The organism is uncultured Lactobacillus sp., from assembly GCF_947367085.1.
GTDB lineage: Bacteria > Bacillota > Bacilli > Lactobacillales > Lactobacillaceae > Lactobacillus.
This window is the reverse complement of record NZ_CANBCP010000005.1, coordinates 1-57,671: the sequence shown is the minus strand read 5'-3', so window position 1 is coordinate 57,671 and position 57,671 is coordinate 1. Positions and strand designations below refer to the sequence as shown.

At 35.3% G+C, this 57,671-nt stretch carries 52 protein-coding genes (1 of these 52 running past the window's edge); 7 read left to right on the top strand and 45 right to left on the bottom strand.

The window, feature by feature from the left end:
* From Q0Y70_RS01775 to Q0Y70_RS01685, 19 genes are all read right to left on the bottom strand, one after another.
* Positions 1–89, bottom strand: the 5' portion of a protein-coding gene (locus tag Q0Y70_RS01775) for a GntR family transcriptional regulator (protein ID WP_297815784.1). 640 nt of this gene lie to the left of the window's left edge; the window shows 89 of its 729 coding nt (coding positions 1–89); its start codon is at positions 87–89; its stop codon lies off the left edge, out of view.
* Positions 89–1,012, bottom strand: coding sequence for a nucleoside hydrolase (locus Q0Y70_RS01770; RefSeq protein WP_297815781.1), 924 nt, complete (start codon positions 1,010–1,012; stop codon positions 89–91). Before Q0Y70_RS01770 ends, Q0Y70_RS01775 begins: the two co-directional genes overlap by 1 nt.
* A 137-nt stretch (positions 1,013–1,149) precedes the next feature.
* Positions 1,150–1,515, bottom strand: a complete 366-nt coding sequence (locus Q0Y70_RS01765; RefSeq protein WP_297815778.1) for a pyridoxamine 5'-phosphate oxidase family protein — start codon at positions 1,513–1,515, stop codon at positions 1,150–1,152.
* 97 nt (positions 1,516–1,612) lie between these two features.
* Positions 1,613–2,311 (bottom strand): ribose-5-phosphate isomerase RpiA, encoded by a 699-nt coding sequence (rpiA, locus tag Q0Y70_RS01760; protein WP_297815776.1) that lies wholly within the window; start codon positions 2,309–2,311, stop codon positions 1,613–1,615.
* 2 nt (positions 2,312–2,313) lie between these two features.
* Entirely contained in the window at positions 2,314–3,237 is a 924-nt protein-coding gene (gene rbsK, locus Q0Y70_RS01755) for a ribokinase (protein WP_297815772.1), read from the bottom strand.
* A gap of 85 nt (positions 3,238–3,322) precedes the next feature.
* On the bottom strand, positions 3,323–3,790 hold the full coding sequence (locus Q0Y70_RS01750) for a Dps family protein (protein WP_297815770.1): 468 nt from the start codon (positions 3,788–3,790) through the stop codon (positions 3,323–3,325).
* 78 nt (positions 3,791–3,868) lie between these two features.
* Complete coding sequence (locus Q0Y70_RS01745) at positions 3,869–5,404, bottom strand: YfcC family protein (RefSeq protein WP_297815768.1); 1,536 nt, start codon at positions 5,402–5,404, stop codon at positions 3,869–3,871.
* A 128-nt stretch (positions 5,405–5,532) separates the two neighbouring features.
* Positions 5,533–6,219, bottom strand: coding sequence for a phosphate signaling complex protein PhoU (gene phoU / locus Q0Y70_RS01740; protein WP_297815765.1), 687 nt, complete (start codon positions 6,217–6,219; stop codon positions 5,533–5,535).
* A 14-nt stretch (positions 6,220–6,233) separates the two neighbouring features.
* The gene (gene pstB / locus Q0Y70_RS01735) at positions 6,234–6,989 is read right to left on the bottom strand and encodes a phosphate ABC transporter ATP-binding protein PstB (RefSeq protein WP_297815761.1); all 756 of its coding nucleotides are present in this window, start codon (positions 6,987–6,989) and stop codon (positions 6,234–6,236) included.
* Between the two features lie 8 nt (positions 6,990–6,997).
* The gene (gene pstB / locus Q0Y70_RS01730) at positions 6,998–7,798 is read right to left on the bottom strand and encodes a phosphate ABC transporter ATP-binding protein PstB (RefSeq protein ID WP_297815757.1); all 801 of its coding nucleotides are present in this window, start codon (positions 7,796–7,798) and stop codon (positions 6,998–7,000) included.
* Positions 7,799–7,810: 12 nt separating this feature from the next.
* Entirely contained in the window at positions 7,811–8,704 is an 894-nt protein-coding gene (pstA, locus tag Q0Y70_RS01725) for a phosphate ABC transporter permease PstA (RefSeq protein ID WP_297815755.1), read from the bottom strand.
* Entirely contained in the window at positions 8,704–9,699 is a 996-nt protein-coding gene (gene pstC / locus Q0Y70_RS01720) for a phosphate ABC transporter permease subunit PstC (protein ID WP_297815753.1), read from the bottom strand. Before pstC ends, pstA begins: the two co-directional genes overlap by 1 nt.
* 2 nt (positions 9,700–9,701) lie before the next feature.
* Entirely contained in the window at positions 9,702–10,577 is an 876-nt protein-coding gene (locus Q0Y70_RS01715) for a phosphate ABC transporter substrate-binding protein (RefSeq protein ID WP_297815749.1), read from the bottom strand.
* A 130-nt stretch (positions 10,578–10,707) separates the two neighbouring features.
* Positions 10,708–11,232: a GNAT family N-acetyltransferase gene (locus Q0Y70_RS01710; protein WP_297815746.1), complete on the bottom strand. Its 525-nt coding sequence runs from the start codon at positions 11,230–11,232 to the stop codon at positions 10,708–10,710.
* An 88-nt stretch (positions 11,233–11,320) separates the two neighbouring features.
* Positions 11,321–11,935: a hypothetical protein gene (locus tag Q0Y70_RS01705; RefSeq protein WP_297815743.1), complete on the bottom strand. Its 615-nt coding sequence runs from the start codon at positions 11,933–11,935 to the stop codon at positions 11,321–11,323.
* Positions 11,936–12,020: 85 nt separating this feature from the next.
* The gene (locus Q0Y70_RS01700; RefSeq protein WP_297815740.1) at positions 12,021–12,941 is read right to left on the bottom strand and encodes a DMT family transporter; all 921 of its coding nucleotides are present in this window, start codon (positions 12,939–12,941) and stop codon (positions 12,021–12,023) included.
* Between the two features lie 114 nt (positions 12,942–13,055).
* Complete coding sequence (locus Q0Y70_RS01695) at positions 13,056–14,528, bottom strand: glycoside hydrolase family 1 protein (RefSeq protein WP_297815737.1); 1,473 nt, start codon at positions 14,526–14,528, stop codon at positions 13,056–13,058.
* 133 nt (positions 14,529–14,661) lie between these two features.
* The gene (locus tag Q0Y70_RS01690; RefSeq protein WP_297815733.1) at positions 14,662–16,194 is read right to left on the bottom strand and encodes a DUF5060 domain-containing protein; all 1,533 of its coding nucleotides are present in this window, start codon (positions 16,192–16,194) and stop codon (positions 14,662–14,664) included.
* A gap of 27 nt (positions 16,195–16,221) precedes the next feature.
* On the bottom strand, positions 16,222–17,436 hold the full coding sequence (locus Q0Y70_RS01685) for an MFS transporter (protein ID WP_297815729.1): 1,215 nt from the start codon (positions 17,434–17,436) through the stop codon (positions 16,222–16,224).
* A gap of 172 nt (positions 17,437–17,608) precedes the next feature.
* Between Q0Y70_RS01685 and Q0Y70_RS01680 the strand changes: the two genes are divergently transcribed.
* The gene (locus Q0Y70_RS01680) at positions 17,609–18,568 is read left to right on the top strand and encodes a LacI family DNA-binding transcriptional regulator (protein WP_297815725.1); all 960 of its coding nucleotides are present in this window, start codon (positions 17,609–17,611) and stop codon (positions 18,566–18,568) included.
* 50 nt (positions 18,569–18,618) lie between these two features.
* On the opposite strand, the gene Q0Y70_RS01675 is transcribed toward Q0Y70_RS01680, so the two are convergent.
* The 8 genes from Q0Y70_RS01675 to Q0Y70_RS01640 form a co-directional block, all read right to left on the bottom strand.
* Complete coding sequence (locus Q0Y70_RS01675) at positions 18,619–21,381, bottom strand: alpha-L-rhamnosidase (protein WP_297815722.1); 2,763 nt, start codon at positions 21,379–21,381, stop codon at positions 18,619–18,621.
* Between the two features lie 8 nt (positions 21,382–21,389).
* Complete coding sequence (locus Q0Y70_RS01670; protein ID WP_297815719.1) at positions 21,390–22,169, bottom strand: ChbG/HpnK family deacetylase; 780 nt, start codon at positions 22,167–22,169, stop codon at positions 21,390–21,392.
* A 54-nt stretch (positions 22,170–22,223) separates the two neighbouring features.
* The gene (locus Q0Y70_RS01665; RefSeq protein ID WP_297815716.1) at positions 22,224–24,425 is read right to left on the bottom strand and encodes a beta-glucoside-specific PTS transporter subunit IIABC; all 2,202 of its coding nucleotides are present in this window, start codon (positions 24,423–24,425) and stop codon (positions 22,224–22,226) included.
* Positions 24,426–24,435: 10 nt separating this feature from the next.
* Positions 24,436–25,272 carry a PRD domain-containing protein gene (locus Q0Y70_RS01660; protein ID WP_297815713.1) on the bottom strand — a complete coding sequence of 279 codons (837 nt, stop codon included), beginning with the start codon at positions 25,270–25,272 and terminating at the stop codon, positions 24,436–24,438.
* A gap of 203 nt (positions 25,273–25,475) precedes the next feature.
* Positions 25,476–26,384 carry an alpha/beta hydrolase gene (locus Q0Y70_RS01655; protein WP_297815710.1) on the bottom strand — a complete coding sequence of 303 codons (909 nt, stop codon included), beginning with the start codon at positions 26,382–26,384 and terminating at the stop codon, positions 25,476–25,478.
* Between the two features lie 31 nt (positions 26,385–26,415).
* On the bottom strand, positions 26,416–27,702 hold the full coding sequence (locus Q0Y70_RS01650) for a DUF4038 domain-containing protein (protein ID WP_297815707.1): 1,287 nt from the start codon (positions 27,700–27,702) through the stop codon (positions 26,416–26,418).
* An 8-nt stretch (positions 27,703–27,710) separates the two neighbouring features.
* The gene (locus Q0Y70_RS01645; protein WP_297815704.1) at positions 27,711–29,165 is read right to left on the bottom strand and encodes an L-fucose/L-arabinose isomerase family protein; all 1,455 of its coding nucleotides are present in this window, start codon (positions 29,163–29,165) and stop codon (positions 27,711–27,713) included.
* 112 nt (positions 29,166–29,277) lie between these two features.
* Positions 29,278–30,300, bottom strand: a complete 1,023-nt coding sequence (locus tag Q0Y70_RS01640) for a LacI family DNA-binding transcriptional regulator (protein ID WP_297815702.1) — start codon at positions 30,298–30,300, stop codon at positions 29,278–29,280.
* Positions 30,301–30,431: 131 nt separating this feature from the next.
* Between Q0Y70_RS01640 and Q0Y70_RS01635 the strand changes: the two genes are divergently transcribed.
* From Q0Y70_RS01635 to Q0Y70_RS01625, 3 genes are read left to right on the top strand one after another with little or no spacing between them, the layout of a single operon-like run.
* Positions 30,432–31,265, top strand: a complete 834-nt coding sequence (locus Q0Y70_RS01635) for a transketolase (RefSeq protein ID WP_297815699.1) — start codon at positions 30,432–30,434, stop codon at positions 31,263–31,265.
* Entirely contained in the window at positions 31,258–32,199 is a 942-nt protein-coding gene (locus tag Q0Y70_RS01630) for a transketolase family protein (RefSeq protein WP_297815697.1), read from the top strand. Before Q0Y70_RS01635 ends, Q0Y70_RS01630 begins: the two co-directional genes overlap by 8 nt.
* Positions 32,200–32,213: 14 nt before the next feature.
* Positions 32,214–33,668, top strand: coding sequence for a glycerol kinase (locus Q0Y70_RS01625; RefSeq protein ID WP_297815695.1), 1,455 nt, complete (start codon positions 32,214–32,216; stop codon positions 33,666–33,668).
* A 39-nt stretch (positions 33,669–33,707) separates the two neighbouring features.
* Here the strand turns inward: Q0Y70_RS01625 and Q0Y70_RS01620 are convergent, their stop codons facing one another.
* From Q0Y70_RS01620 to Q0Y70_RS01580, 9 genes are all read right to left on the bottom strand, one after another.
* A complete protein-coding gene (locus Q0Y70_RS01620) occupies positions 33,708–34,442 on the bottom strand; it encodes an amino acid ABC transporter ATP-binding protein (protein WP_297815693.1) in 735 nt (244 codons plus the stop codon).
* Positions 34,435–35,919, bottom strand: a complete 1,485-nt coding sequence (locus Q0Y70_RS01615; RefSeq protein WP_297815691.1) for an ABC transporter substrate-binding protein/permease — start codon at positions 35,917–35,919, stop codon at positions 34,435–34,437. Before Q0Y70_RS01615 ends, Q0Y70_RS01620 begins: the two co-directional genes overlap by 8 nt.
* A 133-nt stretch (positions 35,920–36,052) precedes the next feature.
* Positions 36,053–36,898: a PRD domain-containing protein gene (locus tag Q0Y70_RS01610; protein ID WP_297815689.1), complete on the bottom strand. Its 846-nt coding sequence runs from the start codon at positions 36,896–36,898 to the stop codon at positions 36,053–36,055.
* A 17-nt stretch (positions 36,899–36,915) separates the two neighbouring features.
* Complete coding sequence (locus tag Q0Y70_RS01605; protein WP_297815687.1) at positions 36,916–38,361, bottom strand: glycoside hydrolase family 1 protein; 1,446 nt, start codon at positions 38,359–38,361, stop codon at positions 36,916–36,918.
* 19 nt (positions 38,362–38,380) lie between these two features.
* Complete coding sequence (locus tag Q0Y70_RS01600) at positions 38,381–40,207, bottom strand: beta-glucoside-specific PTS transporter subunit IIABC (RefSeq protein ID WP_297815685.1); 1,827 nt, start codon at positions 40,205–40,207, stop codon at positions 38,381–38,383.
* Positions 40,208–40,396: 189 nt separating this feature from the next.
* Positions 40,397–41,710: a replication-associated recombination protein A gene (locus tag Q0Y70_RS01595; protein WP_297815683.1), complete on the bottom strand. Its 1,314-nt coding sequence runs from the start codon at positions 41,708–41,710 to the stop codon at positions 40,397–40,399.
* Positions 41,707–42,558, bottom strand: a complete 852-nt coding sequence (locus Q0Y70_RS01590) for a patatin family protein (RefSeq protein WP_297815681.1) — start codon at positions 42,556–42,558, stop codon at positions 41,707–41,709. The genes Q0Y70_RS01595 and Q0Y70_RS01590 overlap by 4 nt, the downstream gene beginning before the upstream one ends.
* 162 nt (positions 42,559–42,720) lie before the next feature.
* Positions 42,721–43,761: an Abi family protein gene (locus Q0Y70_RS01585; RefSeq protein ID WP_297815679.1), complete on the bottom strand. Its 1,041-nt coding sequence runs from the start codon at positions 43,759–43,761 to the stop codon at positions 42,721–42,723.
* Positions 43,762–44,117: 356 nt separating this feature from the next.
* The gene (locus Q0Y70_RS01580) at positions 44,118–45,482 is read right to left on the bottom strand and encodes an MFS transporter (RefSeq protein ID WP_297815677.1); all 1,365 of its coding nucleotides are present in this window, start codon (positions 45,480–45,482) and stop codon (positions 44,118–44,120) included.
* A 185-nt stretch (positions 45,483–45,667) separates the two neighbouring features.
* On the opposite strand from Q0Y70_RS01580, the gene udk reads away from it, so the two are divergent.
* On the top strand, positions 45,668–46,306 hold the full coding sequence (udk, locus tag Q0Y70_RS01575; protein ID WP_297815675.1) for a uridine kinase: 639 nt from the start codon (positions 45,668–45,670) through the stop codon (positions 46,304–46,306).
* Between the two features lie 35 nt (positions 46,307–46,341).
* Here the strand turns inward: udk and Q0Y70_RS01570 are convergent, their stop codons facing one another.
* From Q0Y70_RS01570 to Q0Y70_RS01555, 4 genes are all read right to left on the bottom strand, one after another.
* Entirely contained in the window at positions 46,342–47,136 is a 795-nt protein-coding gene (locus tag Q0Y70_RS01570; RefSeq protein ID WP_297815674.1) for a DUF4097 family beta strand repeat-containing protein, read from the bottom strand.
* Between the two features lie 104 nt (positions 47,137–47,240).
* A complete protein-coding gene (locus Q0Y70_RS01565; protein ID WP_297815672.1) occupies positions 47,241–47,774 on the bottom strand; it encodes a PadR family transcriptional regulator in 534 nt (177 codons plus the stop codon).
* A 56-nt stretch (positions 47,775–47,830) separates the two neighbouring features.
* Positions 47,831–48,367: a phenolic acid decarboxylase gene (locus tag Q0Y70_RS01560; protein WP_297815801.1), complete on the bottom strand. Its 537-nt coding sequence runs from the start codon at positions 48,365–48,367 to the stop codon at positions 47,831–47,833.
* A 128-nt stretch (positions 48,368–48,495) separates the two neighbouring features.
* Positions 48,496–50,427, bottom strand: a complete 1,932-nt coding sequence (locus tag Q0Y70_RS01555; RefSeq protein WP_297815670.1) for a PTS glucose transporter subunit IIABC — start codon at positions 50,425–50,427, stop codon at positions 48,496–48,498.
* A gap of 175 nt (positions 50,428–50,602) precedes the next feature.
* On the opposite strand from Q0Y70_RS01555, the gene treR reads away from it, so the two are divergent.
* Complete coding sequence (treR, locus tag Q0Y70_RS01550) at positions 50,603–51,325, top strand: trehalose operon repressor (RefSeq protein WP_297815668.1); 723 nt, start codon at positions 50,603–50,605, stop codon at positions 51,323–51,325.
* Between the two features lie 12 nt (positions 51,326–51,337).
* On the top strand, positions 51,338–52,996 hold the full coding sequence (treC, locus tag Q0Y70_RS01545) for an alpha,alpha-phosphotrehalase (RefSeq protein ID WP_297815666.1): 1,659 nt from the start codon (positions 51,338–51,340) through the stop codon (positions 52,994–52,996).
* Between the two features lie 41 nt (positions 52,997–53,037).
* Here the strand turns inward: treC and Q0Y70_RS01540 are convergent, their stop codons facing one another.
* The 5 genes from Q0Y70_RS01540 to Q0Y70_RS01520 all read right to left on the bottom strand — a co-directional run bounded on the left by Q0Y70_RS01540 (position 53,038) and on the right by Q0Y70_RS01520 (position 57,632).
* Positions 53,038–54,630 carry an ABC transporter ATP-binding protein gene (locus Q0Y70_RS01540; protein WP_297815664.1) on the bottom strand — a complete coding sequence of 531 codons (1,593 nt, stop codon included), beginning with the start codon at positions 54,628–54,630 and terminating at the stop codon, positions 53,038–53,040.
* A gap of 134 nt (positions 54,631–54,764) precedes the next feature.
* Positions 54,765–55,418 carry an amino acid ABC transporter permease gene (locus Q0Y70_RS01535; RefSeq protein ID WP_297815662.1) on the bottom strand — a complete coding sequence of 218 codons (654 nt, stop codon included), beginning with the start codon at positions 55,416–55,418 and terminating at the stop codon, positions 54,765–54,767.
* Positions 55,419–55,428: 10 nt separating this feature from the next.
* A complete protein-coding gene (locus tag Q0Y70_RS01530; RefSeq protein ID WP_297815661.1) occupies positions 55,429–56,067 on the bottom strand; it encodes an amino acid ABC transporter permease in 639 nt (212 codons plus the stop codon).
* Positions 56,064–56,885 (bottom strand): transporter substrate-binding domain-containing protein, encoded by an 822-nt coding sequence (locus Q0Y70_RS01525; RefSeq protein WP_297815659.1) that lies wholly within the window; start codon positions 56,883–56,885, stop codon positions 56,064–56,066. The genes Q0Y70_RS01530 and Q0Y70_RS01525 overlap by 4 nt, the downstream gene beginning before the upstream one ends.
* 9 nt (positions 56,886–56,894) lie before the next feature.
* Positions 56,895–57,632, bottom strand: a complete 738-nt coding sequence (locus Q0Y70_RS01520) for an amino acid ABC transporter ATP-binding protein (protein ID WP_297815657.1) — start codon at positions 57,630–57,632, stop codon at positions 56,895–56,897.
* Positions 57,633–57,671 lie beyond the last annotated feature (39 nt).

Below are 57,671 nucleotides of genomic sequence, written 5' to 3'. Positions count from 1 at the left end.
TCATCTGGCAGGCGCATACCCTCATATTCATGGTTAAGAATTTTTTGTTTAATATCGCGCATCACAGCCCGATAAACTAAATCAGTCATTACTTTCTCCCTTGATTAGCTTTTTTGACACTTTCGACAAACCAATCAGCAAATTTATGTGTATCAACATCAACTGCAATTTCTGCATTAGGATTTTCACTCAAAAAGTCCATGCTGCTTGCTCCCGCAGTGAATTTACCAGCTAATTCAATATCAACTCTCGCTTTTTTAAAAGTATACATCTCAGGTGCCAGTAAAATTCCGACCGCAGTTGGATCATAGATCTTAATTCGCGGATCACCGTCCGGTTCTTTGATATGTGAAAACAATGCATAAAGCATCTGTCCCACTTGGCCTTGTGTTTTAATTTTTGCCATTTGTTCGGCCGTAACATGTGCTTTATTGCCAATTTCAAGTGGAGCAACTTTGATAGGTAAACCACTGTTAAAGACTACACTGGCAGCTTCAGGATCACCTGCAATATTATATTCAGCAAAAGGACTGTGATTACCATGACCAATATTTGCGCCCATGATCACTACTTGTTCAATTTTTTCTAAGTCTTCAGGATACTGCTTAAATAAAAGAGCAAAATCAGTTAACGGACCAATCCCCATCAAAGTAACTTTATCAGGATTTTCTTGAATTACTTCGTGCATTTTCGTAGCAGCAAGGCCTGGTACAATTAAGCTATCATCTGCTTTTTCAAACTCATACCCGGCAATACCAGTTTTTCCATGAACGCTTGCAGCACTAATTGCTGGTCGCACAAGAGGCTGATTAGCACCAACAACCACTGGGACTTTAGTATTCAAAAATTTTTCTAAGTTAAGAGTGTTTTGCAACGTATATTTCAAACCAACATTGCCCCAAGTAGGAACAATCATTTTGACATCTAAATCATCTGCAAAAAGACTAATTGTCATTGCTGCAATATCATCAATTCCGGGATCGGTACTAATAATTAATGGTATTTTTGTCATTGATGTTTTCTTCTTTCCAATTTTATTGCTTAATTTCATCATACCAGAAGCCGACCTAATTAGCATTTATCTTTCAGAAAAATGCTAACAAAAAGGTCTAAAGCCAGAAGCTTTAGACCCTAATTCAATAAAATAAATTATTCAAAGATTTCTTCGATGTCGATTACAACAACATAAGCATTTGGAGAATCTGTACCTGCTAAAACTTCCTTAGCATAGTCATCATCTTCATGAATATGTGCAGTTCCCTTAATTCTCACATTAGTGTGACTAGGAACATCAGCTACAACTACAGCAGCTTTTGATCCATTTTTCAAATTTTCATAAGCATGTGCTTGAGTCTTTTCAAGGTATTGCAAGTGTCCTTCATCTAAGACCTTCATTGATTGCTTAGGACCAACTTGGGGTTCGCCATTAGCATCTACTGTTGATAAGTATGCTAAGTGAGTCTTAAAGAACTCTTGTTGTTTATCTGTAAGTTTGTTTGAATCTAATTTCTTCATAAGAATAAATCCTTCCTTTTTCGAACTTTTCATTTTTTATTATAAATTAATTTATAATAAAAATAATTGATCTAAGTCAAGAAAAAAGCAATTATTTTTATTTTCTATCTTTTTGCTCAATAGTGCCATCACTATGAGCAACAATCACCTTGTCACACATGTTCAAAAACAAACCATGCTCAACAACACCTACAGTGTGATCAAGATAGTCTGCTAAGCCGTTTGGAACAGGAATCGGGTCAATGGCCAAGTCAATAATATAGTTTCCATAATGAGTCACATAGCGTTTATTTTCAGAAGTCAGGCGCCATTGAGGTTTCAAGCCTTCTTTTTCAAAACGCTTGAAATTTTGCTCACAAGAAATTGGTAAAACTTCAACTGGAAGCGCAAAGCCTCTCAAGTGATGAACAAGTTTTGACTCATCAACAATCCAAATGATCTTCTTAGAATTAATAGCGACATTTTTTTCCAAAGTTAAAGCACCACCACCGCCTTTGATGCCATCTAAATTATCGTCCACGCGATCAGCACCATCAACAGTTAAGTCAACTTGATCGATGTCAGCTAATTCATCAACCTTGAATCCTAAACTTTCAAGCTGTTTTTTACTACGGTTGCTAGTAGTTACAATGTGTTTTAAAGAAAAGTTTTCTTTGTTTTTACGCTCACCTAAAGCGTCAATAAAAAATGCTACTGTTGAACCTGTCCCTACGCCTAAAACCGAATTGGGTTTAACCATTAAAGCAGCTTTAGTAGCGGCTTCTTTTTTCAATTGATCTTGTTTTTCTTTATCCATAATTAATCTTCCTTGAGAGCTTGCTCTACTAACTTACGATTGGGAATAGATGGGAATGCACCGAGTTTTTGTACGGTAAATGATGACGATTTAGATGCATAGATAATGCTTTGTTTTAAATTACTTAAATCTGGCTTCAGCTCACTAGCTAATGCCCCAATGAAAGTGTCGCCTGCAGCGGTCGTATCAATAGCTTTTACTTTGAAAGCTGGAATAATTTGATGCAGATCATTATAAGACACATAAGATCCGCGTTCACCCACTGTGATAATGACGCCTTTTACACCTAAGTCATGCAAGCGCTCAGCAGCTTTTTTCATTGAAGCTTCATCAATTACTTCAATGCCAGTTATGCTCTGGGCTTCTGTTTCATTAGGAGTAATTAAATCTGTTAATTCTAACAGCTCTTTAGGGATCTCACTTTTGGCAGGGGCTGGATTTAATATTGTAGTTTTACCAGCTGCTTTGGCGATCTTGAAAGCGGCAATTGTTGCTTCAAGCGGTATTTCAAATTGAGCAATTACAAAGTCGCTACTTTCAATTTCGCCACGAGCTTTTTCTACATCCTCAACGCTCACATCAAAATTAGCACCATGTTGAATAATAATTGAATTTTGACCGGAATCTTGCAATAAAATATACGCTTGGCCAGTTTGGTTATTTGGACTTACTGAAACAAAGCGACTATCAATATTATTTTCTTTAAATTGATCAAGCATAAATCGACCATTATCGTCATCGCCGACACGACCTACAAAAATTGTCTGATTTTGTGCTCGACTTGAAGCAACAGCTTGATTAGCACCTTTACCGCCGGCTGCTTTTGAAAAAGCTGACATCGCTATTGTTTCACCAGGCTGTGGTAATTTTGCTATATGAAGAATACTATCAACATTAATTGATCCTACAATCGTGACTTTATTCATAAGTAAAACCTTTCCCATCTATTCTTATTTAGCTTAATTATAACAAAAGGCGTCTAATAGTAGGCGCCTTTGTAAATCTTAAATTTTATTCACCACGACCTGGCCGCTCACCAAGTTCAGCAGCAATGATCCAAATTCTCTTTTCGATAGCTGTGTGCAGACCAATCAGCATATCATTTGTGGAATCATCGCCTTCTTCAGCAGTAATTTTGATTCCTTCTTCATAGTCATCACGAAGCTGTTTATAAGCTTGTAAGATCAATTCCAATCTTTCATCCATTGATAATTCCCAATTACCCTTACGATCAGGAATTTTAGTTAAAGCCAAAACTTCTTCATAAGTAGAAATTGGACTACCATTAATTTCAATCAATCTTTCGGCAACTTCATCTTGTTGATCAGCTAATTCTTCCATAACATGATCTAAATAAAAATGAATCTTAATAAAGCGATGTCCTAACATATACCAGTGGTGTTGGTGAACAACCATGTGAGCTTGGGTTAAATCAGCAACTATTTGGTTCATAATTTTTTGTGTTTTTTCGTATCTCATTGAAATACCTCCTGTCATTCTAACGACAATTCCAGAATAACAAGAAAGCGCAAACATTACTAATCTAATGCTTGTAAATTAATACACAACCAGACCAATTGCTAAAAATGCTAAACATAAACCAAATTCAATTACTAGTAATTTCCAGCAAAACTTAAACCACTTATCAAAGCCAATATTAACCATCATCAAACTCATTAAAATCAGTCCCGTTGGAGCAACTAACGAAATAAAACCTTGACCCCAATTATAAGCATCAATAATACTTGCTCGATCTATTCCTACTACGTTAGCTAATGGTGCCATAATCGGCATCGATAATACAGCTAGTCCAGACGATGATTGAATAAAGAAGCCTAAGACAATAAAGATAATAAACATAAACCAGATAAATAGTAATGGCGGCATTCCTGCGACCTGCTTACTAAAGAAATACATAATTGTATCACTGGTGTGACTTTCCTCCATAATGATTGATACAGCACGTGCCAAACCAATAGTTAATGCTACTCCTAACAAGTCAGCTGCACCATTTACGAAACTTTGAACAAATTTATGTTCATTTAACCCTGAAACTACAGCTAAAATATATCCAGCAGCTAAGAAAACAACTGAGATTTCAGTGAAATACCATCCTTTTTGTTGAACACCCCAGATCATTACGATAAAGGCTATTGCAAAAGTGAGTAAGGTTAACTTTTGACGTAAAGTAAATTTGAAGTCCTTGTCTTTTTTATTATTTTGCAAGTATTCTTGATCTTCTTGAGCAAATTCATTGTAAACATAAGATGACTTAGGATTTTTTTGGACCTTTTTAGCATAAACAATTACGTAGATCATCCCTACAATTACGCATGTCGCCCACATTACCACTCTTAATGGCAATGCATCAGTAAAGTTAACACCTGCGGTATTTGAAGCAATAACAGTAGAAAAAGGATTAATCGTCGAAGCCATCGTGCCAATACTTGTTCCTAAGAAAATTGTCGCAACTACTGTCATTCGATCAAATCCGGCCAGCAAAAATACCGGAATTAAAATCGGATAAAAGGCCATCGTTTCTTCAGCTAAACCAAATGTTGTTCCACCTACGGCAATTAGTCCCATAACTAAAACGATCAAAAGTACCTGCTTGCCTTGAATTCTCTTAGATAATGCTTGCATTCCGGCGTCAATTGCTCCATTTGCATGCACAACCCCAATACATCCACCTAAAATCAAGACAAAGGCAATGATGTCAATTGATTGAGCAATCCCATTTACTTGAGAAGACAAAAATTGAAATACCGCACCACCGAGGGATGGTTTTTTCATATTAATTCTTTCATACGAATTTGGTATCGCTACTGGCTTATAAATTGTCCCATTTTTAAATTTATCTACCTTAATTTTGACCTTATATTTATCGAGAGTCTTTTGCGTAGCAGGCTCTTTTTTGGTAGTTCCATTAGGGTTAGTCACAACAAAGTTTTGATTTTCAGTATCATAAGCTATTGTCGCGTAATTTCCGGATGGAATAAAAAAGGTTAATATCTGCACCAACAGTAAGACGATAATAATTACTGTATAAGCTGTTGGGAATTGATGTTTTTTCTTTTTTACTGCTTCAGCCATTATATATCCTCCATTTTTACTATATGAATACACTTATATTATAGTTTAATGGAAGGAAAAGTACACGCTTTCATAAATAAAAACTGATGGTTATCAGTGACACCATCAGTTTTTGTTTATATTCAATTTTAAAGACTATTCATAACATTCTCGTCATTAGATGAGTTTAAATCTACTAATTCACCGCTAGTCTTATAAACCACCCATTGAGCCAAGTTCACGACGTGGTCGCCAATTCTTTCTAAAAGGCGAATAACCATGAAGTAACTTGACGAGGCTACAGCAGACTCTGGGTCTTCCTTAATTCCGGCAATGATAGCCTTTCTAGCTTTGACATACAATTCATCTACTTGACTATCTTGAGCTGCGACATCACGAGCTAACTTTTCATCGGACTGAATGAAAGATTTCAAGACTTGATCTAACATAAAAGTCACACGATCAGACATCTGCTTGATTAAGTCTTCTACTTCAGGAATTCGCTTATTTCCTTTTACTCGAATGGTTTCCCAAGCAATTGACATTGCATTTTCACCAATTCGCTCTAAGTCAGTGATTGCTTTTAAGATTGAGATTACATTTCTAAAATCACTAGCAACGGGCTGTTGAAGGGCCATGAGCTTTAATGTTCTTTTTTCAACTTTTAAGGCCATCTTAGAAACTTTTTGGTCATCTTTCACAATCTCTTGAGCTGCTTTTTTATCATGGTCAATGAAAGCCTGAGTAGCATTTTCGATTTGCTCACTAACATCAATAACCATATTCATAAAACGGGTATTCAGCTTTTTTAATTCATCTAGAAAAACTTCATGCATCGTTAGATCTCCTTTTATCCAAAACGTCCATTCAAGTAATCACTTGTTATTTGCTTTTGTGGCTTCATAAACATATCACTAGTTGTCCCGTATTCAATCAAGTCACCATTCATGAAAAATGCCGTCATATCAGAAATACGACTAGCTTGCTGAAGATTGTGAGTCACCATAATGAATGTAAACTCATGCTTTAAATTCAACAGTGTTTCTTCAATCTCAGATGAAGAAATTGGATCAAGGGCACTTGTCGGCTCATCAAGTAAAACCACTTTGGGATGAACTGCCAAAGCACGTGCTATACAGATTCTTTGCTGCTGTCCTCCAGAAAAGCTCTGGGCATTTTTGTTCAAATCGTCTTTTACTTCACGCCAAATTGCAGCTTGTTTTAAACTTTCTTCAACACGCTGATCTATCAAAGCCTTATCTTTGATACCAGCTAGTTTCAAACCATAAGCAATATTGTTATACACTGAAAATGGAAACGGCGTTGGTTGCTGAAAAACCATCCCTACTTCTTTTCTAAGCCAAACTAAATCTGTCTTGGGACTGTAGATATCTTGATTCTCGAATTTGATTTCGCCTGTAATTTTTACATTTGCAATATCATCATTCATTCGATTAATACAGCGTAAGAAAGTAGATTTTCCACAACCAGATGGTCCTAAAAGAGCAGTTAATTCGTTTTGTTTAAAATCCATGCTGATCCCATGAAGTGCTTCAAAATTACCATAGCTCAAATGAACATCTTTACTTGAAATAATCGTCGTCATATTTACTCCTAACCGAAACTTCCACGAATATAATCTTCAGTAATTTTTCCTTGGGGATTAGTGAAAATGTTTTCTGTAGTGTTGTATTCCAAAACGTGGCCTAAGTGGAAAAAGGCGGTGTAATCAGAAATACGGCTGGCCTGCTGCATATTATGCGTTACCATAATCATTGAATAATCGCTGCGCAGCTGTTTCAATGTGTCTTCAAGTTTTGAAGTAGAAACGGGATCTAAAGCACTAGCCGGCTCATCTAAAAGTAATACTTCCGGCTTTAAAGCAAGTGCACGTGCAATACACAAACGTTGCTGCTGACCACCTGATAAAGCTAAAGCACTCTTATTGAGCTTATCTTTGACTTCATCCCAAAGAGCAGCTGCTCTTAAACTTTCTTCGACAATTTGATCAAGCTTGTGCTTATCTTTTTCGCCATTGGCAATTAAAGCGTAAGTTATATTATCTTTGATTGATTTAGGAAATGGGTTGGGCTTTTGAAAAACCATACCGATATTTTTTCTCAATTCATATACATTGATATTTTGAGCATTAATATCTAGGCCATGATACCAAATTTGACCATCGATTCGCGCAATCTTATCGTTCATTCGATTTAAGCAGCGTAAAAAAGTCGATTTACCTGACCCAGAACCACCAATCAAAGCTGTGATAGTTTTTTTCTTAAATTGTAAACTGGCTTCAAAAAGTTTTTGAGTAGTTCCCCCATAAAAGACGCTCAAATCTTGTGTGGATAATATTTGCTCGTCTTCAGCGAAATGAACAATATGGGGCTTTATATCTTTAACATCTTGCATTTTTTACCTCGATTATGAAGCTTTAGCTGCCGTTAATTTGCGATACAAGTGGTTACCTAAGGCTCTAGCTCCAAAATTGAAAACAATAACTACAATAATTAATAAGGCTGAAGTTGCTGCGGAAACTATCGTTGCATCTGGAATAATGCCCTCAGTATTAACCTTCCAGATATGAACAGCCAAAGTTTCTGCAGGACGCATAACATTCAAAAAGCTTGTTGGGCTAAAAGGATTCCAATTTGCATAATCAATAGTTGAACCGCTTTGTCCAGCAGTATAAATCAAAGCAGCCGCTTCACCAAAAATACGACCAGCACTTAAAATTAATCCTGTTAAAATTCCTGGTAAAGCTGCTGGCAACACTATTCCACGAATCGTTTTCCAATTAGATAAGCCTAAAGCTAATCCTGCATCGCGTTGAGCTTGTGATACTCCATCAATAGCTTGTTCAAAATTACTAGTCAAAGTTGGCAAGTTGAAGAAAGTCAATGCCAAAGCACCTGCTAAAATTGAAAAGCCGAAATTAAACTGAACTACAAATAATAAATATCCAAATAAACCTACTACAATAGATGGTAATGAACTTAAGATTTCAATTGTAGTTCTAATCAAATTAGTAAACCAATTGTCCCCGGCATATTCTGATAAATAAATTGCAGCTCCAAGCGCAATCGGAATTGAAATAATCATCGTTAAGATCAATAAGTAAACCGAGTTAAACAATTGATCTCGAACACCTCCACCAGCTTGAAAAGAGGAGGCTTGCGAACTTAAAAAGTGCCAAGATAGGTGTGGGACACCTGAAACCAAAATATTGCCAAGTATTCCAATTAAAATAATGACGACAATACTGACTAAGGCATAAATCCCGGCAGTAGCAACTTTATTTGCAGTTTTTGGATTCATTATTTTTGTCCCTTTCTACCAATTAAGCGAACTAAGAAGTTGAAAAATAGCGCCATAATTAACAAAAGCAAAGCTAATGACCATAAGGCATTATTTGGCAAAGTCCCCATTACAGTATTTCCCATTTGACTGGTAAGTTGACTAGTTAAAGTAGCTGCTGGACTAACCAAGTTATATGGCATAAGTACTGCATTACCGATAACCATTTGTACCGCCAAAGCTTCACCAAAGGCACGTGCCATACCAAAAATAACCGCCGTTAAAATTCTTGGCGTTGCTACTCGTAAAACAACTTTATAAATGGTTTGCCAATGCGTTGCACCTAAAGCAGCCGAAGCTTGACGATAATGGTTTGGAACAGCCTTTAAAGCGTCAACAGTTAATGAAGTTATTGTTGGTAAGACCATTACAAATAAGACTAATGTGGCTGACAAAATACCAAATCCCGTCCCGCCAAAAACTGACCTGATAAATGGCACGATTATTGATAAGCCTAAAAATCCATATACTACAGAAGGGATTCCAACTAATAATTCTATGACTGATTGTAAAAAGCGACTGCCTTTTTTAGAAGAATATTCAGTCATAAACAGCGCCACGCTTATCGCAAATGGTGTTGCTACAATTGCTGCCAATAAAGTAACGGCAAAAGAAGTTACAATCATAGCTAAAGCACCAACATGGTTTTTTCCTTCGCCTGGATCCCAATCAGTGGATGATAAAAAATGCCAAACATTGACATGATTTTGAGTAAATGTAGCCAATCCATGAACAGCAATAAAGCCAATAATTGAAGCTACCAAAATGATAATTAGCAAAATTGCGCTATAAGTTAGACCTTTACCCCAATATTCTTGACGGGTTTCTTTAGATGGTTGCGTTAATTTATCTACATCAGCTTTTTGAGCACCGATTTTTTTAAGCTTAACGTGAGGAACCTTTTGCTCAGCTAAAGCTTGATCAACAACCTTTTTTAAATCTTCTTTGTTATCCATATTTATTCCTTAGATAAAGATACTACTTGATTTTTACTATTACGGTAAATCTTCATATCATTAATACTTAAATATCCTAATTTAGGTACTAGATCTTTTTGAACTTTACTTGCAAGCATATAGTCAATAAATGATTTAGTTGCAGCATTTGGTTTTCCTTTGGTATACATATGTTCATAAGACCATAACTGCCAGCGATTGGTTGTGATATTTTTGTTAGTTGGAGCAATATGGTCAATGCTCAATTTTTGAATATTTTTATCGCTTGCATAAGGAAATGAAATGTAAGAAATTGCTCCCGGAGTTGAACTAACAATTCTACGGACAGTCCCATTAGAATCCTGTTCTTGAGCCTTAATTGGCTTTTGATTTTTAAGAATTAAACTTTCAAACGTAGAACGAGTTCCACTACCTTTTGAACGATTGATAACAGTAATAGGTATGTTTTTTCCACCAAGTTGCTTCCAATTAGTTACTTTTCCAGTAAAAATTTGTGCAAGTTGAACTTGGCTTAGATTTTTAATTCCTACGTCCTTGTTAACTATTGGAACAATGCCTACTACCGCTATTAAATAATCTTTCAATTTTTTTGCGTCGATTCCTTTTTGTGTCTGTGCAAAGACATCAGATGTTCCGATCTGAACCGCTCCGGCTTGCACCTGGCTTAAACCTGTGCCGGAACCGCCGCCTTGAACTACGATATTACTATCAGGATGAGATAATCGATAGTCATTGCCAGCTTGCTCAGCCAAAAGCTGCATTGCCGAAGAGCCAACAATCGTAACTTTCTTGGCGTTATTTTGACATGCAGTAAGTAGATTTACTGCTAATATCGTGATAAAAATTAAGATAAGATTTCTTAACTTATGCTTTTTCATTAATAAGTCTCCAAAATATTATTTTGATATAGATCATGTGAGCACACTTACTGAATATTTTACCATATTCTAATGTCTACTTACCTTTTGCAAGAAAAAAGAAGTTGGATTTTTCCAGCTTCTCTAAATTTTATTTTTCACGGATATTTTCATAGACATATGAAATTTCATTTGGACGATACACGCCATGAAGTTCGCCAACTTTAGTAAAACCCATTTTATCAATCAAATGCTGCATTGCCAAATTGTCTTCATGAGTATCAATTCGAATCGAATCAATATTTAGATAATTATCTCTAATTTGATCAATAACTTCAGTTAGTAACTTAGTCGCATATCCATTGCCAGCATGATTTGAGTGGATGGCCACACGGTGAATTACTACATAATTATTAGTATCTAATAACCATCTTCCTTTTAAATTATCATAAGAATGATCAGGTGCTGGTACAATTGCAATGGCTCCGACAGTTTCTCCATCTTGAGAAACAGCTAAATAAGCCCAGCCATTTTCAATATCCTCTTTTATTTGATCTGGTGAAGGATACTCCCCTTGCCATTGATCAACACCACGCTCAGCTAATTGATTAGCACCATCTTTTAAAATCTCCATAATATGGTCAAAATCAGCCATTGTTGCTTGTCTAAGTTTCATATACTTCATCCCTTTCTTTTTTCTAAACGTTAAACATTATAAGAAAAAATGGGATACTTGTAAAAGATTAGTGACGAAATTTAAAACATTAATTTCTGCCCTCTGCCATGAATCGGCGAATCTCCTGAGGTGTAAAGTATTGACTATAATCTGCTATTAAGCTTTCCAATATTTGATCTTCTGAAATATTAAATTTTCGATAACGTACTATAGTTTTGCGAATATTATCTGCGGCTGCTCTTTCTGCGCCTATTTTCAAGCCTGCTTTGCGGCCTTTAAGCTCACCCATCTTAAGCCCTATTTTGCGACCTTTAAGCTCACCGTATTGTTCTCTTTCTAACAATTTCGTCTCATAGTCCATAATTTGCAACCTCTTTTCTTTATCAAGATTAATTTCTCTAATTTTTTCCTGTGCATAATTAAAGAAAACGTTGTTATCTTTAATTGGCTCTCCTTGTATCAGTCGTGCTAAATTTTGTAAGTCCTCACTGTTTTTAGCCAACTTACCTTTTGCATTAATAATAAACTTACTCGCACCAGTTGGCAATCTTAGAGTTTTATCCTGATCTTCATATTCATGATAAGAATAACGCACCCGATTTTTGCCAGGATAGTCAAAATTACAAAAGCTCTTATCTGCCATTACCCAGCCAAAAACTTTGTCTTCAGTAAAACCGTACCACTTTTGAGGTTCCTTATTCATTCTTTCACCGTTTTCATATAAAAATCTTACTCACTATTTATTACACGAAAACTATGATTTTTTATTTAAAAAAGCAGAACTTGTTTCAGCTCTGCTTTCGTCTTTTGATTTTATTTTTGGGAGAAATATTTAATGCAAGCACCGCTACCAAAATTAGAATCGTTCCAATCCAGTCCATGACTGACATTGACAAGTTAAAAACTAAAACAGCACCAAATGTTGCAGCAAGTGGCTCAAATGCATCTAATAAGCTTACAATAGCAGGTTTAACATACCGTAATGCATTAGCCATAATTTGAAAAGGAATAATGGTTCCAATCACAATAACAGCTCCTGCTAACAGCCAAACTTGAGGTTTATTAGGAATTGGTGGAAAGTTTGGATGGATAATAATTAGCCCAATTCCTGCAACTAACATCCCCCACCCAGTCAAAACTAAACTCGATACTCTTTTGACGATACTGACAGGAATCAGAGTATAGCTGGCTTCTCCAATAGCTGATAAAAAACCACATAACAAAGCCAGTGGAGTGATCGCTAACTGATTAAACTTTCCATGCGTTGCTAACAAAAATACGCCTATAAATGCCGCTATAGCTGCGATAATATCTAACCTGCGAATTACCTGTTTATGAGTAATACCTAAATAAGCAATCACAAAAAATGGACCCATAAATTGCAATATTGTCGCAACTGAAGCGTTTGCTTGCTGAATAACGATAAAATAAAACAACTGAACAGGTAATAATCCAAATAAACCATACGCAATAATCACTAATAAGTCATGTTTATTTTTCAAAGTTGAAAAAGGCTTATGCCCTAATATTTGCGCTATAGTCAGTAATACTACAGCCGAAATAATCATTCTGGTTTGTGTAAGCCATAAAGGTGTGATGGCATTACTTACGCCAAATAATGCTTCTCCAAATAATCCTGATACTCCCCACATCGCTGCAGCGCTCGCAGCTAAGATTGTCCAGAGCTTTTGCTTTGCTTTATTTTCCATCCTGTTACCTTCCGCAATAAAAATTATCTTTAATATAGTAACATTTTCAAAAAAATAAAGGAATCTAAGATTTAACTCCTAAATTCCTCTATTCAAAATATTATCTATATATAGTTAATCTAAATCTTTTCCATTAGATTCAATTACCTTCTTGTACCAGTAAAATGAATCTTTTGGCATTCTCTTCAAACTGCCATTTCCTTCATCGTCGCGATCAACATAAATAAAACCGTAACGCTTTGACATTTGACCAGTACCAGCACTGACTAAATCAATACAGCCCCAAGTGGTGTAACCAATCAAATCCACACCATCTTCAATAGCACGATTCATTGCCTTGATGTGCATTCTCAAATAATCAATTCGATAATCATCATGAATCTTGCCATCTTCACTAATTTTATCAACTGCACCAAGACCGTTTTCCACAACCATCATTGGAATTTCATAACGATCATACATCAATTCAAGATAGTATTGTAAGCCATCAGGATCAGTTGCCCAGCCCCATTCAGAATACTTAAGATATGGATTCTTAGCACCAGCTGCGAAGTTGCCACCAACTTTATCTTCCACCTTGTGGGATGTGATCACATTAGACATGTAGTAAGAAAAAGTATACATATCAACTTTACCCTCAAGAAGATCCTTTTTATCTTCATCTGTAATGTCTAAATGAACATTATGCTCATTCCACAAACGTTTAGCAAAAGTTGGATATTTACCTTTAGCTTGAACGTCTCCACAATAAAACAGGTTCTTTTCCCAAGCGTGGAAGTTAAGCAAAATATCTTTTGGATCAGGCGTCAAAGGATAGTTAACAATACCGCAAATCATATTACCAACCACATAATTTGGATCAATCTCGTGAGCCTTTTTAACAGCCTTGGCACTCGCTACAAATTGATAATGCAGCTTTTGGTAAGCATGTTGATAATCTTCATCACTAACCTTATCAGCAAACATATCTAAGAACATGATCGCACTATTAATTTCGTTAAAAGTCAGCCAATACTTCACTAGGCCCTTATATTCTTCAAATAAAGTAGTTGCGTATTTGACGTAAAGATCTATCATCTTGCGATCTTGCCAGTCATGATATTTTTCACTCAAATAAAGTGGATCTTCATAGTGTGAAATCGTCACTAAAGGTTCAATGCCGTATTTTTTACATTCTTCAAACACACGACGGTAAAAATCAAGTCCTGCTTGATTTGGCTTTTCTTCATCACCGTTTGGAAAAATTCTAGTCCAAGCAATTGACAAGCGAAATGTCTTAAATCCCATCTCAGCAAATAATTTAATGTCTTCTTTATAATGATGGTAAAAATCAATTGCGACATGATTTGGATAATATTCATTTGGATCAATTGCACCCACAGCGCCTTGAGGTAAGCCCGCGCCAGGTATTCCAGGTGTCTTTTCTAACTTGCCATTTAATTTATAAGTCAACATTCTTGGCTTGTCTAAACTACCTGCAGTCGTAATATCAGTTACTGAAAGTCCCTTACCATCAACGTCGTATGCACCTTCAATTTGATTTGCAGCTGTTGCGCCACCCCATAAAAAGTTCTTTGGAAATGCCATGTTTTTATCTCCCTTCAAATTGTTTCTTAACAATTTAATTGTACATGAAAGCGATTTCTTTATAAAGTGTGGATTTGTTAGTTTAGTTCAAATACAGTACAAAAAGAGCATTTAACATGCTCTTTTTTACATCTTACATTTCTGTTAATAACATAGCCTGGTATGGTTTTCTTGCAATGTGGAATTTCTTATCATTTGAAATTTCAGTATTAAAATCTTCAACTGTTTCATCCCAAGCATTAATTAATTTAGCGCTAAACTTTTTATCCTTAGGCAAAAAGCTAAATAATTCATACTCAGGTTGATTATCACCAAAGTAAACCAACCATTTCTTTTCATCTGGAGTTGATCCTACTGCTAATTCCCAAGTTGGACCACTAGTTGCTTGTGGCTTTACCCAGTCAAAACCGTTCTTTTTAAGTAAATCATATAAGAAGTTTATTTTCTTTTGACTTTGACCATAAAGTTTTCCACCATGAGCCCACCAAATTGGTCGGTCGGTATCAGGCTTATCGATATAAGTTTCTCCATGAGTACAACCGCCACCACGTAAAATCACACGCCAGAAGTTATCCATCATGCCTTGAGCAGAATTATCACCCCAACCAAATTCGATATTACCTTCATAGCGACATTCATCATCTACCACAGGTTTTTGATATTCTTCAATCCATTTTGGTATTAAAAATACATTATCGGATTGAACACTTAAATGAGTAATCCATGGTTTAGTATGGTCATACCAGTTCTTCGTAGTATCTTTATGTTGTGGCGGATCATAGAAATTATGAATTGATTCAAGGTGTTGAGAAGGATCCTTTTCATGAACAAATTGACCAATTCTATCCCAATCTCTTAGTGGGATTTGTCCTACCAAGTCCATCAAATCATATTCATTGGCCAAAGCCCACCAAACGTTTTTATATGAGGCTAATCGGGCAACAATATATTTCAAATATTGTAAATTGTTTTCCATACCCATACGAGCAAAGCCCCAACGATCGTAAGGACTAAATAAAATTAAATCTGCTTGAATTCCTAACTTATCTAATTCTTCAATATTTTTTTCCAAATTCTGGAAATATTCAGGTACAGGTCTAGTAAAATCAAAGCCAGTATCACTTCCATCAAAAATCCAATCTGTCCCACCGCGTTTTACTTTTGGAGCCCCTTCAAATGGATAAATATCCGGTTCTTTAGTGTTGTAATCATAACTCTTGGGAAAAACGAGCATCCTAATTTTATTAAATCTGTTCTGGCTTAACGTCTCTAGAGTCTGTTTTTGAACATCCTTAGGCTGCACCGTCCAAGCATAAGCTGTAGTACCAAAAGGAATATAACCTGTTCCATCTGCATAAGCAAAGTGGGTTTTTCCTGATACACGGACAGGGCCATGATTATTTTCACTAGCAGATGTAACAACGAATTTATCAGTCCTATTATCTAAAGCATCGACATTAGATTGGGTGGTTACTGTCCACTCCCCTTCCAATTCAGGCATATAGCAAACTTTATAAATACCATTACCATCATAAAAGCCATCTACCGTAACACTATGATTGTTATGAGTAAATGTAGCTGTCAAATTGACATCCCTAAATGGATTACCATTTTGTGGTCCAGCTAAAACCAATTCATATCTTTTCCATTTTTCAACTGTTTGCATAATAAACTTCTCCTAACCTTACCAAATCTATTCAGCTACTTGAACGGACTTTTTATGAACTAATGCCATCACAAAGAATACAAATGTAATTACAACTAGAATCCCTGCGCTAATTCTCATTTGATCAACTGGAGTAGTTAAGTGAAGAACTTTGCTCAAGAATACTATTACATATGGTGAAGCAAACGCGCCTAAATTATTACATACTTGAGCAATAGAGATAATTAAGTTACTAATTGATGGGTCCACATCGCTCAAAATCGTGTCATAAACGTATGGAATAATCAAAGAACTCACAAACATCAACAATAATCCAATAAAAAAGACCAACATATTCCTAGCTTGTGAGCAAATTATGAAACCAACCGCTCCGCATAATGTAGTAACTACTGGAGTATAATGATGGAGCACTTTAAGTATCTTACTGTAGCCCATAGAAATTACAGCTCCAATAAGTCCACCAATAGCAATTTCTGTCGAAAGTAACCCTTGATTTGCTAAATTATTTTGTTGAATAACTAAAGCTGAAGCTGTGGCTTCTACCATAAATGCTGAGAAATATAGGAAAAGCATAAAAAATGCAATATAAATGATTACTGGGATTTTAGCATGCATAGTATTACTCTTTTTCACTGAAGTAGTCTTCTTCACTGTAGTTTCATCTTGCATCTTTTTCGTATATCCCATCATAAAAAGAATTAAAAATGGAATGATTAAGAGCATATACAGAAAAGTACTTTGCCAACTAATCCCTAAAAGTAAACCTGAAATAAATGTACATGCGCTGTTACCTAAAGTTCCCATCGCACCTTGAATACCAATTAATGTTTTTTGCTCTTCACCACTAAAACAATCTCCAATCAATGAGACAGCTAATGAAGTAAAAAGACCAATTCCTGCTCCCACAAGCAATCTGCTAAATACGATTAATGGAAAGTTATTAATAAAGAAGGGAATCAAACCACCTATTAGTGTTGCTATCATTCCAATAATTACAGTATTACGTTTACCTACCCATTTAATTACTGCATTGCTAAACAAAATAAATAGCATAATTGTAAATGAAGGAATCGTAAACAATGCTTGTACTGATGTTAGCGATTCATTTGGAAAAGTTTTAGCAATCATCGGGATTGCGGCCAAATTTGAACCAGCAACTTGTAGAAAAAGTGAAATACCCAAAATTCCAACTTTTAATTTCCAATTATGTTTATTAGTTTTTTTGAGTTCCTCAATATCCATAATGTTTCCTCCTGACATACGAGTCATCTCATTTCTTACACTTTTATACTATAGTGTAACCGGTTACATTTCAACGTGAAATTGCTCAACTATGACTAAACTAAGCTTTCAGTAAAATTGCGGTATAATAATAATGTAACCCATTACATTTACAGAAAGAGACTGTACAATCATGACAACTATTCGAGATATTGCAAAACTAGCTAATGTTTCTGTTGCAACCGTTTCAAGAATAATAAATCACTCTGGAAAAGTTAGCATGGAAACTAAAGATAGAGTTAAACAGATAATCAAAGAAACAAACTATCATCCCAATCAAGTTGCGAGAACTCTGTATCAAAAGAGATCTAAAATGATCGGAATAATTATCCCTGATTTAAACAACAGATTCTATACACAAATAATTGATGGTATTCAAGAAATCATTCAAAAATATGGCTATACTGCTTTAATTTCTTTTAGTGCCAGTTCTGATAATGCGAAATACCAGCAATATATTAATAATTTTGAAAATAATAACGTTGACGGTATTATTACTTCAGCTTTTACAATCAATCCTAATTTTCAAATTCATACTCCCTTTGTGATGTATGATAGTGCCAATATTAAAGACTCCGTTGTTCGAATAGCTTCAGATAATGTAAAAGGTGGTAAAGAAAGTATAGATTTATTGAAAAATTCAGCAAAAAACATCTTGATTCAGCACTGGCCCTTAACACTACCCACAATTAAAGAAAGAATTGAATCAATGATAACTGAATTAAACAAATTACATATTAATTTTGTTTTGGAAGAAACTTCGGAATCAGATCCAAGTATTGCAGCTCAAAGTACTTTGGAGAAGTATCAGCAATTTGATGCTATTATTACTGTTAACGACTTATATGCAGCCAGAATCATTAAAGAGTCTCAACGAAGAAATTTAAAAATTCCAGACGATTTTCAAATAGTTGGATATGATAATAATATTTTATGTGAATATACTTATCCGACCATTACAACAATTGACCAACAACCAGAATTAATTGGCAAAGTTGCTGCACAGCGTCTACTGCAACTTATAAATGGTGATGATTCAACACAAAATAGCATAGTTAATGTATTACCTATTAAAAGAAATTCAACATACTAAAAATAGACCGAATTAGAAATTCAGTCTATTTTTAGTATCATTTTTCTTCATCAAATAGTTTTTTTAATTTTATCTATCTTTTGTTGATCTACAGATTCAAACTCCAAGAGTGATTTAAAACTCTTACTGATAAACATCCCTCGAGTATTCCCCGGACGCTTCATCTTTAACAAAATATTCTTATCAATTTTATCAATCTTTGCTACTAATTCTTTCTTTTCTAGCAACGTGGAGATTTTAATGTCTAAATTTAGTCCTTTGACTAGTGACTTAGTAGTTCTATATTCAATCTCATATGTTCCGCTTTGTAAAACATTTGGAATTGATATTATTTTCCCATTTACTGAGAAAGTATCAGATGCTATATCATAAAGCTTAAGTATTAGCTTCATACCGAAAGGTATCTCAAGATTTATTTTTACTGAGGTTGACGACTTTAACTCATAATCAATTTTTAGTTTTCCATAATTACTATCGTATGATCCTTTCACCTGGCTTAGATTCATATCAAAGTGTGGTTTAAACACTACTTGGGAAAAATCACTATTATGGTCGTAAATACCTAAGATATCTTTATAACACCAAGCCATAACTGCACCCAGACTATAATGATTCAATGAATTCATTCCTGCCGGATTCATCTTTCCATCTTTTAAGACTGAATTCCATCTTTCCCATATAGTTGTTGCACCTAAGTTTACACTATAAAGCCAACTAGGATAATCTTCTTGTAGAAAAATCTTAACAGCTAAATTATGATATCCATTTTCAGATAATTCTTCACATAGATACGGTGTACCTACAAATCCTGTAGTTAAATGATCATTATCTTTATGAATTCTAGTTACTAAATCGTCAATTACATGCTTCTTTTGCTTTGGCAACGGTAAATCAAATTTTAAAGCTAATACGTAAGCACTTTGTGTATCAATTGTTAATCGCCCATTTGGACTCAGATATTCTTTTCTGATAGCCTGCAATATTCTTTGATTCAAGTCTGTATACTTCTTCATATCAGACAAATTATTTAAAACTCCAGCAGCTTGAGCAACAATATGAGCTGAATTTGCATAATAAAGTGATGCAATATAAACATCATCTGTTTTTCCTTTAGGCGAACTAGGCTCATCATTATCTAATGCGAGCCAGTCTCCTAACTGCATCTGTCCAGTCCACAAATCTGCCGTTTTACTATTAGCTGTAATCCAATCTACCCATCTCTTCATCGCATAATAATTTTCTTGAAGCAACGCCTTGTCACCATAGAATTTATATAAATTCCAATTAAGAATGCAAATAGCATCGCCCCAAATCGCCATCCCGGAGAATGGTGTTTTTAGACTAGGTGCAAACATCGGTGATTTTCCACCATTTAGAGTTTGTTCAACTCTTATGTCCCTTAAATACTTTCTAAAGAATTCGAAAGTATCCATATTGAAATTAGCAGTTTCAGAAAATATCTCGCTATCACCGCACCATCCTAAACGTTCATCTCTTTGAGGACAATCAGTAGGAACGTCCATGAAATTACTTCTTTGTCCCCAAATAACATTTTGAAATAAACGATTTACTTTTTCATTATTTGTCTGGAGATGACCAGTTTGTTTTAGATCGGAATATAAAACCTGAGCTTTAAAATCCTCTGGATTAAGCTTATCTACCCCTGTGACTTTTACATATCGATATCCGAAATATGTAAAATTGGGATGTACCCACTTTTTCTTACCATCAGAAATATAGGTAAAACTAGCTCTAGCCTTACGTAAATTTTCATTATAAAAGTTTCCATTTTGCAAAATCTCGCCCATTTGAAGGATGATCTTTTTACCTTTAGGAAGATGATTATAAAACATTGGCCAACCAGCTTGATTTTGACCAAAGTCTAAAATAAGTTCTCCTTTGGGAGTATTGATGACTTTTTTAACATCTAATTTTTCGTGTTCAACAATTGGTAAACTTAATCGATCACTAAGCTCGCTTGTAGGTGATTGAACTTCAACAACTGGTCTATAATTTTCAATTTTGATGGTTGCGTCTACATCTTCACCATAATAAATGCCTGATTTAGTTACTTGTCCATTTGTTGTAAACCAACTTTTATCAGTTTTAATGATTTGGCTTTTTCCATCATCATAAGTAATGTAAAGATCCGCTAAGATCATGTGTTGATCGCCATAAATATTATTTTTTCCACCGTCAAATCCCATATTTCCTTTATACCATCCATCAGCACATGAAAATACCAAGTCATGCAATGAATTTGCCGTTAGTAAATCCGTTATATCGTAGGTTTGAATCTGGACCCACTGATCATATGCTGTAAAGCCCGGTGTAAGAAATTCATTACCAATTTTCTTACCATCTAAATAAGCATTATATACTCCAAGCCCCGTTGCATATAATCTCGCCTGCTTAATGTTATTTCTTTCTGTGTGAAAATTCTTTTTAAATAAAGGATTGGGCAAGTCTTTATCAGCATTAGCTATCCATTTTCCTTCAAAGGGTTCTTTCATTTTTCCTGTTTCAAAGAAAGTTTCTCTTGAAGCAAAAATATCTCCATTTTGAACAGAAATCTCAACATAGTATCTAGTTCGTGGAGCAAGCGATAGGGCTATGTCAAAAGAATTGGTGTCATAAATAATTTTTGAAAGATTTAAAATTGGATGTGATTTATCATCTGTCCAGATTTTTACCCCTTTATAAGTATCATTATTCTTATCAGCATCCTTCACTTCAAATGTAATTCTTAAATTTGAAAAATCATAACCGATTGGCTCATGAAGTTGGTTTATTAAAATATTAGAAATCTCCATATTTTCACCTAGTCACATTCACTATATCGAACAAGTTTAATTTGATTCTCTGCAATATAATCGATAGTGCTTTTATCAATCCAACATGCAGCTTCCTTAACCCTCGGGACAGTCAAACTAGAATGTTGTAATAAATAATTGTCTAAATATCCTGCGTGTGAGATAAACATTGGAATTAAATCCTTCTCTTCTTGTTCAACTGCATTCTTTAATAAATCGATTGGTTTGTAACTTGGATCGATTTTACCTTCTTTATATCCACCCATATAAACTTTAAAATGCGTATTTTTCTTAAATGATATCGAAGCCGAAACTGGAAAATCAAGAAATGGCAGATCATACTTGTCGGCTACGATTTTTAACCCCTTCCTAAAATTAGGGCTCATCACAGCATGTCCCTCAAAATAATCTGGCTTTTTACCTATTAATTTAAAAAATTGCCCATACTGTGCTTCGATTTCAGCAACGACCTCGTCTAATTCAACAAAATCTGGTCTCCCCAGCCTAAAATTTTCTCTATAAACATGTGAACTCTTAAAATTACCATCTTCATCAACTAAGCTTGGTACTTGGCTTGCATTCAATACAGACTTTCCATTTGAAATATTAGTATGCATCCCTAAATCTATATTCTCATCTTTTAACAATTCTAATGCATATGGAGTAGTAGGCATATTGGTCATTACGCCGACATTATTTATAATTCCAAAATGAACAGCATCAAATATTCCGTAATTAACACTACGACTATATCCTAAATCATCTGCCCTAATTAAAAGTTTTCTCATCTTAATACCTCAAATAGCAAAAAGGCTCTAGCATCAATACTAGAACCTCTTTTACTAAGCTTTAACAGCTTGTGCTGGAATTTCAACTTCTTGATCTACAGTAGCCATCAATAATTGATCATCAAACTTAACTGCGTCACCATTTTTCTTTTCTAAGATAATTTCATCGAAGTTATTGGCATTTGTGACAACGACTGGAACTACTGTATCATAGCCAGCTTTTTTAATTTGATCTAAATCAAAAGTTTCTAGTAAATCATCTTTCTTAACAATATCTCCTGCCTTAACTTTTGAATCAAAATATTTACCTTTAAGATTTACTGTATCAATTCCAATATGAATTAATAATTCCACACCATTATCAGATTTCAAACCAATTGCATGCTTGGTTGGAAATACTGAAACAACCTTACCATCAAATGGAGCTCTAACTTCTCCCTTATCTGGTTGAACTGCAATACCTTTACCAATAGTTTCAGTTGAAAATACAGCATCCTTAACATTCTTTAATTGAACTGCAATACCTTCAATTGGAGCATAGATTGCTTCATCTTTGAATTCAACTTTTTTAACTTTATCGTTATTATCAGTTGCAGCTACAACTTTATCTCCCCAAATCATTGTCAATACAAAACTTACTACTAAGGCGATAACAATTGAAGCAACTAAACCGATGAATTGTAAGTTGATACCCTTAGGATTGATAAATGCTGGAATACCAAAGACACCACCACCAGGCATAGTGTACATACCAGCGTGACAAGCAGCTGCTACTGCACCACCAAAGGCAGACCCGATAGAAGCAAATAAGAATGATTTTTTATGTGGTAATGTAACACCATAAATAATAGGCTCAGTGATACCGAAGAATCCTGATAAAGCTGCTGGAAGGGCAATTTCTTTAAAGTTCTTATCTTTTGCTTTTAAGCCCATAGCTAAAGCAGCACCAACTTGTCCAAATAAAGTACAGTACAAAATACCATTAATTGGGTCAAAGCCATTGGTTGTTAAGTTATTCATTAATACTGGAATAAATGCCCAGTGTAAACCTAAGATAATTGCACCTTGCCAAATACCACCTAAGATGAATCCAGCAACAACTGGAACTAAACCATAAAGCCATAAACTTCCTACTGATAACCATTGCGAAATTGTTTGTGTGATTGGTCCAACAACAATATAAGTCAAAGGAACAATAATCATCAGATCAAGTAACGGAACAAATAAATTCTTAACCGCTGAAGGAATAACTTTTTTTGTACCTTTTTCTAGCCATGACATAGCCCAAATTGCAATTACAATTGGAAGCATTGTTTGACTATAGTTCATCAAAGTAACAGGAATTCCCATAAAGTTAATAGCCTTGTGAGCAGTTGCTGCAGCTACCATAGTTGGATAAACTAATGCTCCACCAGTAATTGCACCTACAAATTCATTTACATGAAATGCTTTACCTGCTGTGTAACCTAACAGTACTGGTAAGAAGTAAAATAGTGCATCCCCTGCAGCATTCCAAATCATATAAGTACCAGTTCCTTGTTTAACCCAACCTAAAACATTGAATAAAACAAGCAAACCTTTTAACATACCTGCCCCTGTCATGACACCTAATAGGGGCATGAATAATGATGAAATTAATGCAACAAACTTACTAAAAATATTTTTATCATTATCTTCATCTTGAGGACCAACTGTCTGACTTGAAGATAATCCTAAAAGTGGCATTACTTCGTCATAAACATCAGCAACATTTGCGCCAATAATTACTTGATATTGACCACCAGCATGAGCTACGCCCATAACACCTTTTAAGTTTTTTAAAGCTTGATCATCTGCTTTACTTTCATCTTTCAACTTAAAACGTAAACGCGTTACACAATGAACTAAACTAATAACATTTTCTTTACCACCAACTAGTTTCACAATCTGCTCAGCTAGCTGTTTGTTTTTACTTCCAGACTTTCCCATCTCAATATCTCCTTTTTTAATTTTAGAAAAATCTTTCTTAGCATTTATTATTTTCATCAAAGCAGAATAATAATTATCTACTTGATTGCCGATCAATATTTGCAACTCTCCATCAACAAAAGTTGTTTCTAAAATTACATCAACCGAATTTAATTCCGTAAAATTTATTTCTACTCTATTCTTGACTCTAATTCTAATTCTTGCCACACAGTGATATGCTTCAACAATATTTGAACTACCGCCAAGCGAGCTAACTATTTTTTCTGCAACTGCTTTATATTCATTCATGCTTCTATCCTCAGCTAGCGGTATTAATTCTATGAATATGTATTGTTAAATACATAATTTCATCTTGTGATACTTCATAATCACAATCTCTTAAAACTATCCCAGCCAGACGTTGAGCAATTAGGTATTCTTTATGATATTTATGAATGATCAAATTATAGAGATCTTGATCTGCTGGATGAGAACTTTTAGTTTTCTTCTTTATTCTTTGAACAAAAAATTTCAAATGAGTAATTAATCGATAATATGAAACAGAGTCCACATCAATCTTTTTACCCAGCATCTCTTCAATAATATTCAAAAAGTTATTTATTAATTCAATACTCCCCTGAGTGTTCTCTAACGAATCTCCTTCCTCTGCCGTTATGATGTGCATCGCAACATTTGCAGCTTCATCATCATTAAACTTCAATCCACTTTTCTCACCTAAATAATCGATTACTTTTTTGCCTAATTGAAACTCATCCGGATAAACTTGCATAGTTTCAATGGTCAACCTATTTTGAATAGTGATACCTTGTCTAACGCGCTCGACTGCAAATTGAAGATGATCTGGCAAAGAAATATAAATATCGTCACTTAACTTTTTACCAGAACTTGCAATTGCTTCTGAAATAATCTGATCGGATAACTCTATGTATTCAGGACGAATCTGTGCTAAGGTTTCACTTATCGTATTTGTCGTCGCCTGATCTTTAGGATAGAAAATTTTTTCTATTTTTGAGCTTGCTACTGTTTGACCTTTTTTCCTACCAAAAGCAATTCCAGATCCTAACGCAACTAAATTTCGTCCGTTATCATCTTTAGCCAAAATAGCATTATTGTTCAAAATTCGCTCGATGATCATGGTTTTGCCTCCAATAAAAAATGGCAAGACTAATAAGAGTTTTCTCTATATTGGTCTTGCCAACTTAATGTAACAATCCGATTTCATATTTCAATTAATATTCTAGCATTCATGTAACCGATTACAATACTATTTTAATAACTTCATTTTAATTTAGCTTAGTTTAGTTAAAAATAGCCGAGTCTCTAGCTCAGCTATTTTTTCTAAAATAAATTAATTAATCCATTTTCTTTAAGCCAACCCAAATACAGTCTCTTCCAACTAGCAGCTTGGACATTACTTTGACTACGATCCGCTTTGCTATCGGTTCTTAAATCAGCTAACGCCAAGCCATGCTTTCCTTTTTGAAAGATGTGCAGCTCAAATGGAACCATTTTGTCTTCAAGTTGCTCAGTAAAATGCAATGCACTTGCAACAGGTACATAAGGATCTTCCATAGTATGCCAAATGAAAGTCGGTGGCACATTGTCAGTCACTGCATCAACCATATTAACAAGCTTTATTCTTTCATCAGATTGATCATGACCTAAAGTGGCATAATTAATCATTCCATCGCCACCCATTTTCTTTGTTTGCTTATAACGATCTTTTTCAGGCGCTTTTGACATATGTGGAGCACCATAAGCTAAACAAATGGAATTAGGCTTAAATAATTCAGAAGACTTGCCAACAAGATCTTTTAGCCAATCTGTTTGCCAATAACAACCAAGTTGGGCAGTCAAATTACCACCTGCTGAAAAGCCAATAACATTAATACTATTGGAATCTAATGACCACTGATCAGCATTTTCCCTTACATATGCAATGGTTTTTGCTAAATCAGTTAATGGTTTAGGAAATGCAGAAACTGGATCTTTAGAGTAATCATGTTTACCATCATAAAACCCTAATCCTTCTGTCGCATATTCTGCTACTACACATGAGAAACCTTTACTTAAGAATTCTAGCGCAATGGGTTCTTCTTCACGCCAAGAAGTCCACATGTAGGCTCCACCAGGAACAACAATCATCACTGGTGACTTTCTATTGATATCAATTTCCTTATTAGGCTCTTGGAGATAAAATGTGGCTTTAGCGCCATTTTCTCCTATATCTTTCTTAAAATATTTCATTAATTAGCCCTCTTTTATTGAACTAATAACATCATTTCTTAACGATTACCAACTCATCTTCAACAACCGGCAACATTTGAAGCGTATTATCTATGACTTTACCAGTAAGTGGCATTCTCTTTTGTAAATCAATTACTTGTGCTGATTTCAGCTGAATATTAAATTCATCAAAATCCAGAACTCCTGCAGTTGGTAAATATACTAATAGATACTCATCATTTTCTGCGGCTCTGATTGTTGGATCATCTTGTACTGGAGTATAAATTGGAGTTAATCCATTTGGAGCATATTTCTCTAGGATATTCTTCAAATATCCCATATCCAAACAGCCTCTGAATCCAAGGCACTGACGCCAGTCGTATGGAACAAGTTGAACATTAAAATTTGCATCCAGTTTTGCTTCAGGTCTTGCAGTATCTTTCCATGGCCAAATACCAAAAGTTCCATAACCTATTCCCGCATCAGCTCCTGACAATACAGCATGCCAAGCTGCTTTACGCACATCAAATGCACTATAACGTGCTGGAGACGGAGCTTTCATCTTAGTTAACCCTTCATAGCAAATTTCCGCATCCATCATTGGGCCTTGATAACCGTCTTTCCGCATTTTTTCAGGTATTGTATACGCAGTATCTTGTCCATCATAACCATGACCAGATTGATAGATAAACATTTGCGTTTGCTTTTTGAATTCCTCAGGAACTTCGGTTGATTCGCCATTAATATGGAAAGTATAAATACCATCTGGATCAATACTTTGGGCAACATTTAATACCTCTCGGTAATACTTGATTGCGGAATCTTTCTTTTGCTTGCCATTATCGGTAAAACCAACATCCCCACTTACAAACCAAATTGGGTTATATTTTTTGAATTTCTTTACTGCATATTCCACATAAGGCTTAATCTGATCAAACGGTATTGTATTATTTGAGACAAATTTGCTCATCCAAGTATCTGGCACAAAATTGCCCCACAAGAGTACTAAGACCGGAACCATGTTTCGCTTAGCCATTTCTTCTAGCATATTAGCAGCATTATCAAAATATGCTTTATTTATCTTAGAAAAGTCATAAACATAACTACCATCCTCATTTTCTTTAATGGCAAATGGCTCTCTTTGATCAATTGGTAGGCTCGAATCCCATTGACGCAAAATGTTTATTTGAATGGCATTAAAGCCTTGGGCTTTTCTAGTATCAAGATAATATTTCCAGTCAGGCATTGTTATGCTGGTAAATGCTCCCCAGCAAGTATCTGCCAGATAAAAGAATTTCTTGTCATCTTTATATAAATATTTTCCCTGAACTTTTAACATATTTTCTCCTATCTTTGATCAGAATCCAAAATAGTATCCAAATCACCATACCAATATGCTGCGACCTTTTCCTTAATAGGATCGTAGTAATCTGCATTAACATTAATATACTTGCAAGCTTCTGCCAAAATTGGAACAACATCTGCGCGAACTCCAGCCATATGGTGGATATATGGTCCATAAACATATTTTGCTTCAAATCTGTTTAAATCTTTGAATTGGAACCAAGCATAAGTACCTTGTTCATAAGGTCCTTCACAAGTTTTAGCATTTCCGATTAACATTGAGTACTTACCGTGATCGCCATCAAATCTAACTAAAGTATATGTACCATCTTTAACTTGGAAAGCTGCTGAACCTGGGTAATCAAATACAAAATGAGATGGTGGTAAGACTGGACGATTCTTAGCAGTTTGAAATGCAAATGTTCCTAAGTGTTGCAACAATTCGCCATTTTCATTTTCTGGGTGACGACAATTTACATCTGCAAATAAAGCACGTTCATCACCTAGAGTTGCAGCTTCTGCTAACACTTCAGAAATAGCACCATTAATGTCCGTTTCACAAGTTACTGGCATTCCTTCCGTTTGAAGTAAAGCTTCAGAAGCATATGGCAAAATTCCAATCTCACGTTGTAATTCTGTCCAGCATTGAATAGTTGCACAATTACAACCGTACTCTTTCATTTTATCTTGCATTGCTAATTTTAATGCAGCAACTTTAGTAAAGTCTTCGTCTTTAATTTTTATATCAGCCCATTTTCTGAAGGTCTCTTTTGTATCTTCAATTCTAGGATCATTTTTCTTGATCAACTCATTCATATAGGATGTCACTTCTCCTAATGGAATTGGAGAAAGTTGAATGCCAAATTTTTCTAATAGCTCACCTTCATTAACGATAACTGACCAAAAGTCGAATGGACGTGGTCCAATTTGCAATATTCTAGTATTTTTGAAGGTTTTGACTACATTACATACTTTAATAAAGTCAATTACTCCACGACTAAATGATGGATCATCAATATCGCTATTTTTTATATAAGTAAAAGGTACATTAAAGTGACGTAGAACCTTACCAATAGCAAACAAGCCACATTGCGTATCGCGACGTCTTGATCCGTCTGGAGCTGGCGCTTCATCTCTTGGTCCCCAAAGTAAAACAGGAACATTTAATTTAGCTGCTAAACGGGCAACTTCGTATTCTGTCCCAAAGTTTTCATTTGCAATAAATAAACCGTCAATCTTTTCAGCTTTAAATTTTTCAGTAATCTTTTCTAATCCTGAATCATCATACAGGAGTCCATCATCATTTACATCTTTAATATCAACGTAGTTAACACCTAATTCATCTAACTTTTTACGTGTTTTATCTGCAAATTCAATTGCGGCAGTCGCTGAAAAGATATTTCTTCTAGTTGGTGCAAAACCAAGCTTTATTTGTTTCAAGCTATTTTTATTTGTCATCATGTATCTCCTTTAAACGAAAATATGTAATCGCTTTCCACATGAATCAAAATAACATAAAAGTCATTAAATTAGTCATTAAATTTACTAAATTAAGCTCAACTAAGTTTTTTTATAAGGATTGTCTTTCAACGATCCTAGTCGCTACTAAACATTTTTGTGGCTGCCAATGCTCCATTCCACGTTGTTCTTGCAATTGAAAAAGAACTTGATTAACAATTTGATGAATTGGAACATGAACTGTCGTTAATTCCGGAGATATCATCTGGCCTACATAAATATCATCAAATCCCATAATAGCAACTCTATCAGGAACTTTAATATTTAAATTTGACAGTTCCTTAATCAAGCGAACAGCAATATAATCATCTTCACAAAACAACGCATCTGGTAAAGACTTACTTTTTTGAAGCATATCAATAATTTCATTTTCATCAGCACCCTTCATTAAAGGCGAGATGCTATAAAAATGTTCAGGCAAGATTTCACGTTTATGTAATTTCATAGCTTGATAAAATCCCCTTCTTCGATTCTGAAAGTTACTTATATTGCGATCAGATGCAACATAACCGATATTTTTATAGCCTTTATTCAAAATATATTCAGCAGCATTATAAGCACCCTGGAAATTATCCATAGTTACAAAGTCTGCCGATACATCATCATAATATGTGTCCACAAAAACAACAGTTTTCAATTCATCTTTTATGAACTGAACTTGCTGTCTGGAAAGATCTGTTGCTAAAACAACAGTATTCTTTAACACCCCTTCTTTAACAAGGGCAGGTATATCTTTTTTAATTCTGCTTGATTCAATATTTTGAACTTGTGTAGTACCTCCATAAGCAGAGATATTTTTAGATAAAGCAGAAATCAAATTATCAAAAAACGGCAACGAACGATAATTGCTTTTCACCATCCCCTGATGATTGGTAATAATCAAAAACGTTACTGATGCCAAATAGTGAGATTTTCCTTTATGTCTTTTTCTCAAGGGCTGATAATCATTTTCTTCAATTACTTTAAATATTTTTTCTCGTGTTTTGGGTCCTACACCTGGTTTATCGTTAATTGTCAAAGAAACTGCTGATCTTGATACTCCAGCTAAACGCGCTATGTCTTCCATCTTTATCATTGAAATCACCATCTGTTAATAAACTAGTACTAAACTAAAATTTTAGTTTAGATGAAATATTGTTTAATTTACTATCCTGATGATAGCATAAGAAATGTAAAAGCGGTTACAAAAATTTGAGGTGAAAAATTATGAATACGTTAGATTTAAAAAAGAAAGCTGTCGAGCTTAGAGAAAGAACTTGGCAATTAATCTATAACCACAAAAATGGTCACACGGGTTCTGATTTATCTTGTACAGATATTTTAGTTGCACTTTATTATCAAGTAATGAACCAGGATAAAGATAATTTTGGTCAAAAAGATGTCGACACTTATATTCAAAGCAAGGGACACGCTGTTGAAATTTGGTACGAAATATTAGCCGATAAAGGATATATTGATCGTGATGATCTGGAAAAGAGATATTCAACTTTCAATAGTCCTTATATCGGCCACCCTACAACCGACGTAAAGGGTATGGAATTTCATACAGGATCACTGGGACATGGATTAGGCCTTGGCGTAGGTGTCGCTTTAGCAGCAAAAATGAATCACTCACCCAAGCATACCTATGTATTAATGGGTGATGGTGAACAAGCAGAAGGATCTGTTTGGGAAGCTGCTATGGCTGCTGGTAACTATAGCTTAGATAATTTAACTGCAATCATTGACCATAATGATTTACAAATTACTGGTACTACCGATTCAGTTATGCGTTCTAACCCAATTAGTAATAAATATCGTGCTTTTGGTTGGGATGTTCAAGAAGTCGACGGCAATGATATCGGTGCATTAGTTGATGTCTTAACTAAAGAAAATAATACTAATAAACCGAGAATGATTATTGCTAATACTGTTAAAGGAAAAGGTATTACAGTTGCCGAAAACAGAGCTGATTGGCATCACAAGATTCCTACTGAAGTCCAATACCAAGAAGGATTACGAGAATTAGACGCACAAATGGAGGCACTTAACAATGACTAATGATGAAAAGTTAACAGCAAATGCAGTGATTGCAGATACTTTAGATAAAGCAACAGCAAAAGATCCTGATTTATTAGTAGTGACTTGTGACTCTCGTGGCTCAGCCGGATTAGTGCCATTCACCAACGCTCACCCTGATCGCACTGTTGAGATGGGGATTGCTGAGCAAAACGCAGTTACTGTAGCTGCCGGATTAGCTCATGAAGGAAAGCATCCCTTTGTATTTTCTCCTGCATCATTTTTAGCAATGCGCTCAATTGAACAAGTTAAGGTAGATGTTGCATTTAACAAAAATAATGTTAAGTTGATTGGTATTTCAGGTGGTAATTCTTACACCTGGCTTGGTAACACCCACCACTCACTCAATGATGTAGCTATTACACGTGCTATTCCTGATCTTGAAGTTTATCAACCTTGCGATAAGTATCAAGTTAAAGCTCTTTTCAAATACTTATTAACCTCAGATAAACCAGCTTACGTTCGTATTGGTAAGCGTAAATTGGACAACGTATATCACGAAGATTTTGATTTTGTTCCTGGCAAAGCCAAGATTATTAAAAAAGGCGAAGATATCTGTCTAATCTCTACTGGTGAAACTTTATATTTTGCCTTAAAAGCTGCTGAAAATCTTGAAAAGCAAGGTATTAATGCTCAAGTTGTAGATCTCGGCTCTATTAAGCCACTTGATACTGAATTAATCGGTCAACTAGCTCAAAAATTCGATCATATTGTCACTGTCGAAGAACACGATGTCATAAATGGTATTGGCGCAGCAGTTGCAAGTGAAGTCGCAAAATATGGTCACGCTAAATTAGATATCCTTGGCTTTCCAGACAAACCAGCAATTCAAGGCACCCAAGATGAAGTATTCCATTATTACGGTCTTGATGCTGAAGGAATTGAAAAATCTATTAAGAAAATTCTTGATAAATAAAAGTTGGTGATTTCATGTCAGAAAAATATACTCTGGCCATCGATCAAAGTACTCAGGGCACCAAAGCAATCTTAGTCAATCAAGATAATCAAATATTTTGGAAGACTGCATTACCTCACAAACAAATTATCAACCGTCAAGGATGGGTCAGTCATGATCTTGATGAAATAAAAGATAATTTAAAAAGTCTCTTTGCTTCAGCTTTAAGTCAAGTTTCAGAAGACCAAATTACAAAATTGGCTATAACTAATCAAAGAGAGTCAGCAGCAGCCTGGTCACGTAAAACCGGATCACCTTTATGTCATACTGTCGTTTGGCAAGATAGTCGTGCTGAAAGTCTGCTTAAAAAGATTTCTTATCCTGAATTAAAAGATAAGGTTAAAGAAAAAACTGGCCTAGCTCTTTCCCCATATTTTACTGGTGCAAAATGGGGCTGGATGCTTTTAAACGAACCTCGTGTAAAACAAGCTTACGAAAATAATGACTTATGCTTAGGCACTATGGATAGCTGGCTTATATATCAATTAACAAATGGTAAATCTTTCAAAACTGAGCCTTCTAATGCTTGTAGAACTCAGTTAATGGACATTAGAACTGGTCAATGGGATGAAGAGTTAGCTGAAATTTTTGGAGTCGACCTAAATACTCTCCCTGAGATAGTTGATTCCAATTCTCAATTTGGCGAGACTGATTTATTTGGTCTTCTGAGCCAACCCATTCCTATTCTAAGTGTCTTAGGTGATTCTCAAGCTGCTCTATTTGCTCACCACTGCTTTAATTCTGGTGACTTTAAGGTAACATTTGGAACTGGTTCTTCGGTTATGCTAAATATTGGAAATAACTTACCTGATAATATTAATAATCGACTGAACACTTCAATTGCGTGGTCATTAAATGGTAAAACTTCTTATGTAGTTGAAGGTAATATCAATTACGCTGGAGCTTGTGTAACGTGGTTAAAAGATAATTTGCACTTAATCCAGACACCCCAAGAAACTGCAGATCTCGCTTTAACTGCCAATCCCAAAGACCATACATATCTAATACCTGCTTTTTCTGGTCTCGGTGCTCCTTACTGGCTTCCTGATTTACAAGCAGCCTTTGTGGGGATGAATGCAACAACTGGCAAAAATGAATTAGTTCGTGCCACACTCAATTCTCTGGTATATCAAATAAATGACATTTTAAATGAATTTCAAACTATAACCCCTTCTCTAGCAAAAGAAATTCACACAGATGGCGGAATGATTCATAATAAATATTTGATGCAATTTTTAAGCAATATTACTCAAAGTAAGGTAGATATATCAAAGATCTCAGAACTAAGCGCACTAGGCAGTGTAATGAATGCAAACCAAAAAGTCACCGATACGAACTCAGAGATCAGCTATCAACCAATGATGAAAGAAAATGATAAAAACAAACTAGTTGATGGTTGGCATAAATGGATTAAAAAATTAGCTTCATAAATAAACAAAAAACCGGCAATCGCCGGTTTTTCTTTTTTCTTATAGTACCTTCGACAAAAAGTCTTGGGCACGCTTGCCTTGAGGATGGTTAAAAATAGCATCTGGACTGCCTTTTTCTTGTAAATAGCCATCAGCCATAAACCATACTTCATCACTAACTTCTTTAGCAAAGCCCATTTCATGAGTCACGATAACCATTGTCATGCCGCTATTAGCTAAATCTTGCATGGTCTTGAGCACTTCGCCAACCATCTCCGGATCAAGGGCACTAGTTGGTTCATCAAACAGCATTACTTCTGGATCCATTGCCAAAGCTCGCGCTATTGCCACACGCTGCTGCTGACCACCAGATAGACTTGATGGGAATTGCTGAGCTCGATCAGCTAAGCCAACTTTTTCAAGCAGCGCCATTGCTTTTTGCTGTGCGCTAGCTGCGCTTATGCCTTTGACTTTCATTGGAGCTAATTTTACATTTTCGATTACATTCATATTTGGAAAAAGATTAAAGCTTTGAAAAACCATCCCCATCTTTTCCCGCAGCTCATCTAATTCTTTTTCATTGATATGAGTCAAATCTTGTCCTTCAAAAATCACCTTGCCACTAGTCGGCTTTTCTAACACGTTCAAACAGCGTAAAAAGGTACTTTTACCTGAACCAGATGGCCCAATGATACTGATAACTTGTCCTTGGTTCACAACCGCAGAAATATCTTTTAAAACTTCTTTTTTGCCGAAGCTTTTTTTGAGGTGTTCAATTTCAATCATTTTAGTCATTGCGCTTCATCCTCTTTTCAAAGTGGTTGAGTAATCTTGTAAGTGAGAAAGTCATAATGAAGTAGATAATCATCGCAATAAACAAAGGTAAAACTCCGCGATAAGTTGAAGTTTGAACTAATTGCGTCTGATACATCAATTCACTTACCCCAATTACTGACACAAGTGAACTATCCTTGAGCAAGGTAATAAATTCATTACCCAGTGCTGGCCAAATATTCTTAATTGCCTGGGGAATAATGACATATCTAAAGGCCTTAGCGCGATTCATCCCTAGCGAACGCGCAGCTTCCATTTGTCCTTTAGGCAGTGAGTCAATCCCTGAACGAATATCTTCAGCAACATAAGCGCCAGAATTTAATCCAATAGCGATAATTCCGGCAACAATAGCTGATAAGTTAGAAATCAAATAGCCGATTCCAAAGTAAACAAATAAAATCTGAACCATTTGCGGCGTACCACGAATGAATTCAATATAACACACCGCAAACCAGTGCAAGATTGGATTTTTGGAAATACGCATTAAAGCAAGCAAAGTTCCTAAGATAATACCAATTAAGACTGAAAAGATGGTAATTACAATTGTGTACCAAATTCCCTTGAAAAAGTATGGAATGTACTTAGCAAAAGTATTATTCTTTTGCGTGGTCTTCATGTATTTGGCAGCTTGCGGCAAGAACTTTTTATCGACAAGCTTATCTTTTTTCACCTTGTTGATAGTTTTATTAACTTGGGCAACTAAATCATTTTGCCCCTTGGCAATAGCCACCGCATTACCTGATTGGCTGTCTTTAATATCGGATTTAACCGCTACTAGATTTTTATTATTTTGAGCATAAGCTTTTGCTGTTAATTCTTCCATCAAGACTGCCTGAACCTTGCCTGATTGAAGAGCTAACACCAAATTATTGATCTTACCTAAACCTTTGGCTTTAGAAGACTTCATCTGCTTTTCAATTTCTTCGTATTGAATTGAACCAGTTTGGGCTCCAACCGTTTGTCCCTTTAATTTCTGGATCGTGTCATATTTGTCGCGATCTTTTCTATTTAAGAGAAAGAACTCTCCGCTTGGCTTATAGTAAATTTTCGAAAAAGCGACGCTCTTTTTTCTTTCTGCAGTTGGTGTCATCGCACTGATAACCATATCAACTTTGCCCGTTTCAAGAGCCACAAGTAGCGAATCAAAAGACATATTTTTGATTACTAGCTTTACGCCCATATCTTTAGCGATCTGACGAGTTAATTCGATATCCACACCAACATAGCGTGTCTTACCATTATCACTAGCCGTAAATTCAAGTGGTGGATAGTCAGCTGATGTTCCCACGACCAACTTACCGCTCTTTTTGATATTTTTTAAAACTATTCCTTGTTCAACTTTTTTGTCTGATGCAGCGCTAACAGTAGTTGAAGTTAAAAAGCCAGCCAGCATTAAAAAAATAGCTAAGAAAAAAGTCCACAATCTTTTTCTAGTCATTCGATTCCCTCTCATTATTATATTAAGCCTTATAAATATTTTTAAATTATAGCGAAAAAATGACTATCAGTGCAAGGGCAAAAAGAAAAATAGGCTTAACCATTAGTTTTATAATAGTTAAACCTATTTTCAATTACTCCTTATCATGTGTTAAATTTCGTTGAATATGAATTATTAAATATGTCATTTCTTCATCCGTAATTTTTACACGATATTGCTTTTCTAAAAACTCCATAATTTTAATAGCTATTTTAGTTGCTTCAGGATATGAAGATATGACATGTTCATACATTTCTTTATCCTCAGTCGTTAATTGTTGCCCACGCAATAACCTTTCAGCAAAGAATTTTATATGAGTTAATAATCTCTGATAAGAAATAGAATCTTTATTCAGACCACTTTTACTACTTAAATTAATAATTCCAATCAAACTATTAATCAATTTTGTGATTTCCATACTATCTTGATTATTTTCCTGAGACTCTGCATTTATAATATGAAAAGCTATACTCGCCGCTTCCTCACGTGGAAGCTGGACATTAAAGTCATTATTTATTAAAGCCAATGCCCATTCACCAATTTCAAACTCACTAGGATAATAACTCTTTACTTCCCAATACAATTTATTTTTAAAAGTAAGGCCATCCTTATATCGGTCCAAACTGAATTTAATATGATCCATCAAAGAAAAAGTTAGAGATTTATTCAATGATCCGGAAATTTTAGATTTTGCTTTTCTAACTATTAGTCTGGTCACTTCAATTATACCTGGAGAAATATCGGAAAGCATACTTTCAATTTGTTGTAACTCAGGATTAGTTATTGGGACAAATACTTGATTAATATCATCACGTTTTAAAGCAGTCCCTGCTTTTTTGCCAAATCCGATTCCCTTTCCTAATACAATCAATTCATTCTCTGAATCATCTGTACATAATACGACACTTGAATTTAGCACTTTTTTTATTGTTAAACTCATATGGTCGCCTCCAACTTTTACAACTCTTCCCCATTTGTTTCAATTACATGCTTATACCAGTCAAACGAATCTTTTTTATATCTTTTACCTGTTCCATGGCCCTCATCATCTAAATCTACATAGATAAAGCCATATCTTTTACTCATTTGAGATGTGGACGCACTCACAAGATCAATTGGAGCCCAACTAGTATAACCCAATAGATCCACGCCATTGTCAACTGCATCCTTCATGGCTTTTAAATGTTCTTTAAAATACTTAATACGATACGGATCATGAATTGACCCATCTTTTTCTAGTTTATCATGAGTCCCCATACCATTTTCAACTACAAATAAAGGCTTTTGATAACGATCATATAATTCAATTAAAGATATACGTAACCCCACAGGATCCACTGTCCATCCCCATTCTGTAGCTGGTAAATATGGATTCTTACCTCCTACAACTGTATTTCCTTGGGTCATTTCAAGGCCAGACTCATCTCCAGCTGCGAGCATCGACATATAATAACTAAATGAAATAAAGTCAACCGTATTTTCGCGTAAAGTCGTTAAATCTTCGTCTGTAATATCTAATTGAATATTATTTTTCTTAAAATATTCGAGTATTAATTTTGGATATTCTCCTTTAACCTGAACATCTGCTGGATAATAATTCATGATATTTTTATTTAAAGCGGCTAAAACATCTTCAGGTTTGGCGATAGCGGGATAAGTAGTTAACTTGGTAAGCATACAGCCTACCATTGAGCCGGGAATAATTTTGTGCACTAATTTTGTTACTTGAGCAGAGGCTACAAATTGATTGTGCAAAGCTTGATATTCATCTTGTAAAAGATTTTCACTTTTATCTGGAATAATTCCTGCTGAAGTAAATGGATGGCGCGTAACACTATCAATCTCATTAAAGGTTAGCCAATACTTCACATCAGTGAAATTTTCAAAACAAACTTTTGCAAATTTAGTAAAACAATTAATTATTTTTCGATCAGCCCACCCATTGTATTTAATGGCTAAATTTAGAGGCATTTCATAATGAGAAAGAGTAATCAAAGGTTCAATATTATATTTATGGAGTTCATCGATTACTTTACGATAATACTCGATTCCCGCTTCATTTGGTTTACTCTCATCACCATTAGGAAATAAACGTGTCCATGCAATTGAAAATCTTAATGTTTTAAAACCTAAATCAGCAAATAATTTTATATCTTCTTTGTAGTGATGATACCCGTCAATACCACGACGTTTAGGGTAATCTTCATCAGATTTATCAGAAATTGCTTTTTCAATCTGAATAGAATCAACTGCTACATTCTTCTTATAATCCTTAACGTCAACATTAGCTTTATAAGTAGCTACATCAGCTACAGATAAACCTTTACCATCAATATTCCATGCCCCTTCGACTTGGTTTGCTGCAACAGCACCACCCCATAAGAAATTTTTTCTAAATGCCATATTCTTTCCTCAACTTTACTTAAGCTTGTGCCAAATTTCCATTATTATTTACGGTAGATGAACTCTCATTTTCTGGTGTTGGAAAATCAATTTTTTCATCATTGTATGTAGTAACTACCATCATTGTTGTTACATCGAATCCAGCTTCTTTTATTTTATCTAAGTCAAATTTGATTAATGTATCACCCTTTTTAACAGATTGCCCCTCTTCAACAAGTGGGTTGAAATACTCACCCTTTAATTTAACAGTATCTAAACCGATGTGGAACAATATTTCTGCTCCACCCTTGGTTTTCATACCTAAGGCATGGCCAGTTTCATAAACCATTAATATTGTACCATCTGCAGGTGCAACTAATTTACCTTCGGTTGGCTTTACAGCAATGCCTTCGCCTAACACACCATTTGAAAATACATCATCATTAACTTCATTTAATGCAATAACTTCTCCCTTTACTGGAGCAGCTAGTTTTTCTTCCGTAGGCTTTTTATCTTCTACAACAGCATCTTTCCATACAAATAATCCAATTATAAATGAAAGAACAATAGAGACAACAAACATAATGATTGCTTTGATTAGATTGGAAGGATCTGATTTATCGACATACATTGGTAAGCTGGCTAAACCAGGCCCAACTAATGCAAATGCCTTGATCCCCAATAAACCAATTGCTCCACCACCAATGAAACTAGATGCCATAACACCTAGCAAAGCACGTTTGTGTTGTAAATCAATACCATAAATAGCTGGTTCAGTAATTCCGAATAAAGCTGAAATACCTGCTGAAATCGCAGTTGAGCGTAATTTTTTATCCTTAGTTCTTACAGCAATCGCAAATGACATTCCGCATTCCGACATATTATGAGCTAATGATGCTGGTAAATATAAAAGTTCTTTCCCGGCAGTACTCATTGCAGCAACTGCGTAAGGAATTAACGCTTTATGCATTCCCATTGAAACCATGATTGGCAGTAATCCCGCAAGTAACGCGGTTGCAATAAATCCAAAATGATTAAATAGAAACATGATCACCGAAGTTAAGCCAACACCTAAGTAATAACCGATAGGTCCCAAAACAAACAATGTGGCTAAAACAGTCAAGGTCATCGAAACCATTGGAACAAAAAATACTCTGATTGGTTTAGGACTCCATTTAGTAACCCACTTTTCTAAAAAAGCGTAGAAAAAGACTGCCAAAATTGCTGGGAATACTTGTGAGGAATAAGTAATGTTAGTTATTCCAACACCTAAAAGATTCATACCTTTGCCAAGAGCTGTAACCATATCAGGTAATACTAAAGCACCGACAGCTGAAACAGCAACTAATGTATTAACATTTAATTTTCTGGCTGTTGTTATAGCAACTAAAATTGGTAAGAAGTAAATAGGAGCTGTACCTACAAAATTCAAAACTTGATATAGCGAACTTTTCTCACTCAGCCATCCTAGCATCCCGCAAAGCATTACCAATGCTTTCAGAACACCACCACCAGCAATAGCCGGTACTAAAGGTTGAAAGATAGCAATTAAATAATCTAGCGCAACTTGATACCACTTTTCCCTAGGTACATTACCCGTCTTTTTAGATAGGTCTAAAGTACCTAATTGTTTATTAACAGCATCATACATTTCTACAACATTATTGCCAATGATTACCTGGCATTGACCTGAAGCATTAACTGCTCCTAACACTCCATCAATTTTCTTTAATTCATCAAGATTTGCTTTATCATAATCAACCAAAGAAAAGCGCAATCTTGTTGAGCAGTGAATAAGTTTAGAGATATTTTCCTTTCCACCAACGTATTTTATGATTTGTTTTGCGCTTGCGGCATAATCAACCATAACTTTCCATCCTTTCTCATTTTCCATGTAAATAAAAAAGGATCCAAAAATGTATATAGGACACTTATTTCTTTGTCCTATATACATTTTTAGATCCTGCCTAATTTAATAGTTACATGTCTATCAAAGAGCTATATTCTTTTTACATTTATTATTGTAACCGCTTACTTTTGAAAAAGCAATATCTTTTTATTCATCATGTTCTTGGTGCCATTTCTGAATCTGTTCTAAGCGCTGCTTAAAGCGAATTTCGTGCCCTTGTTCAGTAGGAAAATAATATTCATGACCCACCAAATTATCTGGCATCGTCTGCATCGAAGTGATTTTATCCTTACTATCATGAGCATACTGATAATCTTTGCCATAGCCTTCTTGCTTCATTAGCTTGGTGACGCCATTTCTAATTTGCAAGGGTACTGGCTGATTCAGCGTATTCTTAACATCTTTAGCAACATTTTGGGTAGCCATATAAACGGCATTTGATTTTGGCGCTAATGATAAATAAATCACTAGTTCAGTCAAATGCACATTGCATTCCGGCATCCCTAAAAACTGACACGCCTGATACACATTGATCGCCAGATTCAATGCGTTCATATCAGCTAATCCCACATCTTCGCTGGCAAATCTTACACATCTTCTGGCAATATAAAGCGGATCTTCTCCACCTTCTAACATCCGAGTCAACCAATAAATAGCGCTATTAACGTCGCTATTTCTCATTGACTTGTGCAGCGCAGAAATGACATTATAATGATCTTCACCATTTTTATCGTATTTAAGAGTCTTACCGCCTAAAATTTGACCTAGTAAATCACCATCAGTTTCTACTTGACCCTCATCAGTGATATTGCTGTTTTCAACAATCATCTCTAACGTATTCAGTGCGCTGCGTGCATCGCCATCAGCAAAAATAGCAATTTGACGTAAAATTTTATCATCAAGCTGCAATTTTTGATCAAATCCATTTTCTAAGGCTCGCTTAAGCATTTGCGATATCTCTTGCTCGCTCAGCTGCTTTAACATAAAGACTCGACAGCGCGATAATAATGCAGAATTAACTTCAAATGAAGGATTTTCAGTTGTTGCCCCAATTAAAATGATCGATCCATTTTCTACAAAAGGTAAAAATGCGTCTTGTTGAGCCTTATTAAAGCGATGGATTTCATCAACAAAGACAATCGTTTTTTGTCCCAAATCTGCGTTCTTTTCGGCATCAGCCATTACTTTTTTGATATCTTTGATAGAACTAGTAACTGCAGAAAAAGAAATAAAATCTGCCTTTGTATGCTCGGCAATTACACGCGCTAGTGTTGTCTTACCTACGCCAGGCGGTCCCCATAAAATCATCGAAGGGACTTGATCTTGATCAATCATCTGACGTAAGATCTTACCTTTTCCTAGTAAATGACTTTGTCCAACAATTTCATCTAAGCTTTGTGGGCGCATCCGGCTAGCCAAAGGTTCATTATTTTTATTTGTAAAAAGTGATTCTTGTTTCATGATTGTCCCAAATATTTTTTTAATGCTGGCAATTGTTTAATCATTGTCCGTCTGCCAATTTCATATACCCGCTTTAACTGGGCTGGATCTTTTTCCATCGTCCCAATTCTTAAAGCTTGTGGCGGCTGGACGACAAATAATTTACTAGCTTCTTGCTGTCTTGCAATTTTGTCTAAAACAGCATTATAGTCGTCTGCTCTGGTCTTTAATCTCTTTAATACTTGCGGATATTTATGCAAAATCAACTTTAAAATCGGATAAGTATGTTTGTTAACCTTACGATAACTTTTAGGCTGCGTCAGTACTACTACATTACGATCATAACCACGTTTTTCAAAAAAATCGAGTGGAATAGAGTCACTAACTCCACCATCCCAATAATAGCGATTACCAATTTTGACGGGCCGCGCAAAAACTGGAATCGATGATGAGGCTCTAATCCATTGTAAATCAGCTGTCTGCCCCTTTACTAGCTTATGATAAACCGGCTGACCTGTTTCAACATCAGTCGCTACACACCAAAATTCCATCGGATCATGTTCAAAAGTTTGAGCATCGAAAACATCCAATTCTTCAGGCAATTCTCGATAACAAAAATCCGTACCATATAAATCACCGGTCTTCAGCCATGACTGCCAACTTGCTAGTCGTGGATCTCGTGCATAGCGAACATTATATCTTAATACTCTTGCCACTTGATGAGACTTGTAATTCACCCCAAAGGCAGCTCCAGCAGAAACGCCAATTGCACCATCGAATTTGATTTTATTTTCTAATAAGACATCCTGGACACCCGCGCTAAATAAACCACGCATGGCGCCACCTTCAAAAATTAAGCCAGTTTTCACTCGATCATTTCCTTTTATCTATGATAGGTTAATTTTATCACTCAAAAAGCCTATATAAAGAGATCTTAGTCCATTGGTCCACGTTGAAGGTCAAAGCCATTCCCCATAACAATAAGCTGTTTTGTCATCTCATTTACCTCTAGATTAAAATAGATATACATTTCAGTATTCAATCAGTACATAATCATTTGGCTTAGTCTTTTTTCTAAATAATTTTCTTATCGCTTCTTTATCACAAAAGCCATAATAAGATGGCTTCGTACAATCATCTAACAATTTATTTACAGAAATTTTTAAATCTTTATAAGCATAATTATTGTTAATCTTAGACATAAGCTTAACAATTATACAAAGCTGTAAAGCCAAGCGGTTGGTATAAGTCCCTGATTTCAACTTAACCAAAATGTCCCCCGTCTCTTTATCATGTTTATATTCTACAGGTACTTTAGCTTTTGTTTTAAGCTTGAAGTCAGCCAATATTCCATTATGACAACATATATTTCTAATCAAATTGATGCTTTCCAACCAGCTCACCAACTCATCTGTTTTACAATTGAAATAGTCTGAAATCATACGTTGATTACTTTTATTCATTAGTTTATACAAATGAATAGTTGTTCCTAATGTCAATTCATTCATAACTAGCCAAATAGGTGGATATATTTTTTCCGTATTTTCAAGAAAGTATTGTACATCTCTTGAATCAGACTTCCTTATACTGCGTTGTAGATTTTCTAAAAAGTTAGTTTGTTCTTTCTGGATAGCAAATTTATCCATATATTTTCCATGTAAAAACTTATTTTTTGTATTTCTCTGGCACCACAATCTAAAGTCTAAATATCCAAATGCACCATACTTTTTACCTAACACGCTTGCAATCTTAGTATTTAATGTAGTCTCAATATCCTCAACAGCATGCAGTACTGCCTGTTTAAGATGTTTGTCACGATAGTAGCGAGCAACTAAACCATCAAATGATAAATTTTCATACCGTGTTCCATTAAAATAAGGAACTGCATAATTTTTTAGATTATAATATCCAATAGTACTAATAGTTTTTAATTGTTTATGTAATTTCTCTCTTGGTTCTTCTTTAATCTTATGTACAGATAGTGATATTCCTGTGACACCACGCAATTTTAATAATGCTAATTGATCTGTATATCTAAGCGGAATATGATGTTCTTTCATAAATTTATGCATAAAAAAACCTTCGCGATAGGACGTATCCATTAAGCGAAGGGATTGATCTTTCTATAAATAGTCTAAAGTAATACGTCACTAAAATCAAATTATTTATCAATTTAATTACTTACTATTATATATGAAGGGTTTTTGTATATCAAACATACATTCGGTATAAAATGAATTTAATACTGTTACTTAGTAAACTATTACGAAAGCAAAAAGCTATCTTCTCAAACCAAGGGGTTCAAAAGATAGCTGTTGCTTCTATTAATCAATTCCATCATAATATGGAGTCTGTAAAACTAATAAAGCTAAACACCTAGTAATGCTTGACTTCACGTAGAAAAGCCCACTTTTCAGTGAGCTTTTAATTATTCTTTAGCTTTAGTCTTCTTCACGTCTAAAATCCAATTATACTTTTTAGTAAATACAATTAATAAAATGATACTTACAATGATATACAAAGCAGTTGCAATATAGTAAGCATAAGAATAACCGATTGGTTTTCTCAATAAGTAAAATTCTGTAAATAAGCCATCGACTATCCCAATAGCAGCATAAGCAATCTGCACTACTGCAGTAAAGGCTGGCCGCATATCCTTATCAACAATCACCATTTGCACTTCTTGCTGAATCGGCATTGTCGCATTGGCAAGTCCTGATCTCAAAAACAGCAAAACGCCAACCGTGATAAATAAAGTTACTCCTGTTCCAAAATTACGACCGTTAGCCATCATAAACATTAAAGGAGCACAAGTTAAAGTTCCTGCAGCTATAGAAACGATCGCACCTAGTTTTTTAGCTAAGAATGGTGCAAAGAAGTACCCAATAAACATCGCAGCGGTTTGGAAGGTATTGATAGTAGAAGTTATTCCCCGGGGAATATGTAAAAAGTCATTCAAATAAATCGGAATATATGGAACAACTAAGCGTGCTCCTAACTGAATTCCTGCAATATAAGCGATCCACATTAAGGTATCTTTATTGATCAAAGCCTTAAAAGCAGCTCTTTTTTCTTCGGGTGTCTCCGCTTTTTTCTTGTCGACAGTTCGGTAATCTTTTGGTTCATCTTTGATAAAGAAGGCCAAAAAGAATGCCAACATATTGAAGATAGCTGTGGCAATTAGCACCCAGCGGTAGGCATTAGTATAGTTGGTCAACATTATGCCTTGCATTGCTTGAGGGTGGGCAGAAAGTGCAGAAGCTGAATCATAAGAGATGCCTTGCAGCAGACTGAACAACCACACAACTGCTTTACCTCCAACAAAAGTCAAAATAGTCTGACAAACTAAGTTAACGACCATGACCACAGTAAACATCTTAGTTCTAATTTCTTTAGGTACATAAGACGTCCACATTAGTGGATACATCAAATCATACACGCCAATTGCTGTCCAAGAGATAATATAAGAAAGCATGATAATAACTTGATTTTGCGTAACTGTTGTTAAAAACAAAAAAATCGACGTCAATGGCGGTAAAACCAACAAAATCTTCCGATAGCCAAAATCATGCACAGTTACGATCATCAGCGACATCAGTAACGCCGTGATCGCATTAAAAATATTTAAGCCTGAAATCAAATGCGGTGCAACAATATCAAAATAAGATAATGCCGCATCGTTGGTAATTCCCGTTACTGCTCCTAAAATGCCGTAAATCCACAAGTATAGGTAGACATTTCTTTTATAACGGGGCTTCCATTGTTTGATGATGGCTTTTTCTGAAGCTGTCACAAATATAACCTTCATTCTATTTAGATATTTTATAACGTATATTTTGCAGCATTTCTATAACTAACCAATTTTATATTAATCCTCTTTAAGAAAAAATGCACAAATTCTTGCAAACTTTTTGATAAACGCCCCATTTCACTCAATTTTAGAGTATTATTGTTATAGTTTAAAAAAGGAGAACAGGAATGCTTAAGAGTAAACGCCCTATTATCATCGGGATTGCCGGTGGATCCGGAAGTGGAAAGACAACAATTGCCCATGAAATCTATGATCAATTGCAACAAGACGATCACATTTTAATAATGACTCAGGATTCTTATTACAAGAATAATGATGATCTTTCGATGTCTGAAAGAAAAAAGATCAACTATGACCATCCAGATGCTTTTGATATGCCATTACTTGTTGAACAATTACAAGATTTGATGGCGTACAAGTCGGTAGAAACACCAGTTTATGACTTTACCGTCCACACTCGCTCTTCGCGCACTATCCATACTGAGCCTGCTGATATCATTATCTTAGAAGGTATTTTGGTACTAGCTGAAGAAGAGTTGCGGAATTTAATGAACATTAAAGTTTTCGTTGACACAGATGATGATATTCGCTTTATTCGTCGTCTAGAGCGCGACACTCAAGAACGTGGCCGCAGCGTGGAATCAGTTATCAACCAATATTTAGCAACAGTTAAGCCAATGTATAATCAATTCATCGAACCTACTAAGCGATACGCTGATATTATCGTCCCAGAAGGTGGAGAAAACACAGTTGCTATCGACATGCTGACAACCAAGATTCGCTCCGTTTTAAGTGATGTCCAATAATCAAAAAAAGTTTGCATATCTAATGCAAACTTTTTTTATTGGATTACGTTATCACCATCGACTGTCGACATCGTCAAAACATAGCCGCTGGGATCGGGATCATTTTCAATGACATTTTGACCATTAATTGTATGAAGCTGGGCTTTTTTAACATTAACGCTCCAAACAGTATTGGTCCCTTCGATATTTTTAACTGTATAATCGCTATCAAAATGAGCATGATCTATTGTCAGATTTCCACACTTTAAATTGATATCACCGCCAGCAATCCGATCATCAGTTAAAGAAACATTGCCATTAGCTACTGACAAATGCATATTTGATAAAGTAGAGCCAGAAGCTTTGATTTCACCATTATAAGTAGATAATTTTCCGTCACCTAACTTACTATTTCTCACAGTCACATTCCCGTCACTTGTTTCAAGCAAAGCTTCACTAGCTTGACTACGGCGCACACGCACGCGGCCTTGACTGGACTTAAGAAAAACTCTTTGACTATCAATATCTACTAATTCGATATTACCTTCGTTTGTCTGAATATCAATACTCGTTAGCATTTGCTGCGATGGAAGCGTAATTGTTAATACTTGCTCTGAATTTTGGAAAGATTGGATTATGTGGTTTTTTTGTTTAAAAAATGCATTCCTGTCTTTTTGCATAAGATGAGGTACTAAACTATCTTTACCTAAAAAAGTTGCCTTAAAATCAGCTCCGAGTTCTACAACAACACTGCATTGCATCAACTTAATACTTAAGCTAGAAAAAGCCTTGAGATCAAAAGTGTGGTATGCAACATCATCATCTTTTTTTGCAAATAGTTTAAAAAACATTAACTCACCCCATATAAAATTAAATTTATATTAATTATATTAATAATTGATGGCTTTTTCAAATATTTTTTCATATTCAAATAAAAAAAGACAGCGTCCAGATTTTAACGCTGTCTTATTGTTTTCAGCCAAGCTATTTGGCTTTTTAGGCGAGCCAAGGCACGTTGCAAAATTAAATAGTGACCATAATGAGCACTAATTTGCTGCGTATTGCTAAAAAGCAAATTTTGCCTATCTTGTAAGTGCTCTAACTGGTCAGTTAATAATTTTAACTGTGCATTTACGAGGATTGATATACGGGGATCATTTTCTTGATCAATAAAAAACAGCTTCAAGGAAAACAGATCTTCATTGACTGGGAGCTCATTAACTGGCTGTCTAATCCATTTTGCCAATTCTTTTCTTCCTAAATCAGAAAGATAGTAGTACTTTTCTTTATCATTATCACTATCAGTCTTTTTTTCGATCCAACTTGATTCTTCCATCTTTCTTAATTCTGGATAAACCTGACTATGGGCTGCTTTCCAAAATTCTCCAATTTCATTGGTAAATTGATTAGTAATTTCTTTCCCTGTGCTACCTGGCTTTTGGCTTAAGATTCCTAAAATGATATAAGGTAAAATTCTTTTCTTCGGCATTTGATCACTTCAATTCTTTCACAACCAGTTTAGCGAAAAAACGCCTTATTTTCCACCTATTTATTTAGAAGGCGGTAATTTTCGTCATAGTAATTACCGTTTCTAATATCATCAGTCATGCCATCATAAGGAGCTTGGGCGATTACTTCTTCATTATCTCTACCAGCATCCCCAATATAAGTAATCCTTGCAAATTCAGGCACAACTAACTTAGGATAAGTTTCATATTTTTCACGTGATTCATGCATTAAATCAATATGTTCATTTTGAAAGCATACAGTAATTTCAGGATGATTTTGAACCCACTTGGGAAAGAAAATAGTACCGTTCAACTTATGCTCATTTGGTACAAAATCTAAAGCCACATCAGTTCCAGTAGGTTCTGTCCAAGCAATTTTATAAACGCCTTCAGTTAACAAATTAATATGAGCTTCTTGATCCTTCACCCATCTACCTTTTACCATACCTCCATGAATACGATAATCTACAGTGTGATCATTTTTACAGTACCATTCATATTCCCAGCCATTGTCATAAGTATAGATAAAGTGAGTTCCAACAAAGTCATCTAAAGTTTTAAATTTCTTGTTCATCTTATTTAAATTAGCCATATTTTTCTCCTTTATTTTATGTTTTTATCGACACAAAATATTATATGTCGTTATCTACACAAATGTAAGCAAAAAATAAAGAGGCATCCTAAGCCTCTTTATCTTTTCTATTAATTAGTGCCTGGTCTCTTCTTCTTAGCGACCTTTGCACCTTTAGTCATATTGTCATTGTAGCCCCAAACCCATGTTACGGCAAAGGCTACGATAATTGTTACTAAACTAGCGATTAAGAAAGTGTAGAAACTTGATAGATCCGTTGGGTGCTTTGGATTGAAGAATGATGAGAATCCAATTAAACCACCGGTAAAGCCATACATTGTACCGTGCATTAATCCAGTAATTAAACCACCAAATGCAGAACCAATACATCCTGAGATAAATACTCTCTTGTATCTCAAACTGATACCATAAACAGCTGGCTCAGTAACCCCACACATTGCGGAAATTGTTGAAGCAAAACCTAATTCTTTTAAGTCTTCCTTCTTAGATTTAATAGCAACTGCTAATACTGCAGCACCTTGAGCGATCATTGATGAACAAATAATTGCGTTTAATGCACTTTCACCGCTACCCGCAATTTGTTGGGCAACAAGTGGCACAACTCCCCAGTGAAGTCCGAAGATAACAAGCACTTGGTAAAAGCCACCAATAATGAAGCCACCAATCCAACCAGATGCATGAACTAACCAGTTAATGAAGACTGCAATTCCGTTAGCCACGCCTTGGATAATTGGACCAGTTACAGTTAAAGTCAAAAGTGATACTACTAAAACTGTAATTAAAGGAACAAAAATCATTTGTAAGTATGATGGCAGCCACTTCTTAAGCCAAACTTCACATTCCTTAGCAAGCCAAGCTGCTAAAATCATTGGGAAGATTGAGTAGGTATAGTTTAAGAATTCAAACTTAATGCCGCCTACTTCAAACATTGTCTTAAATGCCTTACCCCATTCAACTAATTGTGGATAAACTAAGGCTCCACCAATGACAGCTGCGATAATTGGATCCGAATTTAATCTTTTAGCTGCACAGTAACCAACAAGAATTGGTAAGAAGAAGAATGACGCATCAGCAATTGCACTGATTGTGATGTAAGGTGTGCTCTTAATACTTAACAAGCTTCCTAATTGTGGCAAAGTCAAGAGAGCTAAAATACCTTTAATAATACCAGCTGCAGCAATTACACCGATGATTGGACTCATTGAACCAGTAATAAATCCAATTAAGTTACCAAAGCCGCGGCTAATTGGATTCTTACCGTCGTCTTTTGGTTGTGGAGTTTCTTGATTGCCGAGATCGCCGAGCTGTTTGACTACTTCGTCATAAACACTAGCAACTTCGTTACCAATAACAACTTGATATTGACCTGAAGCATGCATTACATCCAAAATTCCGCGTTGGTCTTTTAAGGCATCATCGTCAGCTTTACTTTCATCTTTTAAATAAAAACGTAGTCTAGTGATACAGTGGATCACATTATTAATATTATCTTTGCCACCAACTTCCTTAATAATGAAAGTTGCTAAATCTTTGTGAGAAAGTTTTTTACTTGAAGGTTGACTAGCTTGTTTTTCATCTTTCAAATAAGCAGTTGCAACTACTTGTCTCGCATCAGCTTTACCTTCAGTTACATCTAGGCCTGCTAACTTGTCAGCTGAATTAGTGATTAAAACCATAATCGTGGTATCTAAACCCTTAGCTTTAATCTTATCTAAATCCATTTCAGCAATTGGCTGACCAGCTTTTATTTCTTGATCGTTTTTGATCTTGATTTCAAATGGTTCACCTTTTAATCCAACAGTATCAACACCCATGTGGACTAATACTTCTAATCCATCATCAGTTACAATTCCAACAGCATGCTTACTGTCTGCAATCATTGTTACTTTACCAGCAACTGGAGCGACAACATGACCATGTGTTGGTGTTAAACCAAAACCTTGACCCATTGTTCCTTGAGAAAAAATTGGATCAGAAGTTTTTTCTAAAGCAATAACTGCACCGGTTGCTGGTGCTAATAAGTTAATTGTTTGATCTGCCATAATTCATTCTCCTCTAGATGAATTCGTTTTCATAAATTTCAAGTATTATATTATACTTGTCTATACATGTTGTCAATATTTTTTTTGAAATAGTTTTCATTTTCAATATAGAGCTATTTATTTTATGCTTTACATGTCTAGTCAAGTGCGTATAATAAAGACTGAGGTGAAAAATATGCAGTCAAAATCTGATATTATTGCCCAAGATCTGGCAAGTAAAATAAAGCATCAACTTTATAAGCCTGGCAACTATATTCCCAGCGAAAATCAACTGACTGCTTTATATGGCAGTTCGCGCGAAACGGTGCGAAGAGCTTTAGATCAATTGACAGAATTAGGCTTAATTCAAAAGATCAAGGGCAAAGGTTCACTTGTCTTGAACCTAGAACGTTATAGCTTTCCTATTTCTGGAATTACCAGCTTTGCGGAGTTAAATAAAGATTTAGACATGCGAGCTGAGACTAAGATATTAACCTTTGAAAAATGTTCTCAACTTCCAGAAAAGTTTCTTCCATACTTTAGCGAAGAAAAAGATAGCAAAGGCACGCATGTGGAACGCTTGCGTATCATTCAAGATCAACCGGATGTTTTGGATTGTGACTATTTATTAAATCCTCCAATTGCAGATATTCCGAAAAGTGCCGCTGAAAAATCTATTTATCAATATTTAGAAAACGATCTAGGATTAAGTATTTCCTATGCCACTAAAGAAATCACCGTCACCAAAGTTGACGACCATATTCAAAAATTATTGCAGCTTGATCATGAATTAGCTGTTTTAGTGGCAAGTCGCAATTATTTAGAAGACACAACCAAATTTGAGTTGACCTTGTCTTATCACAGACCTGACAAATTCAAATTCGTTGATTTTGCACGAAGAAAACATATTAAGTTATAGAGGGATCTAATTATGAACAATTTAGGCAAAAAAGTTATCTACCAAATTTATCCAAAATCTTTTTATGATTCAAATAACGATGGAATCGGTGACTTACGAGGCATTATCGAAAAAATTGACTACATCAAAAAATTAAACGTCGATATGATTTGGTTCAACCCATTTTTTGTATCACCACAAAACGATAATGGCTATGATATTGCTGACTATAAAAAAATCGACCCACGTTTTGGCAGTATGGCCGATTTTGAAGAATTAGTCGCAAAATTAAAAGAAATCGGCGTCGGTGTAATGCTTGATATGGTACTAAACCATTGCTCGACTGAACATGAATGGTTCAAAAAAGCCCACGCTGGTGATAAAAAATACCAAGATTTCTTTTACTTGAGAAAAGGCAAAGATGGCAAATTGCCAAACAACTGGCAGTCAAAATTTGGCGGCAGCGCTTGGGCCAAATTCGGCGACACTGATTATTACTACCTTCACCTTTATGATCCAACCCAAGCTGACTTGAATTGGCATAATCCTGAAGTTCGTAAAGCCTTAATTGATGTAGTTAACTTCTGGCGCAGTAAAGGCGTCCATGGCTTTAGATTTGATGTAATCAACGTTACTGGAAAAGATGAAAAATTAGTAGATTCTATCAACCCTACCCAAGAAAAGAGCCTCTACACTGATACTCCAATTGTGCAAGAATACTTGAAGCAGTTGAACAAAGAATCATTTGGTCAAGATCCAGATAGTGTAACTGTGGGTGAAATGTCTTCTACTACAATTGAAAATTCAATTGCTTATACACGACCTGAAGATCATGAACTATCAATGGTCTTTACCTTCCACCATTTAAAAGTTGACTATAAAGATGGTGAAAAATGGTCCATCATGCCGTTTGACTTCAAAAAGTTAAAGGACATCTTGCTGACTTGGAATTCCAAGATTGATCAAGGTGGCGGCTGGCAAGCCCTATTTTGGAACAATCATGACCAGCCTTGGGCGTTGAATCGCTTTGGAAATACTGGTAAATATCGCGTTCAATCAGCTCAAATGCTCGCTTTAGCACTTCATCTTCTTAAAGGGACGCCATATATTTATATGGGCGAAGAATTGGGAATGATTGATCCGCACTATAATTCAATGAAAGATTATGTCGACATCGAAGCTCTTAACGCCTACCAAGAACTGCTTGATAAAGGAATCGATAAAGATCAAGCCTTCAAGATCATTAATGCCAAAGCTCGCGATAACTCGCGTGTTCCAATGCACTGGGATGATTCTGAATATGCTGGCTTTTCGAAGGTCAAGCCATGGCTAATGCCAACTGATCAAGATAGAATCAATGTTGAAAAAGAATTATCCGAAGGATCAATCTTTAACTTCTATCAAAAACTAATTAAGCTACGTAAGAGCGAAGAATTAATTTCTGATGGTCATATTAAGCCGCTACTTAATGACCACCCAGATGTTTTAGCTTATGAAAGATATCTAGATAATAGTGATCAAAAGATCCTTGTTTTCGCTAATTTCTTTGCTAAAGAAACACAAGTCGATATCCCAGCTGAGTTTGCTGAAAAAGATGGACAAGTGCTCCTCAGTAATTACTCACAAGATCTTAGCAAACTAGGTTCTAAATTAAAACTTAAGCCATACGAAGGACTTGCCTTTAAAATTTAGATAAGCAAAAAGCTATATCCTGCTTTTGGGATATAGCTTTTTTAGCATATTTCTAAACGTTTCTCACCTAGATTGTCTTCTTGGTCATGGCTAATCATAATTATCAAATGATCTTGAGCAACCTTTTGCAAGAGTTTAATAATATCTTTTTTCATGCTGGGATGGATATTAGCTAGCGGTTCATCCAAAAATAGACAATCTACATTTTCTTTCGTCAATGCAGAATATAGCTTCACTAATTGCAGCTCTCCTGACGATAAGTGGTCCATAGGAGTAGCGAGCAATTTTTCAATATTGAATTTTTCAGAATAAAAAACTTTTGTAAAATTACTATCTCCTTCTTTGAGCTGCTGCCCCAAATACTCGCCAACACTGCATGTTGGAATACCGGTATCTTGAAAGACAAAACTCATCTTATTCTTTCTAAGATCTTGCCGGTCGACTTTTTCGCAGATGTTACCATTAATTAAAATATCACCTAAAATTTGGCTATTGTAAATTCCACTGATTGTCCTCAAAAGCGTTGATTTACCAACACCATTTTTACCTGTAATTGCGTAAAGACCAGGCGCTTGGAATTTATAGCTAACAGTGTTATCGAAAAGATATTTATCTTGACCCAGGCTGATGTTAACGCCTTTTAAATCAATACTTTGGACTGAATTCAATTTCAGGTCTCCATCTTTTTGAGCTTTTATCTCCAGTAAAGTTGACATTCTCTTATAAGAAACATTGGTGGCTTCTAACTTCACCAAAATTGAAAAAAGACTGTCCGCATGAGTTAGTAACTGATTGAAATACTGCAAGATAATTGAGAAATAACCAATAGTGATGCGACCAGCAATCACAGCTAGCCCTCCCCACACAAAAAGAAAAATTTGGAAAATTAATTGAATTCCAATTTGTAAGACCGACATAGCATAGTTAAGAGTAAAGTCTTTTTTACCAATCTTTAGTAATTTCGTCTCCACCTTGTTTAAATTAGCTTGATTTTGATTAAACGTGCCTTTACCCTTGATCTCAACATATCTGCTAAACCAATCTGATAAACCCGAAAAATATATATTGTAGATATTTTTCAACCTCAAGCTCACTTCATACATCCGAGGCTTCAAGAAGAAATAACAAATTGTATAAACTGCTAGCAGACCTAATATTATCCAAAAGTAGATTGGATTAGTTCTCACCAAAAAAACGAAAATTATCGCAAATGAGAGGATTAAAGATACTATTTGACTGACCGTTTCAAATAAAAACGTGATTATCGCATAGATATCATCGTTAAGCTGATCAGTTAGCTTGATTGGATCGTTTTTTAAGATTTCTAGAGTATCTTTTGAATATAGGTTTTTGATAACTAGATTATTTGCATCTAAGCTAGCTTTCCTAGAATCTAGAATTTGAATTCGATTAACGAAATAAGTAAACAGAATGCGGGATAAACTTAAGCTGATGATCAAAATCAAGATCTTGAAGAAGTTGCTTTTGTCTTGATTGTAAACTAAAGAGTTAAGCAGCATCCCTTCTAAGTAGATATTAAAAGTGATCACCAATGTATTTAAAATGGTCAAAATTTGAAGAAACAGTAATTTAGACCGATATTGTTTAAAAATGGCTTTACCGAGTGTTCTCATACATTTTTATCCAACTTTCTTTAAAATTAGATAAATTATAATAGATTTAAATTAGATTTTCCACATATTTTTTAATTTTGTGCAAAAAAAGAGCCTCGAAGCTAAAGTAACTTCGAGGCCTTTGAATATATCTTTTACGCATACTTATTTTGCAAATGCTTAGCAATCATTGACAAGCTAAAACATACTACAAAATACATTACCGAAATAATCACGTACATCGGAATCAAATATGTTGTGTTTTGACTATAAATGATCTGTGCGTGGAACAGCAATTCTGGCAACACAATAATTGTCGCAAGTGACGTGTCTTTTACTAAAGAAACAAATTGCGAAAGTAGCGACGGAATCATCTTTTGCAGGGCTTGCGGAATCACCACATGATACATTGCCTGCATGTAAGTCATCCCGTTTGAACGTGCACCTTCCATTTGACCTGGATCAACAGCAGCAATCCCGCTGCGCACAATTTCAGCTAACATTGCTCCTTCAAATACCACTAAGGCAATGATTGAAGCAACCGTCGGATTAGTGACGATCCCTAGCTCGGGCAAGCCAAAGTAAGTGAAGAAAATAATTAACAAAAGTGGCAAGTTACGGATAATATCGATCACAAAGCCGACGATTGCAGAAACATATTTAATTTTCACATAACGGATAAAGCCAAAAACTAATCCTAAGATAAAACTCAAAACAATTGAGATTAATGACACGTAGATTGTTACCCATAAGCCTTGAAGCAAAAAGCGGATATCAATCCATGAATATGCATGAATAAAAGTTTCCATATTTCCCCTCCTAGGCTAATTTCTTTTCTAAATGACGCATGTAATAACTAAGTGGCAGAGTCAATACTAAGTAAAATAAACCAACCGCCATATAAGTATTAATTGTCTCAAACGATGAAAAAGCAATTACATCGGCTTGATACATCAAGTCAAAGCCAGCTACGAAGGCTAGAACTGATGAGTTCTTAATTAAGTTAATGAATTGATTTCCAAGTGGTGGAATAACAATCTTTAAAGCTTGCGGCAAGATGACATAGCGCATTGCTTGAGTATAAGTCATCCCATTAGAACGCGCACCTTCCATTTGACCTTGTCCTACCGAATTGATCCCGCTGCGTACAGTTTCAGCAATAAAAGCTGATGTATAAAGCGTTAATCCGATCGTTCCGGCTGCAAAGCCAGACACTTTAAACCAGAGCTGTGGGACCACTAGATAAAAAATCATCGTAATAACTAACAGAGGGATATTACGGAAGATTTCGATATAAATGTGGGCAATCACGCGAGCAAACTTATTTGGAGCAACTTCTAAAAGTGCAAATCCTACTCCCAAAATCAAGCTGAAAAATAAGGCGATAATACTACATAAAATCGTGTTCCAAAAGCCAGACAAGAACTCTGACCAGTGATTAACCAAAATATTGATCACTGCTTTTCAACCTCCTTAATATCAAATCCTGCGATGCCGCCAAACCACTTTTCGATTAAGCGATGATATGTACCATCTTTTCTTAATTGTTTTAAAGCTGCGTTTAAATGATCACGCATCTGACTTTGACCTTTGTTAACGGCAATTCCATAAGGTTCACTAGTATAAGTACCCCCAACTAGCTTAAAGCCCTTATTTTCACGTGCAATTCCGGCAAGCAAGCCATTATCAGTCGTCATTGCTTGGCCTTGACCTGCTTTTAGAGCGGTGAAGGCTTGTCCATAATCATCAAATTCTAAAACTTTAGCCTTAGGCGCAAATTTTTTCACATTATCAACTGCTGTTGTTCCCTTGACAGCTAAAGCAGTGCGGCCATTAAGATCCTTAACATTTTTTATTGGTGAATTATCAGGAACTAAAAGTGATTGGCCAGCGTTGAAGTATGGGGTTGTAAAATCGACTTGCTTTTTACGGTCTGGCGTAATCGTCATTGTCGCCAAAATGGCGTCAATGTTGCCATTTTTTAAAAGCGGAATTCTTGTTTTGGGCGTTGTTTGAACAAATTCAGCCTTCGCGTTTTTGCCATACATTTGCTTAGTTAAGGCGTTAGCTAAATCCACTTCAAAGCCTTCAATCTTGCCAGTCTTAATACTCATTAAGCCAAACAAACGCGTATCAGCCTTAACGCCCCAGACGATTGTTTTATCAGCTTTTGTTTCTTGATAAACATTTCTGTGAGCATTTTGGGCGCATCCACTAAGTGTCAAAACTACTGCGATAGCAAAGACTGCCGTCAAAAATTTGAACCATTTTTTCATAAGCAGTACCTACTTAGCAATAACCTTGCTCAAAAATTGTTGTGCACGTTCGGTCTTAGGATGAGCAAAGAACTCTTCTGGATCACTATCTTCTAAAATTTGCCCTTGATCAAAGAAGATCAAGCGATCACCTACTTCACGGGCAAAGCCCATTTCATGCGTCACCACTACCATCGTAATGCCTTGTTCTGCAACAAACTTCATTACGTCTAATACATCTTGAATCATCTCTGGATCAAGGGCACTAGTTGGTTCATCAAATAAAATTGCCTTTGGACGCATAGCAAGTGAACGCGCAATTGCGACACGCTGCTTTTGACCACCAGATAACTGTCTTGGATAGCGATCAGCCCAATCTGCTAGACCTACTTTTTCTAATAAATTCATAGCGATCTTTTTATTTTCTTTATCTTCTCGATGAAGCACGATTTTTGGTGCTAATGTGATATTTTCAAGCACTGTATGATTGTCATATAAATTAAAGTGCTGAAAGACCATTCCTACATTTTTTCTAATTTTGTTTAAATCAGTCTTCTTATCTGCTAAGTCATAGCCAGTAACTAATAATTGCCCCGAATTAATTGGCTCTAATCCATTCATGGTCCGGATCAAAGTACTCTTACCAGAACCAGACGGTCCAATAATTGAAACAACTGAACCTTCTTCAATTGAAAGGTTGATATCTTTAAGTGCATGATACTTTCCGTAATACTTGTCAACATGCTTAAATTCAATAATTGCGCTCATTTTTAACTCCCTTCAACTTCTTTAACTATTAATCTTCAA

Excerpts from the sequence above, each read along its gene's own strand:
- Q0Y70_RS01770 (WP_297815781.1), bottom strand. The coding sequence starts at position 1,012 with ATGACAAAAATACCATTAATTATTAGTACCGATCCCGGAATTGATGAT.
- Q0Y70_RS01765 (WP_297815778.1), bottom strand. The coding sequence starts at position 1,515 with ATGAAGAAATTAGATTCAAACAAACTTACAGATAAACAACAAGAGTTC.
- rpiA (WP_297815776.1), bottom strand. The coding sequence starts at position 2,311 with ATGGATAAAGAAAAACAAGATCAATTGAAAAAAGAAGCCGCTACTAAA.
- rbsK (WP_297815772.1), bottom strand. The coding sequence starts at position 3,237 with ATGAATAAAGTCACGATTGTAGGATCAATTAATGTTGATAGTATTCTT.
- Q0Y70_RS01750 (WP_297815770.1), bottom strand. The coding sequence starts at position 3,790 with ATGAGATACGAAAAAACACAAAAAATTATGAACCAAATAGTTGCTGAT.
- Q0Y70_RS01745 (WP_297815768.1), bottom strand. The coding sequence starts at position 5,404 with ATGGCTGAAGCAGTAAAAAAGAAAAAACATCAATTCCCAACAGCTTAT.
- phoU (WP_297815765.1), bottom strand. The coding sequence starts at position 6,219 with ATGCATGAAGTTTTTCTAGATGAATTAAAAAAGCTGAATACCCGTTTT.
- pstB (WP_297815761.1), bottom strand. The coding sequence starts at position 6,989 with ATGACGACGATTATTTCAAGTAAAGATGTTCATTTGAGCTATGGTAAT.
- pstB (WP_297815757.1), bottom strand. The coding sequence starts at position 7,798 with ATGCAAGATGTTAAAGATATAAAGCCCCATATTGTTCATTTCGCTGAA.
- pstA (WP_297815755.1), bottom strand. The coding sequence starts at position 8,704 with ATGAATCCAAAAACTGCAAATAAAGTTGCTACTGCCGGGATTTATGCC.
- pstC (WP_297815753.1), bottom strand. The coding sequence starts at position 9,699 with ATGGATAACAAAGAAGATTTAAAAAAGGTTGTTGATCAAGCTTTAGCT.
- Q0Y70_RS01715 (WP_297815749.1), bottom strand. The coding sequence starts at position 10,577 with ATGAAAAAGCATAAGTTAAGAAATCTTATCTTAATTTTTATCACGATA.
- Q0Y70_RS01710 (WP_297815746.1), bottom strand. The coding sequence starts at position 11,232 with ATGAAACTTAGACAAGCAACAATGGCTGATTTTGACCATATTATGGAG.
- Q0Y70_RS01705 (WP_297815743.1), bottom strand. The coding sequence starts at position 11,935 with ATGAATAAGGAACCTCAAAAGTGGTACGGTTTTACTGAAGACAAAGTT.
- Q0Y70_RS01700 (WP_297815740.1), bottom strand. The coding sequence starts at position 12,941 with ATGGAAAATAAAGCAAAGCAAAAGCTCTGGACAATCTTAGCTGCGAGC.
- Q0Y70_RS01695 (WP_297815737.1), bottom strand. The coding sequence starts at position 14,528 with ATGGCATTTCCAAAGAACTTTTTATGGGGTGGCGCAACAGCTGCAAAT.
- Q0Y70_RS01690 (WP_297815733.1), bottom strand. The coding sequence starts at position 16,194 with ATGCAAACAGTTGAAAAATGGAAAAGATATGAATTGGTTTTAGCTGGA.
- Q0Y70_RS01685 (WP_297815729.1), bottom strand. The coding sequence starts at position 17,436 with ATGGATATTGAGGAACTCAAAAAAACTAATAAACATAATTGGAAATTA.
- Q0Y70_RS01680 (WP_297815725.1), top strand. The coding sequence starts at position 17,609 with ATGACAACTATTCGAGATATTGCAAAACTAGCTAATGTTTCTGTTGCA.
- Q0Y70_RS01675 (WP_297815722.1), bottom strand. The coding sequence starts at position 21,381 with ATGGAGATTTCTAATATTTTAATAAACCAACTTCATGAGCCAATCGGT.
- Q0Y70_RS01670 (WP_297815719.1), bottom strand. The coding sequence starts at position 22,169 with ATGAGAAAACTTTTAATTAGGGCAGATGATTTAGGATATAGTCGTAGT.
- Q0Y70_RS01665 (WP_297815716.1), bottom strand. The coding sequence starts at position 24,425 with ATGAATGAATATAAAGCAGTTGCAGAAAAAATAGTTAGCTCGCTTGGC.
- Q0Y70_RS01660 (WP_297815713.1), bottom strand. The coding sequence starts at position 25,272 with ATGATCATCGAGCGAATTTTGAACAATAATGCTATTTTGGCTAAAGAT.
- Q0Y70_RS01655 (WP_297815710.1), bottom strand. The coding sequence starts at position 26,384 with ATGAAATATTTTAAGAAAGATATAGGAGAAAATGGCGCTAAAGCCACA.
- Q0Y70_RS01650 (WP_297815707.1), bottom strand. The coding sequence starts at position 27,702 with ATGTTAAAAGTTCAGGGAAAATATTTATATAAAGATGACAAGAAATTC.
- Q0Y70_RS01645 (WP_297815704.1), bottom strand. The coding sequence starts at position 29,165 with ATGACAAATAAAAATAGCTTGAAACAAATAAAGCTTGGTTTTGCACCA.
- Q0Y70_RS01640 (WP_297815702.1), bottom strand. The coding sequence starts at position 30,300 with ATGATAAAGATGGAAGACATAGCGCGTTTAGCTGGAGTATCAAGATCA.
- Q0Y70_RS01635 (WP_297815699.1), top strand. The coding sequence starts at position 30,432 with ATGAATACGTTAGATTTAAAAAAGAAAGCTGTCGAGCTTAGAGAAAGA.
- Q0Y70_RS01630 (WP_297815697.1), top strand. The coding sequence starts at position 31,258 with ATGACTAATGATGAAAAGTTAACAGCAAATGCAGTGATTGCAGATACT.
- Q0Y70_RS01625 (WP_297815695.1), top strand. The coding sequence starts at position 32,214 with ATGTCAGAAAAATATACTCTGGCCATCGATCAAAGTACTCAGGGCACC.
- Q0Y70_RS01620 (WP_297815693.1), bottom strand. The coding sequence starts at position 34,442 with ATGACTAAAATGATTGAAATTGAACACCTCAAAAAAAGCTTCGGCAAA.
- Q0Y70_RS01615 (WP_297815691.1), bottom strand. The coding sequence starts at position 35,919 with ATGACTAGAAAAAGATTGTGGACTTTTTTCTTAGCTATTTTTTTAATG.
- Q0Y70_RS01610 (WP_297815689.1), bottom strand. The coding sequence starts at position 36,898 with ATGAGTTTAACAATAAAAAAAGTGCTAAATTCAAGTGTCGTATTATGT.
- Q0Y70_RS01605 (WP_297815687.1), bottom strand. The coding sequence starts at position 38,361 with ATGGCATTTAGAAAAAATTTCTTATGGGGTGGTGCTGTTGCAGCAAAC.
- Q0Y70_RS01600 (WP_297815685.1), bottom strand. The coding sequence starts at position 40,207 with ATGGTTGATTATGCCGCAAGCGCAAAACAAATCATAAAATACGTTGGT.
- Q0Y70_RS01595 (WP_297815683.1), bottom strand. The coding sequence starts at position 41,710 with ATGAAACAAGAATCACTTTTTACAAATAAAAATAATGAACCTTTGGCT.
- Q0Y70_RS01585 (WP_297815679.1), bottom strand. The coding sequence starts at position 43,761 with ATGCATAAATTTATGAAAGAACATCATATTCCGCTTAGATATACAGAT.
- udk (WP_297815675.1), top strand. The coding sequence starts at position 45,668 with ATGCTTAAGAGTAAACGCCCTATTATCATCGGGATTGCCGGTGGATCC.
- Q0Y70_RS01570 (WP_297815674.1), bottom strand. The coding sequence starts at position 47,136 with ATGTTTTTTAAACTATTTGCAAAAAAAGATGATGATGTTGCATACCAC.
- Q0Y70_RS01565 (WP_297815672.1), bottom strand. The coding sequence starts at position 47,774 with ATGCCGAAGAAAAGAATTTTACCTTATATCATTTTAGGAATCTTAAGC.
- Q0Y70_RS01560 (WP_297815801.1), bottom strand. The coding sequence starts at position 48,367 with ATGAACAAGAAATTTAAAACTTTAGATGACTTTGTTGGAACTCACTTT.
- Q0Y70_RS01555 (WP_297815670.1), bottom strand. The coding sequence starts at position 50,427 with ATGGCAGATCAAACAATTAACTTATTAGCACCAGCAACCGGTGCAGTT.
- treR (WP_297815668.1), top strand. The coding sequence starts at position 50,603 with ATGCAGTCAAAATCTGATATTATTGCCCAAGATCTGGCAAGTAAAATA.
- treC (WP_297815666.1), top strand. The coding sequence starts at position 51,338 with ATGAACAATTTAGGCAAAAAAGTTATCTACCAAATTTATCCAAAATCT.
- Q0Y70_RS01540 (WP_297815664.1), bottom strand. The coding sequence starts at position 54,630 with ATGAGAACACTCGGTAAAGCCATTTTTAAACAATATCGGTCTAAATTA.
- Q0Y70_RS01535 (WP_297815662.1), bottom strand. The coding sequence starts at position 55,418 with ATGGAAACTTTTATTCATGCATATTCATGGATTGATATCCGCTTTTTG.
- Q0Y70_RS01525 (WP_297815659.1), bottom strand. The coding sequence starts at position 56,885 with ATGAAAAAATGGTTCAAATTTTTGACGGCAGTCTTTGCTATCGCAGTA.
- Q0Y70_RS01520 (WP_297815657.1), bottom strand. The coding sequence starts at position 57,632 with ATGAGCGCAATTATTGAATTTAAGCATGTTGACAAGTATTACGGAAAG.